44 protein-coding genes, 1 other RNA gene, 1 pseudogene and 1 riboswitch (1 of these 47 cut by a window edge) are annotated in these 57,671 nt (G+C 65.8%); of the genes and pseudogenes, 17 read left to right on the top strand and 29 right to left on the bottom strand.

Annotation, left to right across the window (positions count from 1 at the left end; all coding sequences use genetic code 11):
* The first annotated feature begins 219 nt into the window (after positions 1–219).
* A complete protein-coding gene (locus ACCQ04_RS19465) occupies positions 220–1,242 on the top strand; it encodes an amidohydrolase family protein (RefSeq protein ID WP_226427897.1) in 1,023 nt (340 codons plus the stop codon).
* Positions 1,243–1,586: 344 nt separating this feature from the next.
* Here the strand turns inward: ACCQ04_RS19465 and rpmG are convergent, their stop codons facing one another.
* The 8 genes from rpmG to rsmG all read right to left on the bottom strand — a co-directional run bounded on the left by rpmG (position 1,587) and on the right by rsmG (position 12,262).
* Positions 1,587–1,754, bottom strand: coding sequence for a 50S ribosomal protein L33 (rpmG, locus tag ACCQ04_RS19470; protein WP_002809462.1), 168 nt, complete (start codon positions 1,752–1,754; stop codon positions 1,587–1,589).
* A gap of 13 nt (positions 1,755–1,767) precedes the next feature.
* The gene (gene rpmB, locus ACCQ04_RS19475; protein WP_002809459.1) at positions 1,768–2,004 is read right to left on the bottom strand and encodes a 50S ribosomal protein L28; all 237 of its coding nucleotides are present in this window, start codon (positions 2,002–2,004) and stop codon (positions 1,768–1,770) included.
* Between the two features lie 202 nt (positions 2,005–2,206).
* Positions 2,207–5,386: an efflux RND transporter permease subunit gene (locus tag ACCQ04_RS19480; protein WP_226427896.1), complete on the bottom strand. Its 3,180-nt coding sequence runs from the start codon at positions 5,384–5,386 to the stop codon at positions 2,207–2,209.
* Positions 5,387–5,712: 326 nt separating this feature from the next.
* On the bottom strand, positions 5,713–6,984 hold the full coding sequence (locus ACCQ04_RS19485; RefSeq protein ID WP_372358599.1) for an efflux RND transporter periplasmic adaptor subunit: 1,272 nt from the start codon (positions 6,982–6,984) through the stop codon (positions 5,713–5,715).
* A gap of 209 nt (positions 6,985–7,193) precedes the next feature.
* Positions 7,194–8,465 carry a TolC family protein gene (locus ACCQ04_RS19490; RefSeq protein ID WP_226427894.1) on the bottom strand — a complete coding sequence of 424 codons (1,272 nt, stop codon included), beginning with the start codon at positions 8,463–8,465 and terminating at the stop codon, positions 7,194–7,196.
* A gap of 55 nt (positions 8,466–8,520) precedes the next feature.
* Positions 8,521–8,904, bottom strand: a complete 384-nt coding sequence (locus ACCQ04_RS19495; protein ID WP_226427893.1) for a hypothetical protein — start codon at positions 8,902–8,904, stop codon at positions 8,521–8,523.
* 756 nt (positions 8,905–9,660) lie between these two features.
* Positions 9,661–11,481: a DUF885 domain-containing protein gene (locus ACCQ04_RS19500; RefSeq protein ID WP_226427892.1), complete on the bottom strand. Its 1,821-nt coding sequence runs from the start codon at positions 11,479–11,481 to the stop codon at positions 9,661–9,663.
* Between the two features lie 139 nt (positions 11,482–11,620).
* Positions 11,621–12,262 (bottom strand): 16S rRNA (guanine(527)-N(7))-methyltransferase RsmG, encoded by a 642-nt coding sequence (gene rsmG, locus ACCQ04_RS19505; protein ID WP_016901826.1) that lies wholly within the window; start codon positions 12,260–12,262, stop codon positions 11,621–11,623.
* 345 nt (positions 12,263–12,607) lie between these two features.
* Here rsmG and ACCQ04_RS19510 point away from each other — a divergent pair, with 345 nt between their 5' ends.
* A complete protein-coding gene (locus ACCQ04_RS19510; RefSeq protein WP_226427891.1) occupies positions 12,608–14,236 on the top strand; it encodes an alkaline phosphatase D family protein in 1,629 nt (542 codons plus the stop codon).
* Positions 14,237–14,328: 92 nt separating this feature from the next.
* Here the strand turns inward: ACCQ04_RS19510 and ACCQ04_RS19515 are convergent.
* The 5 genes and pseudogenes from ACCQ04_RS19515 to ACCQ04_RS19535 form a co-directional block, all read right to left on the bottom strand.
* Positions 14,329–15,284, bottom strand: a pseudogene (locus ACCQ04_RS19515) (IS30 family transposase).
* A gap of 133 nt (positions 15,285–15,417) precedes the next feature.
* Positions 15,418–16,026, bottom strand: coding sequence for a DUF416 family protein (locus ACCQ04_RS19520; RefSeq protein ID WP_226427890.1), 609 nt, complete (start codon positions 16,024–16,026; stop codon positions 15,418–15,420).
* Between the two features lie 9 nt (positions 16,027–16,035).
* Positions 16,036–16,947 (bottom strand): RHS repeat-associated core domain-containing protein, encoded by a 912-nt coding sequence (locus ACCQ04_RS19525; protein WP_184611725.1) that lies wholly within the window; start codon positions 16,945–16,947, stop codon positions 16,036–16,038.
* Positions 16,948–16,957: 10 nt separating this feature from the next.
* On the bottom strand, positions 16,958–19,870 hold the full coding sequence (locus ACCQ04_RS19530) for a hypothetical protein (protein WP_372358600.1): 2,913 nt from the start codon (positions 19,868–19,870) through the stop codon (positions 16,958–16,960).
* Between the two features lie 4 nt (positions 19,871–19,874).
* Positions 19,875–22,319, bottom strand: a complete 2,445-nt coding sequence (locus ACCQ04_RS19535) for an RHS repeat protein (protein WP_226427887.1) — start codon at positions 22,317–22,319, stop codon at positions 19,875–19,877.
* 381 nt (positions 22,320–22,700) lie between these two features.
* On the opposite strand from ACCQ04_RS19535, the gene ACCQ04_RS19540 reads away from it, so the two are divergent.
* Entirely contained in the window at positions 22,701–24,287 is a 1,587-nt protein-coding gene (locus ACCQ04_RS19540; RefSeq protein ID WP_226427886.1) for an alkaline phosphatase D family protein, read from the top strand.
* Positions 24,288–24,398: 111 nt separating this feature from the next.
* Here the strand turns inward: ACCQ04_RS19540 and ACCQ04_RS19545 are convergent, their stop codons facing one another.
* Positions 24,399–24,995, bottom strand: a complete 597-nt coding sequence (locus tag ACCQ04_RS19545; protein WP_226427885.1) for a 4'-phosphopantetheinyl transferase family protein — start codon at positions 24,993–24,995, stop codon at positions 24,399–24,401.
* Between the two features lie 126 nt (positions 24,996–25,121).
* Between ACCQ04_RS19545 and ACCQ04_RS19550 the strand changes: the two genes are divergently transcribed.
* Entirely contained in the window at positions 25,122–25,373 is a 252-nt protein-coding gene (locus ACCQ04_RS19550) for a GlsB/YeaQ/YmgE family stress response membrane protein (RefSeq protein WP_016901812.1), read from the top strand.
* 55 nt (positions 25,374–25,428) lie between these two features.
* On the opposite strand, the gene ACCQ04_RS19555 is transcribed toward ACCQ04_RS19550, so the two are convergent.
* Both ACCQ04_RS19555 and xth read right to left on the bottom strand, forming a co-directional pair.
* Positions 25,429–25,866: a GFA family protein gene (locus tag ACCQ04_RS19555; RefSeq protein WP_184519901.1), complete on the bottom strand. Its 438-nt coding sequence runs from the start codon at positions 25,864–25,866 to the stop codon at positions 25,429–25,431.
* On the bottom strand, positions 25,863–26,642 hold the full coding sequence (gene xth / locus ACCQ04_RS19560) for an exodeoxyribonuclease III (protein WP_024937567.1): 780 nt from the start codon (positions 26,640–26,642) through the stop codon (positions 25,863–25,865). The genes ACCQ04_RS19555 and xth overlap by 4 nt, the downstream gene beginning before the upstream one ends.
* A 493-nt stretch (positions 26,643–27,135) precedes the next feature.
* Here xth and ACCQ04_RS19565 point away from each other — a divergent pair, with 493 nt between their 5' ends.
* Positions 27,136–28,284, top strand: coding sequence for an ROK family transcriptional regulator (locus ACCQ04_RS19565; protein WP_226427884.1), 1,149 nt, complete (start codon positions 27,136–27,138; stop codon positions 28,282–28,284).
* 85 nt (positions 28,285–28,369) lie between these two features.
* On the opposite strand, the gene ACCQ04_RS19570 is transcribed toward ACCQ04_RS19565, so the two are convergent.
* From ACCQ04_RS19570 to ACCQ04_RS19600, 7 genes are all read right to left on the bottom strand, one after another.
* Positions 28,370–29,083: a hypothetical protein gene (locus tag ACCQ04_RS19570; RefSeq protein ID WP_372358601.1), complete on the bottom strand. Its 714-nt coding sequence runs from the start codon at positions 29,081–29,083 to the stop codon at positions 28,370–28,372.
* 92 nt (positions 29,084–29,175) lie between these two features.
* Positions 29,176–30,066, bottom strand: a complete 891-nt coding sequence (locus ACCQ04_RS19575) for a peptidylprolyl isomerase (RefSeq protein WP_226427883.1) — start codon at positions 30,064–30,066, stop codon at positions 29,176–29,178.
* Between the two features lie 89 nt (positions 30,067–30,155).
* A non-coding RNA gene (locus ACCQ04_RS19580) (sX9 sRNA) lies at positions 30,156–30,231 on the bottom strand.
* A gap of 61 nt (positions 30,232–30,292) precedes the next feature.
* Complete coding sequence (locus tag ACCQ04_RS19585) at positions 30,293–31,300, bottom strand: glycerophosphodiester phosphodiesterase family protein (RefSeq protein ID WP_024937571.1); 1,008 nt, start codon at positions 31,298–31,300, stop codon at positions 30,293–30,295.
* Between the two features lie 627 nt (positions 31,301–31,927).
* Complete coding sequence (locus tag ACCQ04_RS19590; protein ID WP_065033399.1) at positions 31,928–33,655, bottom strand: cation acetate symporter; 1,728 nt, start codon at positions 33,653–33,655, stop codon at positions 31,928–31,930.
* Entirely contained in the window at positions 33,652–33,969 is a 318-nt protein-coding gene (locus ACCQ04_RS19595) for a DUF485 domain-containing protein (RefSeq protein ID WP_024937573.1), read from the bottom strand. Before ACCQ04_RS19595 ends, ACCQ04_RS19590 begins: the two co-directional genes overlap by 4 nt.
* Positions 33,970–34,053: 84 nt before the next feature.
* Positions 34,054–35,436, bottom strand: a complete 1,383-nt coding sequence (locus ACCQ04_RS19600; protein WP_039521213.1) for a DcaP family trimeric outer membrane transporter — start codon at positions 35,434–35,436, stop codon at positions 34,054–34,056.
* Positions 35,437–35,730: 294 nt separating this feature from the next.
* Here ACCQ04_RS19600 and acs point away from each other — a divergent pair, with 294 nt between their 5' ends.
* Complete coding sequence (gene acs, locus ACCQ04_RS19605) at positions 35,731–37,674, top strand: acetate--CoA ligase (RefSeq protein WP_039513479.1); 1,944 nt, start codon at positions 35,731–35,733, stop codon at positions 37,672–37,674.
* Positions 37,675–37,906: 232 nt separating this feature from the next.
* Positions 37,907–38,575: a response regulator transcription factor gene (locus ACCQ04_RS19610; RefSeq protein ID WP_016901792.1), complete on the top strand. Its 669-nt coding sequence runs from the start codon at positions 37,907–37,909 to the stop codon at positions 38,573–38,575.
* Between the two features lie 82 nt (positions 38,576–38,657).
* Here ACCQ04_RS19610 and ACCQ04_RS19615 read toward each other — a convergent pair whose 3' ends face one another.
* Entirely contained in the window at positions 38,658–38,990 is a 333-nt protein-coding gene (locus tag ACCQ04_RS19615) for a hypothetical protein (protein WP_226427882.1), read from the bottom strand.
* A gap of 309 nt (positions 38,991–39,299) precedes the next feature.
* Between ACCQ04_RS19615 and ACCQ04_RS19620 the strand changes: the two genes are divergently transcribed.
* The 3 genes from ACCQ04_RS19620 (at position 39,300) to ACCQ04_RS19630 (ending at position 41,486) form a co-directional block, all read left to right on the top strand.
* Entirely contained in the window at positions 39,300–40,220 is a 921-nt protein-coding gene (locus ACCQ04_RS19620; RefSeq protein ID WP_226427881.1) for a DUF4424 family protein, read from the top strand.
* A 495-nt stretch (positions 40,221–40,715) separates the two neighbouring features.
* Positions 40,716–41,279 (top strand): peroxiredoxin family protein, encoded by a 564-nt coding sequence (locus tag ACCQ04_RS19625; protein WP_226427967.1) that lies wholly within the window; start codon positions 40,716–40,718, stop codon positions 41,277–41,279.
* A 3-nt stretch (positions 41,280–41,282) separates the two neighbouring features.
* Complete coding sequence (locus tag ACCQ04_RS19630; RefSeq protein ID WP_016901788.1) at positions 41,283–41,486, top strand: hypothetical protein; 204 nt, start codon at positions 41,283–41,285, stop codon at positions 41,484–41,486.
* Between the two features lie 100 nt (positions 41,487–41,586).
* On the opposite strand, the gene ACCQ04_RS19635 is transcribed toward ACCQ04_RS19630, so the two are convergent.
* Positions 41,587–43,215, bottom strand: coding sequence for a family 43 glycosylhydrolase (locus tag ACCQ04_RS19635; RefSeq protein WP_104569536.1), 1,629 nt, complete (start codon positions 43,213–43,215; stop codon positions 41,587–41,589).
* A 362-nt stretch (positions 43,216–43,577) separates the two neighbouring features.
* Here ACCQ04_RS19635 and ACCQ04_RS19640 point away from each other — a divergent pair, with 362 nt between their 5' ends.
* The 5 genes from ACCQ04_RS19640 (at position 43,578) to ACCQ04_RS19660 (ending at position 49,024) form a co-directional block, all read left to right on the top strand.
* Positions 43,578–44,579: an aldo/keto reductase gene (locus ACCQ04_RS19640; RefSeq protein WP_226427966.1), complete on the top strand. Its 1,002-nt coding sequence runs from the start codon at positions 43,578–43,580 to the stop codon at positions 44,577–44,579.
* Entirely contained in the window at positions 44,576–45,448 is an 873-nt protein-coding gene (locus tag ACCQ04_RS19645; RefSeq protein ID WP_226427880.1) for an amidohydrolase family protein, read from the top strand. The genes ACCQ04_RS19640 and ACCQ04_RS19645 overlap by 4 nt, the downstream gene beginning before the upstream one ends.
* Positions 45,445–46,215: an SDR family oxidoreductase gene (locus ACCQ04_RS19650; RefSeq protein ID WP_039521219.1), complete on the top strand. Its 771-nt coding sequence runs from the start codon at positions 45,445–45,447 to the stop codon at positions 46,213–46,215. The genes ACCQ04_RS19645 and ACCQ04_RS19650 overlap by 4 nt, the downstream gene beginning before the upstream one ends.
* A gap of 142 nt (positions 46,216–46,357) precedes the next feature.
* Positions 46,358–47,215, top strand: a complete 858-nt coding sequence (locus ACCQ04_RS19655; protein WP_102252871.1) for a fumarylacetoacetate hydrolase family protein — start codon at positions 46,358–46,360, stop codon at positions 47,213–47,215.
* A gap of 489 nt (positions 47,216–47,704) precedes the next feature.
* A complete protein-coding gene (locus ACCQ04_RS19660) occupies positions 47,705–49,024 on the top strand; it encodes an L-fuconate dehydratase (RefSeq protein WP_024937583.1) in 1,320 nt (439 codons plus the stop codon).
* 254 nt (positions 49,025–49,278) lie between these two features.
* Here the strand turns inward: ACCQ04_RS19660 and ACCQ04_RS19665 are convergent, their stop codons facing one another.
* Together ACCQ04_RS19665 and fucP are read right to left on the bottom strand one after the other, a co-directional pair.
* Positions 49,279–49,647 carry an L-fucose mutarotase gene (locus tag ACCQ04_RS19665; protein WP_372358602.1) on the bottom strand — a complete coding sequence of 123 codons (369 nt, stop codon included), beginning with the start codon at positions 49,645–49,647 and terminating at the stop codon, positions 49,279–49,281.
* The gene (gene fucP / locus ACCQ04_RS19670) at positions 49,644–50,951 is read right to left on the bottom strand and encodes an L-fucose:H+ symporter permease (protein ID WP_372358603.1); all 1,308 of its coding nucleotides are present in this window, start codon (positions 50,949–50,951) and stop codon (positions 49,644–49,646) included. The genes ACCQ04_RS19665 and fucP overlap by 4 nt, the downstream gene beginning before the upstream one ends.
* A 180-nt stretch (positions 50,952–51,131) precedes the next feature.
* Between fucP and ACCQ04_RS19675 the strand changes: the two genes are divergently transcribed.
* Both ACCQ04_RS19675 and ACCQ04_RS19680 read left to right on the top strand, forming a co-directional pair.
* On the top strand, positions 51,132–51,881 hold the full coding sequence (locus tag ACCQ04_RS19675; protein WP_016901778.1) for an IclR family transcriptional regulator: 750 nt from the start codon (positions 51,132–51,134) through the stop codon (positions 51,879–51,881).
* Between the two features lie 597 nt (positions 51,882–52,478).
* A riboswitch (yybP-ykoY riboswitch) is annotated at positions 52,479–52,641 on the top strand.
* Between the two features lie 12 nt (positions 52,642–52,653).
* A complete protein-coding gene (locus ACCQ04_RS19680; RefSeq protein ID WP_046346108.1) occupies positions 52,654–53,238 on the top strand; it encodes a manganese efflux pump MntP in 585 nt (194 codons plus the stop codon).
* A 96-nt stretch (positions 53,239–53,334) separates the two neighbouring features.
* On the opposite strand, the gene ACCQ04_RS19685 is transcribed toward ACCQ04_RS19680, so the two are convergent.
* Both ACCQ04_RS19685 and ACCQ04_RS19690 read right to left on the bottom strand, forming a co-directional pair.
* Positions 53,335–56,784, bottom strand: coding sequence for a hybrid sensor histidine kinase/response regulator (locus ACCQ04_RS19685; protein WP_102252873.1), 3,450 nt, complete (start codon positions 56,782–56,784; stop codon positions 53,335–53,337).
* Positions 56,785–57,095: 311 nt separating this feature from the next.
* A protein-coding gene (locus tag ACCQ04_RS19690; RefSeq protein WP_372358604.1) for a GH36-type glycosyl hydrolase domain-containing protein crosses the window boundary here: on the bottom strand, positions 57,096–57,671 show its final stretch. Its footprint extends 1,839 nt past the window's final position; the window shows 576 of its 2,415 coding nt (coding positions 1,840–2,415); its start codon lies off the right edge, out of view; the stop codon is at positions 57,096–57,098.

The raw sequence follows: 57,671 nt of genomic DNA on the forward strand, positions 1-57,671 counted from the left end.
CTGGTTTTTCGGGCCACTGGCCGGATATCAGCACGGCATTCCGGTTCGCTCGGGCGCGATGCGTTGCTTCGCCGACAACTGCACACCGATGGCAATGCATACGCGCAGCTGCATGGCTGCCAAATCCATGCATCTGAATCCAGATGTCCGCCCACATGCGCACTGCACATCTTTCGGTCGGATGCGCAGCGCGCTCTGCGCACCTTAATGAGCATTCCCATGATCATCGATTGCCACGGCCACTACACCACCGCGCCCGCGGCGCACGATGCCTTCCGCAAGGCGCAGATCGCGCAGTACGACGACCCGAGCCTGCCCGCGCCGGTGTATCCGTCCATCTCCGACGACGCATTGCGCGAAAGCATCGAACAGCATCAGCTGCGCCTGTTGCGCGAGCGCGGTGCCGACATGACGATCTTTTCGCCACGCGCCAGCACCATGGCGCACCACATCGGCGACGAAGCGGTCAGCCAGGTGTGGACGCGTCACTGCAACGACCTGATCGCGCGCGTGGTGCAGCTGTATCCGCAGACCTTCATCGGCGTGTGTCAGTTGCCGCAGTCGCCGGGCGTGCCGATCGCCCAGTCGATCGCCGAGCTGGAGCGTTGCGTCACCGAACTCGGGTTTGTCGGCTGCAATCTCAATCCCGACCCGTCCGGCGGTCACTGGAACGGCGTGCCATTGACCGATCGCGCCTGGTATCCGTTCTTCGAAAAGATGGTCGAGCTCGACGTGCCGGCGATGGTGCATGTGTCGGGCAGCTGCAACGCCAACTTCCACGCCACCGGCGCGCATTATCTCAATGCCGATACCACCGCGTTCATGCAGTTTCTGGAAGGCGATCTGTTCGCTGATTTCCCCGACTTGCGCTTCATCATCCCGCACGGCGGCGGTGCGGTGCCGTATCACTGGGGACGCTTTCGCGGCCTGGCCGATATGCTCGGCAAGCCACCGCTGTCCACGCATGTGATGCGCAATGTGTTCTTCGACACCTGCGTGTATCACCAGCCCGGCATTGATCTGCTGTTCGAGGTCATCGACATCGACAACATCCTGTTCGGCTCGGAGATGGTCGGTGCGGTGCGCGGCATAGACCCGCAGACCGGCCAGTATTTCGACGACACCAAGCGCTACATCGATGCCTTGGCGATTTCCGACGCCGACAAGCGCAAGGTATTCGAAGGCAATGCGCGACGGGTGTATCCACGCCTGGATGCGAAATTGCGTGCGCGCGGGCTGTAACTCTTTCTTACCTGCCTGAGAAGGTGCCCCGCCGGGGCGGGTGAGTGGCGCCTCGGAGAGCGGTCACCGTCTGCGATGTCAAACGCGTCGCCACGCGCCTTCAGAAGTGAAACGCCGGCTGCTTCGCCTCGAACTGCCAGCGACTGACGGAGCATGCAATCGGAAAAACGACGTTTCGCTTGCGAGTGGCTTCGCCCCGTGCCCTCACCCCAACCCCTCTCCCGAAGGGAAAGGGGGAGTGCACGCCGACCATTGTTGCGATCACCCCCCGCAACACTCCCCAAACGCAAAACACCCGCCTTGCGGCGGGTGTTTGGCTGGATGCAGATCGGGTAATCGGTGGATTACTTGATCTTGCCTTCCTTGTACATCACGTGCTTACGCACGACCGGGTCGTATTTCATCATTTCCATCTTCCCCGGAGTGTTCTTCTTGTTCTTGTCCGTGGTGTAGAAGTGGCCGGTAGCGGCCGAGGAAATCATACGAATCTTGTCACGCTTGCCTTTTGCCATGACTGCTTACTCCTCAGACCTTTTCGCCGCGCGCACGCAGCTCTTTCAGAACGGCATCAATCCCGTTCTTGTCGATGGTGCGCAATGCATGCGCGGAGACACGGAGCTTCACCCAACGGTTCTCGCTGGCGACCCAGAAGCGGCGCTCGTGCAGGTTGGGCAGGAAGCGACGACGGGTTCTGTTGTTTGCGTGGGAGACGTTGTTACCCGTCTGCACACGCTTGCCGGACACTTGGCATACGCGGGACATTACGCACCTCGATAAATGAATTGCCACCCATAGCCTGGGGAGCGGCGGCCCCGACAGCGTCAAGCTGCCACGCAACGTTGGGAATCAAGAACTTACGCTGGGAACAAGCCGGCAACCCCATCGCGTTGGGTGCCGCCATCCGGAGCGATCCGGGCACAGCGAGCCGCGCATTATGCACGGCTTTCCTATGTGCCGCAAGCACTTAGACCGCACTCCCCGCCCGCTCGCGGTGCAGCCAGCGATACAGCACCGGCAGCACCAGCAGGGTCAGCAAGGTCGACGAGACGATGCCGCCGATCACCACCGTGGCCAGCGGGCGCTGCACCTCGGCCCCGGCGCCGACATTGAAGGCCATCGGCACAAAGCCCAGTGCGGCCACCAACGCCGTCATCAACACCGGGCGCAGGCGGCTCAGCGCGCCTTCGCGCAAGGCCTGCTCCAGCGACATGCCCCCGTCCCGCAGGCTGCGCACGAAGGCGATCATCACCAGACCGTTGAGCACCGCCACCCCCGACAGCGCGATAAAGCCGACACCGGCGGAGATCGACAACGCCAGGCCGCGCAGCGCCAGCGCCACCACGCCGCCGGTCAGCGCCAGCGGCACGCCGCTGAACACCACCAGCGCATCGCGCAGCGAACCGAACGACCAGTACAGCAGCGCAAAGATCAGCAGCAAGGTGCCCGGCACCACCCAGGCCAGGCGCTGGCCGGCGGAGATCAGTTGCTCGAAGGTGCCGCCGTAGCCGATCCAGTAACCGGTGGGCAGCGCGACCTCGGCCTGCACACGCTGCTGCACCTCGGCGACGAATCCGCCCAGGTCGCGGTCGCGCACATTGGCGGTGATCACGATGCGGCGCTTGCCGTCTTCGCGATTGATCTGGTTGGGCCCGAGCACGGTTTGTAGCTTTGCGACCTCGCGCAGCGGCACCGTGGTCGGTTCGCCACTGCGCCAGCCGGCCGCGCGGCTGGACTCGTCGGCATCGGTGCGCTCGCCATCGCCACGCAGCGGGATCGGCAGATCGGCCAATGCGGTCGGGTCCTGCCGCAGGCCTTCGGGCAGGCGCACCACGATGTCGAACCGGCGGTCGCCTTCGAACAACTGCCCGGCCGCCTGCCCACCCACTGCGGCCGACACCGTGTCCTGCACCACGCCGGGATTGAGTCCATAACCGGCCAGCGCGGCGCGATCGGGCACCACCGCCAGCATCGGCAAGCCGGTGGCCTGCTCCAGGCTCACGTCGGCCGCGCCCGGCACCGTGCTGGCGACTTCCTGCACGCGCTGACCCAGCTTGACCAGCGTGTCCAGGTCATCGCCGTAGACCTTGATCGCCACATCCGCACGCACGCCGGAAATCAGCTCGTTCATGCGCATCTGGATCGGCTGGGTGAACTCGTAGTTGTTGCCGGGCAGCTGCTTCACCGCTTCCTCGATCTCGGCCACCAACTGCGCCTTGGGTTTGCGCGGGTCCGGCCATCGCGCGCGCGGATGCATGATCAAGAACGTATCGGCCACCGACGGCGGCATCGGATCGGTCGCCACTTCGGCAGTCCCGAGCTTGCCGAACACATGCGCCACCTCCGGAAACTGCTTGATGCGTTTTTCCAGCGTGGACTGCATGGTGATGGCCTGTTCCAGGCTGGTGCCGGGAATGCGCAAGGCGTGCAGCGCGATGTCGCCCTCGTCCAGGTTCGGGATGAATTCGCTGCCCAGGCGCGTGGCCAACACCGCGCACAGCGCCACCGCCACCACCGCACCGAGACCGACCCAGCGGCCGTGACGCAGCGCGCGATCCAGCAAGGGCGCATACACGCCGCGCGCCCAGCGCATCGCGCGGTTTTCGTGCTCGGCCACCTTGCCGCCGAGCAACAAGGCGATCGCTGCGGGGACAAAAGTGAGCGACAGCAGCATCGCACCGCTCAGCGCCAGCACCACGGTGATCGCCATCGGATGGAACATCTTGCCTTCGATGCCGGTGAGCGCGAACACCGGCAGATACACCGCCGTGATGATGCCCAGGCCGAACAGGCTGGGCCGGATCACCTCTGCCGTGGCTTCGGCGGTCAGTTCGAAACGCTCGTCGCGCTCGAGCACCCGCCCCAGGCGCAATTGCGCTTGCCCGAAGCGGCGCAGGCAGTTCTCCACGATGATCACCGCGCCATCGACGATCAAGCCGAAATCCAGCGCACCCAGACTCATCAGGTTGCCGGACACGCCACCGCGCACCATGCCGGTGAGGGTGAACAACATCGCCAGCGGAATCACCGCCGCGGTGATCAGGGCCGCGCGCACATTGCCCAGCAGCAGGAACAGCACCACGATCACCAGCAACGCGCCTTCGATCAGGTTCTTGGCGACGGTGACGATGGTGCGGTCCACCAGCGCGGTGCGGTCGTAGACCGGCACCGCCTGCACGCCGGCCGGCAAGCTGGCATTGGCCACTTCCAGGCGCTGCGCGGCGGCCTGCGCCACGGTGCGGCTATTGGCGCCGACCAGCATGAACACCGTGCCGAGCACCACCTCGGTGCCGTCCTGGGTGGCCGCCCCGGTGCGCAACTCGCGCCCCTCGCCGACCTGCGCCACATCGCGCACCCGGATCGGTACGCCTTGGCGCCGGTCCAGCACGATCGCCCCGATCTGCGCGATATCGTCCACCTGCCCCGGCACCCGCACCAGGAACTGCTGGCCGTTGCGTTCAATATAGCCGGCGCCGATGTTGCGATTGTTCGCCTCCACCGCGCGCGCCACATCGTCCAGCGTGAAACCCAGGGCGACCAGGCGTGCCGGATCCGGGGTGATGTGGATCTGCCGCGCATAGCCGCCGATGGTATTGACCTCGGTGACGCCGGGCACATTGCGCAACTGCGGGCGCACCACCCAGTCCTGCAGGGTGCGCAGATCGGTGGCCGTCCACGCACTGCCATCAGACTTGCGCGCATTCGCTTTGGCTTCGACCGTGTACATGAAGATCTCGCCCAGGCCGGTCGCGATCGGCCCCAGCTGCGGCTCCAGGCCGGCCGGCAGTTGCGACTTGACCTGCTGCAGCCGCTCGGCCACCTGCTGCCGCGCAAAATACAGGTCCGTGCCATCGACAAAGACCGCCGTCACCTGCGACAAGCCGTAGCGCGACAACGAGCGTGTGGATTCCAGCCCCGGCAAGCCCGCCAGCACCGTCTCCAGCGGAAACGTCACCCGCTGCTCCGACTCCAACGGCGAGTACCCCGGCGCGGCCGTATTGACCTGCACCTGCACATTGGTGATGTCCGGCGTGGCATCGATCGGCAGGCGCGAAAAACTCCACGCGCCGATCGCAATCAACACCGCCGTCAACGCCAGCATCAACCACCGCTGCGCGATCGCGAACCGAATGATGTTAGTGAGCATGACGCGCACCTCCGCGCACGCTCGGCGTAACGGCGTACGCAGCCACGCCGATCAGTGCGTACGTACGCACGCACGACACCTGTGCAATCGCAGCGGGCTGCCGTCGGCCGGTGGCAGCACCACAGCCAGGATCCCGACCCTCGCCGCTATCGCGATCGCCCCCGACGCATCTAACCTTTGCCGCGCAGATTCTCACGCTGTTGCTGGCGTGATCGCCTGCGCCGTGAGTGCGTGGACGACGTAAAAAACGTTTCACCGAAGAATGGATGAACTGTGCGCAAGCACGCGCTTGCGGTCGAGGCAGACGCAAACCGGAAGCGCAGCGATCAATGATCATGCGATGCCCCCGACTTCTCGATATCGGCCTTCACCAGATAACTCTGCACCACCACCACCGCGTCACCCGCGGTCAGACCCGACACCACCTGCACCTGCTGCGCATCGCGCGCGCCCAACTTCACCGGCCGCACCTCGTACACATCCCCCACCCGCACGAACACCACCTCCCAGTCGCGGAACTGCTGCAAGGCCCCCACCGGCACCACCATTGCCGCCGGCTGCTGCGCCACCGTCACCCGCGCCTTCACCGCCGAGCCCGGCCGCCACAAGCCGTCGTCGTTGCGCAACACCGCGCGCGCCACCGTGCTCTGACTCGCGGTGGCCGTGCCCGGCAACACGCGCTCCAATGTGGTCTGCACCACCACGCCATCGCTGATGCGGGTCACCGTCACCGGTGCGCCGGCGGTGATGTGCCCGGCATCGGCGCCGAAGATGTGCAGATCCACCCACAGGCTCGACAGGTCGGCAATCTCGAACAACGCCTGGCCTTCGCTGGCGTTGCTGCCCAGGCTGGCGTTGCGGGCGAGCACGGTGCCGCTGATCGGCGCGCTGACCGAATACGTGGTCAGGCTCAGGTTGCTCTCCACCGTGGCCAGCACCTGGCCGGCGCGCACCTGGTCGCCGACGTTGACGCGCAGGCTGCGCACCGGCCCGGGGAAGCGTGCGGTGGCCTGCGCCTGCGCACCTTCTGCCGGCGTCAGCAGGCCTTGCACTTCGTGCTGGTCGGCGATGCTGCCGGGACCGACCGGCGCGACCCGGATGCCGGCGTCCTGCGCGATTTTCGCCGCGATGGTGGTGCGCCCTTCATAGCTGGGATAGGCCCAGCGATGCGACCTGCCCTGCACGGTGGCGCGTACTTCCACATCGAACGAATGCGGCTCGCCGACCGTGCTGTCGGCCAACAGGCTGCCATCGTCGCGTGCGCGCAATCGATGCACTTCGTTGATACCGCCAAGCCGGGTCAAACGCACTTCGACACTGCCGGCGCTGGGCGGCAAGGGCTTGCCGTCGCGGTACAGCCAGGCGCGATAGGTCGGCGGTGTGCCGTCTTCGGCAATCGCCAGCTCCACGCTGTCGCCGTCCTGTTCGAGCAGGCGCCCGCCGTGCGTGCCTTTTTCGGCTTCCTCGCCATGTGCGTCGGCGTCGCCTTCGGCGCCGGGCGTTGCGTGGTCATGGGCTTCTTCGCTGTTGCCGCTGTTGCCGCCGCAGCCGCTCAGCAGCAGCGCCAGCACAAGCGGCACAATCAAAAAACTTTTCATTGGAATTGGTCCTGGTTGGCGCCGGCGCAGTGCGTCGGGCGAACGAACGAAGATGGTCTGTGCTGGATCCGCGGTAGGCGCGGTAGGCGCGCGCAGCGCTTGGCGGCTGCTGGATGCCGATGCGGTTGCAAGCGCCGAGGCCGATACCGACGCAGCGGCTCCAGGCGGACGCAGGCAGGCAGGGCGAAAATGCGCGGCGGAGGTAGCGCTCATGGCCCCACCTGCGCAGTGCTGTCGGCCACGAACGGCTGCCCGGTCAGGCGCTGGATCTCGATCAATGCGGTCTGCGCTTCCAACGCGGCGGCCAGTTGCTGCTGGCGTGCATCGCTGCGCTGTGCCTGCAGCTGCGCCCAGTCCAGATAACTGGTGGCGCCGGCGCGATACGCGCGCTCGGCGGCGGCATCGGCGCGCGCAAGTGCGGGCAGCACATCGCTGCGCATGCGCGCCACTTCCAGCTGCGCGGCGCGGTAGCGGCCATGCGCGTCGGCCAGTGTCGCGTAGAGCGCCAGTGCCTGCGATTGGCGTTCGATCTCCAGCAACGACAGCTCCGCTTCGGCGGCGCGGATCTCCGGTTGCGCACGCGCGGCGCTGCCCAGGGCCAGCGAAACGCTGCCCAGCAGTGCGGTGGCGTCGTTGGCTTCGAGCCGGCGCACGCCCACCTGCCAGTCCAGGTCCGGACGCGCCTGGCTGCGTGCCAGCCGCACCCGCGCCTCGCGCATGCGCTGCTCACCGTTCAAGCGCGCCAGTTCGGGGGTGGCATCGAGCAGCTGCGTCAGCACCTCGAACTCGGGAATCGCCGGCAGCTGCAATGGGTCGCCAGTGACATCGCCGAAGTCCGGCGTGCGCTGCCCCCACAACACCGCCAGCTGGCGGCGTGCGGCCAGCAGTTCCTGCTGGGCGCGATCGCGCTCCAGTTCCGCGCGCGCCTGCAGGGCCTGGGCGGTCAGCAGCACCGATTCGGGCGATGCGCCGGCCTGCAGACGCTGGCGCGCGGCACGGACGGTGCGTTGGCGCTGGGCCAGGGTTTCCAGCGCGGCCGCATGCCGCTGCGCGGCCATGCCGATGGCCAGATAGCGCCGGGCGACTTCGGCCAGCACGTCCAGCCGCGCCAGCGCCCGCTGCGGGGCCAGTGCGTCGATGCGTGCCTGGGCCAGGGTGCGGCGCGCGTCCAGCTTGCCGCCCCGTTCCAGCACGCCGGCCAGGGTGACGGTGAGTTCGGCCTGGTCCAGCGCGCGGGTCGGGCCGCTGCCGAACACGTTTTCCAGTTCGGCGCCGATGCGCAACGGCGGACGCAGCGCGTCGCGCTCGGCGTCGGCGGTGAGGACCGCGCGCTGACCATCGGCCAGGCGCAGGTCGGGGTGCTGCCGGGCAACGCGCGCGATGGCGTCGTCCAGGGTCAGCACGGGCTTGGGCGGTACGTCCTGCGCCATGGCGCACGGCACGACCGCGAAGACGGCAAGTGCCGTCAGTCGCAACCACATGAGGGTGTCTCCGGAATCGGGATCGATGGACAGGCCGGCAGCCGCCGGCGATGCATCAGGCCGCGATCGGGGGACGCAATCCGGTCTCGCTCAGGTGCGAGCGGTAGTACGCGAGCACGGCCACGGGCTGGGCCTGCGTGTGCGTGGACAACGGCAGCCAGGCCAGTGCCGGCAAGACGGCCGGATTCTGGCCGTGGCAGTAGCCGCTATGCATCAGGGCGTGCATCAGGCCGGCCCCATCGCGCTCGCCGGCATCGCCTTCGTCGGCGCCGTCATGGCCGTGCGGCGCGGTGTCTTCCAGATGCATCTGGTCGTGCGCCAGCGCATGCACATCGCCCAGCGCGCAGGCCACCGGTGCGACCAGCACGCCCATGGCCAGCACCGCCAGCACCATCAGGCGCAGCAAGGGGTGCAACAGGCGGGCGCGACGCAGCAGCATGGGCGCAGCCTATCGGGGCCAGGGCAGTTACACAATCGCATGCCTGCCGCGCAGCATCGCAGGAGCGGACCTGGCCGCGACGCCGTCCTGGTCAGCGCGATGGCACTTCGCCTACATGCTGGTTGGTCGCAGACAGCGTCCGGGGGGGCGAGAAGCTGCCGACGATTACCTGGACCCGGGATCGAGGCCATGGCGGCGCCAGGGTCGGGACGGCGTCGCGGCCGGGTCCGCTCCTACGTGGAGCGGACCGTTTGGCCAGCGCCATCAGGCGCAACAGGCGGGCGCGACGCAGCAACACGGGCGGTCGTAGGAGCGGACATGGCCGCGACGCCGTCCTGGTCAGCGCGATGGCACTTCGCCTACATGCTGGTTGATCGCAGACAGCACCCGGGAGGGCGAGAAGCTGCCGACGATTATCTGAAACTGGGATCGAGGCCAGGAAGGCGCCAGGGTCGGGACAACGTCGCGGCCGGGTCCGCTCCTACGTGGAGCGGACCGTTTGGCCAGCGCCATCAGGCGCAACAGGCGGGCGCGACGCAGCAACACGGGCGGTTGTAGGAGCGGACATGGCCGCGACGCCGTCCTGGTCAGCGCGATGGCACTCCGCCTACATGCTGGTTGGTCGCAGACAGCGCCCGGGAGGGCGAGAAGCTGCCGACGATTACCTGGAACTGAGATCGAGGCCATGACGGCGCCAGGGTCGGGACGGCGTCGCGGCCGGGTCCGCTCCTACGTGGAGCGGACCGGTGGCCAGGGTCAGGGCGCGGCAGCGCTGGGCTTGGACGTTGCCGGGCGCGCCTTGCTCTCGGCGATGAAGGCGCGCACCTGCTGCTCCAGCACCGGCAAGGTGACAGAACCCTGCTTCAGCACCGCGTCGTGGAAGGCCTTGATGTCGAAGCGGTCGCCCAGTTCCTGTTCGGCCTCGGCGCGCAGCTTGACGATGCTGATCTCGCCCAGCTTGTAGCTCAGCGCCTGGCCGGGCCAGGAGATGTAGCGGTCCACCTCAGTGGTGACCTCGTGCTCGCTCAGCGCGGTGCGGTCGCGCAGGTAGGCCAGCGCCTGCTCGCGGCTCCAGCCGTCGTGGTGCACGCCGGTGTCGATCACCAACCGGCAGGCACGCCACATTTCGTAGGTGAGCCGGCCGAATTCCTCGTACGGGGTCTCGTAGATGCCCATCTCCTGGCCGAGCTTTTCGGTGTACAGCGCCCAGCCTTCGCCGTAGGCGGAGATATAGTTTTCGCGGCGGAACGCCGGCTGGTCGCCCTGCTCCAGCGCCAGCGAGCCCTGCAGCGAATGCCCGGGCGAGGACTCGTGCAGGGTCAGCGCCGGCAGGTTGTACAACGGCCGCGACGGCAGGTTGTAGGTGTTGACCCAGTAGGTGGTGGCGCCGCCGCGGCCGGCGGTCCAGAACGGGGCGATATCGTCCGGCACCGGCTTGATGGTGAAGCGCCCGCGCGGCAGCGTGCCGATGAACCTGCCGACCTGCCCGTCCACCCGCTTGGAGATCCACGCAGCGCGATCGAGCAGTTCCTGCGGGGTCTTGGCATAGAACTGCGGGTCGGTGCGCAGGAAGCTCAGGAACTGCGCGAAGCTGCCCTTGAAACCGACCCGTTTGATGATCGCGTCCATCTGCGCCTGGATGCGCGCCACCTCGTCCAGGCCGATCTTGTGGATCTGCTCCGGGCTCAGGTCCAGCGTGGTGTATTCGCGGATCTGCTGGCGATAGAACGCCTTGCCGTCGGGCAGCGCTTCGGCCGCCAGCGTGGTGCGCGCCTTGGGCATGTATTCGTCGCGGAAAAAGCTCAGCAGCTTGCTGTAGGCCGGCAGCACTGCATTGCTCAGCGCGGCCTTGGCCTGTTCGCGCAACTGCGCCTGTTCGGCGGCGGGGATCTGCGCCGGCAGCTGCTTGAACGGCGCGTAGAAGCTGGACGCAGTGGGATCCTTGACATCGGCCACGGTGGCGATGGAAACGTCGCGGCCATCCAGCACCGCGCGCGGCACGCTGAACCCGCGCGCCAGGCCGGCGCGCATGTTGGCGGTCTGCTGGTCGAAGTAGCGCGGCACGTCGTTGAGGCGCGCGATATAGGCGCGGTACTCGGCAGCGGTCTTCATCGGCCGCTGCGCCATGAAGCCGAGATTGGACCAGAACGAGCTGTCCGAATTGAACGGCATCTCGTACAGGCGCAGGCGCACCTCGGCGGCGAGGTTTTCCACCTGCGGGCGGTAGATGGCGTAGTTGACCTGGTTGGCGGGCGAGAGCTGTTTCGGGTCGATGCCGTCGAGCTGCTTGAGCACGCCGTCCCATACCGCCAGGCGCGCCTGCTGCGCGGCCGGGCCGACATCGGGCAGATGGGTGTTGTCGCCGGTGGTGTCGCTGTCTTCGTCGGCCTGGCCGGTCTCGGCCTGGCGCCAGTTCCACTCTTTTTCGTAGATGGCGCGGAAGCGCGCATCGGCGGGGCGCTCGGCGGTCAGCGTGGCGGGCGCCGCTGGTGCCGGTACGGCGGCCTGCGCCGAGGTGGCGGCGAAGCTTGCGCCCAGCAGGGCGAGCGAAAGTGCGGCGGCGAGAGGAGATGTCACGTGCGGGCGGCCTGCGTTCGGATCGAACGTTCGATCATGGCAGCCCATGCCGCAGCTGCCATGGGCCGGAAGTCCCAGCGCGGGGATTGCGGGTCGCGGGTTACAGAGTGAATGCGCGCGACCGGACAGGCCGGCCGCTTCAGCCTGCCTTGCGCACCACCACCAGATGCCGCTCGCCGTCCAGGCCGGGCACCTGCAGCGGATGCACCTCGCCCACCGTCCAGCCGGCGGGCAGCGCGGCGATCTCGTCATGCGGGTAGACGCCCTTCATCGCCAGCAGGCTGCCGCCCGGGCGCAGCAGGTGGCCGCCGACGTCAATGATGCCGGCCAGCGTATCCAGCGCCCGCGCGGTGAGATGGTCGTAGGCGGCCGGCTCGTCCAGCGCCTCGGCGCGCGATTCGGCCACGCGTGCGTTGCCCAGCGCCAGCTGGCGCAGCGCCTCGCGCATGAAGCGGGCCTTCTTGCCGTTGCTTTCCACCAGGGTCACCTGCAGCTGCGGGCGGGTGATCGCCAGCGGGATGCCGGGCAGGCCGGGGCCGGTGCCCAGATCGGCCAGGGTGCCGCTGGCGATGTAGGGCTGCATGGCCAGCGAATCGAGCAGATGGCGGGTGACCATCTCGCGCGGGTCGCGCACGGCGGTGAGGTTGTAGGTCTTGTTCCAACGCACCAGCAGCGTCAGATAGCGCAGCAACGGCGCGGCAAACGCCGCATCCAGGGATTGGGCCTGCAGGCCATTGGCCAGCGCAGCGGCTACATCGGGGGGAAGTGCGGCATCGTTCATGCCGCGATTATCGCAGCTGGGTGGCGTGCAGGTGCGTGCCGCGCAGGTTGGCGATGCGTGGCGAGTGAGCGCGTGGGCCGCAAGCCGACGTACGTGAACTTGCCCAGCACAACGTCCAGGCCTGCGGTGCCGCAAGGCCTGCCACCCACCACAGCCGCCGCTGCACCGGCGTGCGGGCATCGCTGTGGGCAGGGTCACCCGCCGCGGTGGAACACCCGTCTCCGTATCCACCCGCAGTCGATGACGCAGGCAAGCCTGCGCCGACAGCGACACCACTGCCGCTGCCATTGAACGGACATGCGCCCGTCGCACTATGGTCGCGTTCGCCAGATCGCCTGTATGCCCATGTCCTCGATCGACCCGTCTTCCGCATCGCCCCTGCCCGGCCCCGACAACGCAGCTGCCGCCGTGGATCACGGCCGCCGCCGTCTTCTCGTCGCCGGTGCCGGGCTGGCGGCCGCCGGGCTGCTCAGCCCGTTCGCGCGTGCCAGCGGCAGCCCGGACCCGTTCACCCTGGGCGTGGCCGCGGGCGACCCGCTGGCCGACGGCTTTGTCATCTGGACCCGGCTGGCGCCACGCCCGCTGGAGCCGGATGGACGCGGCGGGCTGACCGCCCCGGTGCAGGTGCGCTGGCAGGTGGCCAGCGACCCGGGCATGCGCCACATCGTGCGCCAGGGCCAGACCGTCGCCAGCCCGGCCTGGGGCCATGCGGTGCATGTGGAGGTCGCCGGCCTGGCCGCCGATCGCCCGTACTGGTACTGCTTCCAGGCGCTGGGCGCGCGTAGCGCCATCGGCAGCGCGCGCACCTTGCCGGCGCCGCACCAGTTGCCGGATGCCGCACGGCTGGGCTTTGTGTCCTGCTCGCACTGGGAGCTGGGCTATTTCAGCGCCTACCGCCACCTGGCCGCCGAACAGCCGGACCTGGTGTTCTTCCTCGGCGATTACATCTACGAATACAGCAACCACGGCGAGGCAGCGACCAAGATCGTGCGCCCGCATGGCAGCGGCGAGTGCCTGGATCTGGCCGGCTACCGCAACCGCTATGCGCTGTACCGCACCGACCCCGACCTGCAGGCGCTGCACGCCGGCAGCGCCTGCGTGGCGACCTGGGACGACCACGAGGTGCAGAACGATTACGCCAACCGCTGGTCGCAGGACCCGTCGATTGCGGTCGACACCTTCCTGGCCCGGCGCGCGGCCGCCTACCGCGCCTTCTACGAACACTTCCCGCTGCGCGCGCGCAGTCGCCCGCATGGCGCCGACATGCGCATCTACCGCTCGCTGGACTACGGCCAGCTGGCGCGTTTCTACGTGCTCGACGGGCGCCAGTACCGCAGCGAACAACCCTGCCCGCAGCCCAACGGCTGGCGCGGCGGGCATGTAGTGGACGACAGTTGCCACGAACGCACCGACCCACGCCGCAGCATGCTCGGCTGGGAACAGGAGCGCTGGCTGCATGGCGCCTTCGCGCAGTCGGCCGCGCGCTGGAACGTGATTGCGCAGGATCTATTGGTGGCACCGATGAACCAGCACGGCCGCGACGGCGTGCTCGGGCAGTGGACCGACGGCTGGGACGGCTACCCGGCCACGCGCACGCGCATGCTCGAGGCGATCGCCACCACGCGACTGCGCAACCCGGTGTTCTGGGGCGGCGACATCCATTCGTACTGGGTCACCGATCTGAAGGCCGATCCGGCCAACCCGGACTCGCCGACGCTGGCCACCGAATTCGTCGGCACCTCGATCACCTCCGACGGCCAGAGCAACGCCGAGCTGCAACAGACCATGGCGCTCAATCCACACGTGCACTACGCCGAAGGCGAAACCCGCGGCTATGTCTCGGTGACGCTGACGCCGGGCCGGATGGACACGCGCCTGCAAGGCATCTCCGACCGCCGCGACCGCGATGCCACCGTCTCGACGTTGAAGCGCTTCGTGGTCGAAGACGGCAAGGCGGGTGCGGTGGAGGCGTGATCAACTATAAATATCTGCATCGACAAGATTATGGGCCAGGATTGATCCATGCCTTCGAGCTCGCCCCTGTACCGTCAATTCGCCCGGCGAATTCAACTCTGATTCGCAACGCTGTTGAGGACCTCCTCGGAGAAGACTTCGAGGGGAGTTTTGAATCCGAGTATCTTGCGTGGGCGATTTTAGAGTCGCTGCTCGATCCATCGCAGGTGCGCATCGGTGATGGTGCTGAAATCGGTCTGTTGTGGCAAGTATTGGCAAGTCAACTCGTTGGCATTTTTTTTGCTGCCTCGCTGCCATGCGCAGTACGGATCTGCAAAATAGAAATCGCTCTGCAGGCAGGCAGCAATGAGCTGATGATCGGCGAACTCCTTGCCGTTGTCGGCGGTGAGGGTGTGCACTGTATGGCCTAGGCCATACAGCCGCTGGACGATGGCGTTGCGCACGTTCTCGGCGGTGCCGTCAGGCGAGTAAGCAAGCAGATGCAGGCGACTGTGGCGTTCGGTGATGGTGACCACCACGGCCTTTCCGTGTGAGGCCCGAAGGGTATCCAGCTCCCAGTCGCCGATGCGGCTTCGCTGCTCCACTACGCTTGGGCGCTGTGTCCAGCTGCGCCGATGCGTCAGCTGCCCGCAGCCATCGCGCACGCCCCGCCGACGGCGCTTGCGGCGGCGCCTGCGTAGATACGTGAACAACTGACCACCGCGCTTCTGGTCGGCGTAGATGTGCCGATAGATCCATTCGGGACTGGCCAAGCCGGTGCGCCGGCAATCTGTTCCGGACTGAAATCCTCGCTCAGCAGGCCCTCGATCTGGCAGATGCGCTCAGCGTCGATGCGTAGACGCCGGCTGGCCTGCGCGCGCCGATGCTCGCTGATGCGCTGCGCGTGCTCTGGCAGATACTGCCGAGCGTGCTAGTTGCGGCGCAGTTCGCGGCTGATCGTGCTGGGCGCACGCTCCAACCAATCGGCGATGGCCCGCATCGACATGCCGGTTTCATACAACGCATGTAGACGGTATCGTTCTAGCAGGTTCAGGCGGCTGGATGACATGGGCAACTCCACTTGGCGGTGAAGTCGTTCAGGTCAGGTCGCCTGGGCCACTTCACAACCGTTGGTGTCGCGATCCAGAGCTGAAGCCGCCGGCCATATGGCTCACATTACTGATATACCCTTAGAAATTACCTCATCCTAGTTGAGTCAATTTCAGACTTCCATTATCAAGATTTGACCACCGCGCACGCAGCACCTTAGTCACTGTCTCACGGCCACCCTCTAAATTGACTAGGAAATCAAGACTTTCCTTTTGGATACGCAATTCATTTTGCATGAGCTGACTTTCACAAACCATGCCCTCCAGGCGAGGATCATTAGGATCAATATCTTCTTGAAATTGAACAAATAAATCAACGGTATCTCTGGATAAAGATGCTACATCAATGAGCTGCATTGCTGTCGAGCTTGTTGTCGCATTTATAGTCATCGCTGTTGCTACAGCAGCGTCAAGTGCGGCGGATGTGTATAGCGAAGTAAAATCTTCTGTATCGGGCGCCTGCTTCTCACAAGCTTTTACTAGGGTAGCCGCCTCCTCATTTAAGTTACCGAATTCAATCCATTTCCAAATATAGTCTAAGGAATCCCTTAATACCGACGCATCACCAAAACCGGTCTCTTTGCTGAAATCAACGTAATTAGGAAACATCCTTTCACAACAGTAGGTCATAAAAGCTATACGCTTCCAGTCCGGCATGCCATTTATCCAAAGCAAAATTTTTGTTTCGTTGAAAATTTCCACTTCCAGCCTTCATTTATCTTTAATGGGAATTTCTAATTTTCTCATGGCTTCCTGACATCCTGAGCATGCCGTTCGACTCGGCGAGACGCTTGTTGGCGTCAATCCCATATCTCTAGCGGCATTGACTCCGTTCACCTCCGCGTGCGTGCGTGCGGCGCCTTTTCCAGCCACCTCGCCAACTTGTAGGGCTGCACGCTGCGCTGGACGCAACCTCCCTTCGCTTGAAGTGACAACGCGAACACCTTCCGCCGTCTCTGTTACAGCAGTCGTGACTTTGGACTGAGTTATAGGTTTTAGTGCGCCCTGGATTTCCCTTGCCCTGGTGAGGGCGCTTACTGCTTCAGCAGACTTCGCAACAACCCCGCCTACGCCTGCAGCTGCTCCACCAGGACCATCACCAAACTGCGATAGGAACAGGTCCAACGCAACACTAAGTGTAACAGCAGCATGCTCACCCTGTGCTCGGTGGAAGTCATTGATAACGGCCGGGTCGCTGGAACCAAGTTTATTTTCCGCTGGAATTGTCTGCCTTCCATCCGGATCAGTGAACCGATACGGATTGTCATTAGCATACCAATAGCGATTGAATGCCCCTAAAGGATTGCCATAAGCCATCACGGGATCAACTGAAAGAAGTCTTCCAATCTGTGGATCGTAATACCGCTGCTGCATATAACTCAGCCCGGTCGCCGAGTCAGTCACATGCCCGGTAAACCCAGGTCCGTCCACTGCTGCCTTATTGACCATGCCGCCATACGGCTCATACACCGTCCGCTCGATCACATTGCCTGCGGCATCGGTGATCGCCACAGGTGAGCCCAAGGCGTCGGTGTGGATGTACTCCACCGTTTCGGCAAGACCTGTAGCCGGCCAGGCCAATGCCAACAGCAGCGCCGCACGACGCGAGATTCTCTTCAGCATCCTGGCATCCTCATTCCATCTCGCCCTGGGTCACCGGGAATGGTGGGCTCGACCATGCCGAACAGCCACCGGCGTTGCAGGCGCGCACCGTGTACTCGTAGGCGCAGTAGGCATTGCCGTTTGCACTGACATAGGTGCTGGGGCCGGTGTAAAGCGCATTGCCGCCACTGCTCTGCAATTGGTACTCCACTGCATCGGCGACCGCAGACCAACCGGCTTCGCACCAGACCTGCACCGGCGCGGTGCGCGTACTCAGCCAGTTCGCTGTCTGCATGGCCGGCGTCGCCGGTGGCGGAGAGACCGTCACCGTGACAATGCCCGAAGTCGGTCCGCAGCCGGCCATGTTGCAGGCCCTGGCGCGGTAGCCGTAGCTGCCCCTGCCTTTGCTGGTGTCAAAGCTGGTGGCAGCGCCCGCATATACCTGCACCCATCCTGCGCCATTACTGTCTTCTTCCAGCTGGAAGCTCTCGCTGCCGGATGGGGTGCTCCAACTCACCGTGTACGCGTTACCCGGCACCAGCGAGGGGGCCGACAGTGCGGGCTCCAGGCTGGGCGGGGCGACAACCTGCACCGTGACAGTGCCGGACCAGTTACCGCACCCGGCACGATTGCAGGCTGCCACCCGGTAGCCGTAATCGCCGGCAGTGCGGGCACCGCTCTCGAAGGCCTGTTGGAGGCCCTCCTGCAGCGTGGACCACGCTCCACCATTGGCACTTTCCTGCAGCACATAGTGAGAGGCCGCGCCTACAGTCGACCAGCTGACGGCAAAACCGCTCTGGGTGGCACGTGCAGGAGCACTCGTTGCGGGCGCACTGTCGGGCGGGTACACCACATTGACACTGGCGCTGGCGGAATAGGACGTACAGCCGATGGGATTGCAGGCGCGTACCCGATAGCCGTAAACCCCCGCCGCGCGTGCTGCAAAAGCCCTGGACAACTCTGCACCGGTGTAGCTTTGGCTCCAGGCACCATCGGCAACGCTCTCTTCCAGCTCATACCCGGTTGCACCCGAAGCGGCGGACCAGGCGATGCTGTAATTGCCGTTGTCGCCAAACTGAGGCACCGACAGGTCGGGCACGGTCGACGGTGGCAGCTCGATCGCCACTGTGGCGATGTTGCTCCAGCCTCCACAGCTGTCGCGGCATGCACGGACGCGATACTGGAAGCTGCCAGTCGATTTCCCGGTGACGGTGAACGTCAGCGCGCTTGCGTTGTAGATGCCTGTCCAGCTTCCGCCGCTGGCCGCTTCCTCCAGTTCGTAACGCGTTGCCGCGCCCACCGCGTTCCAGGTCAACGCGTAGTCGCCCTGATTGACGTAACCCGGGCCGCTCAATGCCGGAACATTCGGGGTCACGCTGCCCGACACCTGCGCCACCAGGCTGCCGTTGAGCTGGATGTAGTCCACGTCCTTGCCGGTGCGCTCATTGCGCTGCTGCCGCAGGACACCGGCATTGTCGTAGAACGAGTAGATCGCGCCGCTGGCGGAGGCCTGAGCGCGGATACGCCTTCCCTGCGCATCGTATTGATAGGTCTCCACTGCACCGACCTGACGCAGGCGGTTACCGTAGTCGAAATCGTAGGTCACGCCGTTGCGATTGTTTAAATTGCCCTGCACGTCGTAGCTCAATCCGACCAGCGTCGCTCCGCCGACGGCATCGACCACGTTGGTCAGGCGATTGTTGCCATCGTAAACATGCATGCGATCACGCGTTCCCACTTTGGCCGACTCCAGATTGTCCAAGGCGTCGTAGTTGTAGCTGGCGTCACCAAAAGCAGCAGAGGTTACGGTTTTCAACCGATCCAGGCCGTCGTAGGTCATGTCGCGGCTGGTGTTGCCGCCCGTTACGCCATCGCTGATGGCCATCACATTACCCATGGCATCATAGTCATAGCCATCGTCGAGCACCGCAGTGCCACCAGCCAGATCGGTACTGCGATCGGGGAGACCACGCACGTTCTGTCCCAATGTATGCACCACGCCATTGCCGTAGACGAACCGCGACATGCCGCCATTGGCGTAGTAGGTCACCTCGCTGGCAAAGTTGCCTGCACGGGTCGGGCGGCCCAATGCATCCGGCGCATAGTCCACAACACGCCCACTCGGGTAGGTATGGCCCGACAGCGCGCCATTCGCATCGTAGGCATAGCTCATGCTCCTGAGCCCAAGTTCGGCGTGCTGCTGAGACTCCAGAACCAGCAGGCGTCGGCGGTTGTACTGGTAGCTGCTGATCACCGGCAACGCGTCGCTGGTATTGGACGTGCTGATGGAGGCAGGCAGACCGTCTGGGGTATAGGACCAATCCTGATCGCCCCGACCATCAGGGAAGCGCAGTTGAAACAAGCGATTGCGCGCATCGTAGTTGCGCACCACGACACGGCCACTCGCTTGCGCCGCTTCGGTATCGCACTGGCTCGCGCTGGTCAGGGCGGTGCCCGATGCAGACCAGGCAAGATTGCCGGCTGCATCGTAGTCCTGCACGGTGGCGCCGGATTCCGGCTCGATGGTCTTGCACAGCTGGCGATACCCATCGTAGACATAGCGACGGGCCAGCTGCTGGCTGCCATCCCCGTTACGCCGGTTGATCGAGAGTGGAGTTCCGAGCGCATCGCGCTGGATCTCGGTAATCACGTCTTCGGGTTGGGAAATCGTCAACGGCATTTCGTACTCCGGCCCGGTATAGGCCAGATGCCGGGTCGTGGTGGAAAGACCTCGCGGATTGGTCACGCGGACGCTGAGATCGCCGATGTAATCGGTCGTGGTAACGAGCGGCCAGAGCTCCGATGCCTGCGTCATGCCGATCGGGCGCCCAAGCGCATCGTATGTATAGGAAGTGCCTGAGAGCGACTGGTTGACATCGTTCACTCCACGCGACGGGTACGAGGTAAACGCCTTCTGGCCAGTGACGTCATAGCGAGTGACCACGGCGCTATCGGTCTGTCCTTGTGCCACCTCCGCAGTCAGTACAGGGCGAAATAACGCATCCAGATAGGTCTGGGTTGTGTGCCCGCCCTGCGTGCGGCTGTGCAGCCAATGCCCGGCAGGCAGGCAGGCCGAGATTGGCTGCCTCCATGCGTTGCAGCGCAAAGCTCACTGCATTCCATGCCGTGCTGTCGCCCTGCGGATATTGGATCGACGCCAATCTCCCCATGCCGTCGTAGGTGTAGTTGGTAGTGAACCCGTTCTCATCGGTAAGTGCGGCAATCCATCCGTTGTCGTCGATCACCACCAATCGCGTCGCGCCATTGGGCGCTTCAGCGGTGCCGGGAAACTTGATTTGCTGCGGTACACCGAACTTCCAACTACTGAGCAGGGTTGCATTGCCACGCCCATCGCTGACGCTGGCGACCGTTCCATCAGCGGCGTAGCCCACACTCTGGGCAAGCCGCCCAAATGCATAGAAACGCACTGGTAAGCCGCTTGCAGTATCAAACTCGGCGCGGCTGCGCTGGATATCGCCGACGGTCTCTTGCTGGTCCTGTCCCAACAACCACAATCCAGCGTCGTCGTAGTAGGCCTTGGAGATAGTTCTGCTCTGGCCGGCAGAGTTCGACTCCACTGCAGATCTCTCGCGGGCGAAAGCATCGAAGGCAGTAATCTGGCGGACAAACTGCACACCATCCTGGGTTATGCTGGTGCTCTGCACGGGTCGGTTGCCATGCGACATGATCTCGTCACTGCCATATACATAGCTGGTACCAGCCAATGCCGGAAACGGTGCGTCTGCAAGCTGCGACTCTGTAACGTAACTGGTGGTCTCCACCTTGACATTGACATCGTTGCGCGTGGTCACGACGCCCAGCAATCGCCCATCGTTGTAGCGGACTTCCTTGCCGAACTCGTAACGCTTGACCGTGCCGTCGGGCCCGACTTCCACCGTGAATTTGTGTTCTGCGCTGCCTGCCGGATACAGCGGCCAGCTATCCACCGTGACGTCACGATCGTAGCGCCCACCTAAATTGAGATAGTCGTACTGCCATTGAGCAGGCGGCAGCGCAGGGCCGCTTATGGTCTTGGATTTGAGGGTGTAGGCATCGCGATATAGCGGCGTCTGGTTCCATCCATCCTCCAGCGTGGCGCTTTCCCCGTTTTCCTGACAATCGAAACGCACACCCATCCGACCGTGCCGGATCGGGCGCAGACTAAACGTTGCGACTGCTCCAGAAGGGTGGTTGACGGTATAGATCGCTTCGTTGTCGAGGAGGATACCCATTTTGGCGCACAGATCCATGCGTACACGATAATTGGATTCCGGCTCGTCCTGGGTTTGCCGCTGCTTGTATAGCAATGCCGGTGGCGTGATCGCATAGCCCCACGCTGTTCCATCCGGCAAAGTGACCGAGATCAGCCGGGAAGTAGTGCTGTCGTACTGGTAGCTCCACTGGCGCGTACCGCTGGTCATACTGGCGATGCGCCCCGCGTTGTCGTAGCCGAGCACAATGCTACGCCCATCGTTGGCATGGAGACGCTGCAGCTGCGCGCCACTCCATTCGTAGCGAACCCAGTTGCCGAAGCGGTCGACGATCTGGCTCGGATACAGAAATACCTTGTTGCGGCGGAGCACCGCATGCGTATCTGCCCCAAGGGTTTGCTTATGTGCCTGATCGTTATGGTCGCGCACCACCATCCAATCGAAATAATACTTGCTACCGTCGGGCGCATGCCCCACGAAGCCCTGCCCTACCTGCCCGCTCTTCAAGGCACCCAGGCATGAGAAGAACCAGCCGTCCTTGGTATTCCAGCGCACAGGCTCGGTAAACGTCGGCCTGACCTCGCGCGCATCTCCTGATGCGCCAAGCAGTTCGCCGCCCCCACCTCCGGGCAACGACAGCCGGTTGCCGTCCCAGTACTCGAAATCAGCAAAATCAATATCGAGGGTTCCGCGCACATTCCGGACCGTGACAGTCGGTGGTCCGCTCACGCTGTCACAGCGCTGCGCAGGCGCCCAACCGCCAGCAGCTGCCGTGGCCGCATCACCTCCAAAAACGCCTGAAAGAGAAGGGATATCCAGCTCCCAGTCGCCGAAGGCAAGATTGCTCTTGGGGTTGCTCGGGTCGAGCTTGCGTCCGATGGACACCGATAAGCCGCTATTTCCCGTCAACGACAGCTCGGTGGCAGAGAAGGACACCGACCCATCATAAAGATTGACCGACTCGCCAAAGATATCGCCCTTGAGCGGCTCGACCAGTTCCGCATATTTCAGCCGGTTGCCATATTCCTCATGCCAGCTTGGAATCTCCGCATGCAGCGTCGAACAAAAGCACGCGAGCGATAAAATCATTACCCCGAGTCTTGCGAGATCCGCAACAAACAGGCGACCAGTACCGCGAAGCCTATAAACCGGAAAAAATTGACCACATTTGTCATCAGACACGCCATGCGTCCTACTCATCCCTGACCTCTGCGCTGTAGTGAATATCCACTCATGACCGCCATCCCAGCCAGTGAACCAGCTGGCGTTTCGCGCGATGACCTGTCCTTGGTGCCTCAGACGAGTCTGTTCCGCAACGGGAATACCGTCAAGAAAAATTCAAAGCCCTAAGCACGTTGGAAAAGCGAAAGACGCCCATGCAGCGGCACCTCAAGCGCTCACCACTTCATTGCCGGCAATGCAGCGCTGAGGGGGTGAATTCGAAATACTCCAATCACGTTGCTATGCCTGAAAGATTCGCCTAGCTATCGTCGCGCCAGACACGCGCCGGTAAGACTCATGCGCTAGATCTGGATGCCGGACCCAACTTGTCAAGGACATCCCATGACCGCCTCCGATCCCGCCCGCCGCCGCGTGTTGCAAGGGCTGGGTGCCGGCCTGTTGTTGCCGGCCACTGCCGGTTGGTCCGCGCGCGGTCTGGCTGCGCCGTCCGGGCGGCCGCTGATCACCGATGGGGTGCAGAGCGGCGATGTCGTGGATGGCCGGGCGTTGCTGTGGAGCCGCTGCGATCGGCCGGCGCGGCTGCGGGTGGAATGGGATACGCGCCCGAGCCTGCGTCAGGCGCGTCGCGTGGATGGGCCGGTGGCTTCGCCAGCGCACGATTTCACAGCACGGGTGGATCTGGGCGCATTGCCGCGCGATCAGGACATCTTCTACCGGGTGCGCTTCGAAGATGCTGACAACGGCGTCTTGAGCGCACCGGTGCACGGCCATCTGCGCAGTGCGCCGCAGGCACGTAGCGATGTGCGCTTTGTCTGGAGTGGTGACACCGTCGGCCAGGGCTTCGGCATCAATCCGGACATCGGCGGCATGCGCATCTACAGCGCGATGCGCGAGCGCAACCCGGATTTCTTCCTGCACAGCGGCGACACCATCTATGCCGACGGCCCGATCCCGGCCGAGCTGATCGTGGAAGAAGGCAAGCGCTGGCGCAATCTCACCACCACCGCCAAGAGCAAGGTGGCCGAAACGCTGGACGAATTCCGCGGCAACTACCGCTACAACCTGCTCGATGAGCATGTGCGCCGCTTCAATGCCGAGGTGGCGCAGGTCTGGCAATGGGACGACCACGAAACCACCAACAACTGGTCGCCCGGCAAGCAGCTGGACGAGCGCTATCAGGTGCGCGATATCGGGGTGCTGGCCGGTCGTGCACGTCAGGCATTTCTGGAATACGCGCCGATGCGCGGTGTGCATGCCGATGGCAACGGGCGCATCTACCGCAAGATCAGTTACGGCCCGCTGCTGGATGTATTCGTGCTGGACATGCGCAGCTATCGCGGCGCCAACAGCGACAACCTGCAGCCGCAACCGGGCGCGGACGCGGCCTTTCTGGGCCCGCAGCAACTGGCCTGGCTGCAGCGCGAACTGGCCGGCTCGCGCGCGCAATGGAAGGTGATCGCCGCCGACATGCCGATCGGCCTGCAGGTGCCCGATGGGCAGGACGCCGCAGGCCGCGCGCGCTGGGAGGCGATCGCCAACGGCGATCCGGGTGTGCCGCGCGGGCGTGAACAGGAGATCGCCACGCTGCTGCGTTTCATCAGCACAGCGCGCATTCGCAACACGCTGTGGCTGACCGCCGATGTGCATTATTGCGCGGCGCATTACTACCACCCGGATCGGGCGGCGTTTCAGCAATTCGAGCCGTTCTGGGAGTTCGTGGCCGGCCCGCTCAATGCCGGGAGCTTCGGCCCGAATGCACTCGATGCCACCTTCGGCCCGACGGTGATCTTCCAGAAAGCACCGCCGGCACCCAACCTGTCGCCGCTGGCCGGATTTCAGTTCTTTGGCGAAGTGGAGATCGATGCACGCACCGGCGTGCTGACGGTGACCTTGCGCAATCTGGATGGGGTGGCGCAGTTCCGTCAGCCGATTTTGCCGCACGCTGCGACGCGGCCGGAACATGCCTGAGACGTCGGTCGGACCAGCAACGCAAGCATCCATGTCCGGCACGTGCTGCATCACGGTCCAGGACGCAACGCGCACCTGCGCTGCAGCCACGCAGTGAAGCGATCGCCGCGCCTATTCGGCCGGCAACGGGTAGAACGCCAGCGCAGCGCGGCAATCCGGTGCGGCCCACCATTCGTGCAACTGCCATTGCGTGGCCTGGCCGAGCGCGGGGTCGCACCACTGCAACTGCAATGCGCCGTCGGGTGCCACTGCGTAGGCCAGCCGATGCAGGCCAAACGACAGGCCATGCCCGTACGCCTTGAGCAGCGCTTCCTTGGCGCACCACAGGCGGAAAAACAGCACCTGTTGCGCGTCCGGCTGCAGGCCGGCCAGCACTGCGATTTCGTCGGCATGGAAGAATCGCTGCGCGATTTCCAGCAAACGCGGGCGCGCGCGGATGCGCTCCAGATCCACGCCCAGCCGCACGCCCTGCCCCAGGCCGACCAGCAGATAATCGCCGCTATGGCTCCAGCCGGTGTCCCGGTCGGGCAAGGCCGGCTGCAGCGACGGCCGCCCGCGCTCGTCGCGCCGCAGCGGCACCTGGGCCGGTTCCAGCGCCAAAGCCTGGCCCAGCAACTCGCGCGCCTGCGGTTCGCCACGCTCGCCATGCCGGTGCGGACGCAGCCACAGTTGCACCGGGCCGATATGCCAGCTTGCGTGCGCTGTCACGCTGCGTGCACCAAGCACAACAGCCGCATGCGCGTGCGACCACGCTCGACAGTCACTTCACGCCGGTCTGCGTTGAATGGCGCCCATGCACTACTTCCGGTGCAATCGCATGAGGAGTTCGGCAACATGGGCATCATCATCTGGTTGATCGTCGGCGGCATCGTGGGTTGGCTGGCCAGCATCATCATGCGTCGCGATGCACAGCAGGGCATCATTCTCAATATCGTGGTCGGCATCGTCGGCGCGCTGATCGCCGGGTTCCTGTTCGGTGGCGGTATCAATCAGGCCATCACGCTGTGGACCTTCGTGTGGTCGCTGGTGGGTGCGGTGATCCTGCTGGCAATCGTCAATCTGTTCACACGTGGACGCGTGCGCTAAGCACGCATCCACTGATGGAACATTCAACGCCCGGGCTTGCCCGGGCGTTGTCGTTTCAGCCATCGGCCGGAGCACGATCCAACGGATGGTGCACCCCATCTTCCACCGGCACGGCGATGTTCAACGCATAGGGATTGACGCCTTCCAGGCAACCGACGTTGTAGCCGTACTCGTTGGGATTGGAGCGCCGCCGGTGATGCGTGTAGATGCCGCACACACCGCAGAAGTAATGCGCCGCCACGTGCGTGTTGAACTGATACAGCCGCAGCACATCCTCGCCCTGCCGCACGTGCAGGCCGTCCAGCGTCACCGAGGCGACGATGGCACCACGGCGGCGGCACATCGAGCAGTCGCAACGGCGCGGATCGAGCAGGCCGTGCGGCAGATCCAGATCGATCTGCACCGCGCCGCAGTGGCAACTCAGCCGATGCACCGGGCTGATCGTGACCTCGCCAACCTTGTATGTGCTACGCCGCAGATGCCGCTCGCTCATGCGCCCGCCTCGGCCAGGCGCACCCAGGCCGGTGCGTGGTCGCTGGGGCGCTCCCAGGTGCGCGGTTCGCGGTCGATGCCCGCGTCCACCGCGCGTGCGCGCAAGGCCTCCGAGACCAGGGTCAGATCGATGCGCAGGCCCAGATTGCGGCGGAATCCGGCCTGGCGGTAATCCCACCAGCTGAACTGCTCGGCTTGCTCATGATGCAGCCGGAACGCATCGTGCAGGCCCAGCGCCAGCAGTTGTTCCAGCGCGGCGCGCTCGGCGCTGGAGGTGAGGATGTGGTGCTCGTTCCACACTGCCGGATCGTGCACATCGCGCGCATCCGGGGCGATGTTGAAGTCGCCCAGCACCACCAGCTGGGGATACTTGTGCAGCTCCTGCGCCAGCCAGTCGTGCACCGCGGCCAGCCAGCGCAGCTTGTAGGCGTACTTGTCGGTGCCCACGTCCTGGCCGTTGACCACATACAGGTTGACGATGCGCACGCCATCGACGGTGGCGGCGATCGCGCGCTGCTGCACGTCGTCGAAACCGGGGATGCCCATCTGCACGTCCAGCGCCGGCGAGCGCGACAGGATCGCCACGCCGTTGTAGGTCTTCTGCCCGCAGAACACGCTGCGATAGCCGGCAGCGGCCAGCGCCGCATCCGGAAACTTGTGGTCTTCCAGCTTGGTTTCCTGGATGCCGACCACGTCGGGTGCGAACGTGCCCAGCCACTGTTGCAGGTGCGGCAGGCGCACATTGAGCGAGTTGACGTTCCAGGAGGCAATCTTCATGGCGTGGCGCGGACCGTGGTTCAAACCACCAATGGTACCGCGCCGCCGGAGTGTGCTCAGGGGCGTGGGGCGATGCGCACGCCGAGCTGGTTGGCGACAGGGCGTTCCCGCTCGGAATGCCGGTGTGGATGAGACGATTGAGCGCGTGCAGGCGCACCGTCCACGCGCACGGTCAGGGTGCTGGAACCGCAGTCGGCGACCAGCATCCATCGCTTTTTGCGCGCGATCCAGGCCAGCGCGCTGCGCGGTTGGGCGCCTCGCCGTAGTCGGCGCGACTGGCCTCGCGTGGCTGGCGCTTGCCGTCGGCCATCTGCAGCTCGGCGGTGCAGGTCGAGCAGGGGCAGCAGGCCGCGGCCGGGAACACGGACAGGTGCGCAGGCGTGAGGCGGGATGACCGCTGATGAAAGAGGCTGGCAATTCAATAACTTACTGTAAATTAATTATTTCGACCGGACCGGGTAAGCTGGCCCCTCCCCCCGCGCCGCCGCTCGCCATGCCGTCCACTGCCGCTGTCGCATTGCCGCCGCATGCGCCGAATTTCCCCGGCCTGAGCCGCAACGAGCGCGACATGCTCGACCGCCTGCGCCTGGCCGGCGTGCTCACCCGCGCCGACCTCAGCCGCGGCACCGGGCTGACCGTGCAGACTGCGGTGCGCCTGATCGAAGGCCTGCAGGCGCGCGGCATGGTCCACATGGGCAGCGGCGTGGCACGTGCCGGCCGCGGCAAGCCGGGGGTGGCGGTGTCGTTGAATCCGGCGCACGGCCACACCTGGGGCGTCTCCATCGCCACCGACGCGCTGAGCCTGGCGCTGGTGGATTTCGCCGGCCAGGTACTGGCGGTCAGCGAGCTGCCGCTGGACGCGCGCAGTGCCGACGCGGTGTTGCTGCAGCTGCAGGCCGGCGACGCAGCGCTGCTGGCAGGCCTGGACCACGCGGTGGGGCCGCGGCTGGGGATCGGGTTGGCGATGAGCGGGTTCTTTACCGGCGAGGACGGGCGTATCAATCCGCCCGAACCGCTGCGCGCGCTTGGCGAGTTCGCCCTGGCGCCGTGGCTGGCGCAGGCCTGCGCGCAGCCGGTGTGGATGGACAACGACGGCAGCGTGGCCGCCGCCGGCGAAGCGATGCTGGGCGTGGGCCGTCGACATCGCGACTTTGCCTACCTCTATCTCAGCTACGGGTTCGGCGGCGGCCTGGTCATCGACGGCCAGGTCATGCGCGGTGCGCGCGGCAATGCCGGTGAATTCGCCGGCATGCTGCCGGCGCAGAAGCTCGAACGCGCCACGCTGGAACTGCTGCGCGAACTGCTGGCCGACGACGGCGTGGCGTTTGCCGACGTGCGCAGCCTGCTGGCCGCCTACGACCCGACCTGGTCGGCGATCGAGCGCTGGATCGCGCGCAGCGCGCCGGGAGTGTCGTTGATCGTCTCGGCGATCACCGCGGTGTGCGACCCGGAAGCGATCGTGTTCGGCGGCCGCCTGCCGGCCGATCTGGCCCGACGCCTGATCGCCGCCGTGCAGATCGACAACCTGCCGCGTCGCGGTCAGGGCAGGCCGATGCCGCTACTGCTGCCGGCCGAGGCACCGGCCGACGCCTGCGCGATCGGTGCGGCGACGCTCCCGTTGAAGGCGCGCTACTTCCGTTGACTGAAGGTGCCCCGCCCCTGTCGCGGGTGCTGACAGTCTGCGTTGCCGTTGGATAGGCGCTGGTTCGTGCGTCGCAGAACCGGCGTCAATCTGCGGTGGCAGCGCGCCCACGGCAGCAATAGCCGAACAACTCAACCGCCAGCTCACGTGCCTGTTGCTGCTGTTGTTGGGTGAGCGACTCCAGCAATTCGTTTTCTGCCTGCAACGGTGCCGATGGATCCAGCGCGTGGTCCGGCGGTTGGCGCGACGCCAGCCGCCACGCCGCCGCATACACCGGGTCGGGCGCATGCAACAGCGGCGATTCCACCACCTGCGCCAAGGTGTCGATGGCATCGCGATGGCCCGCCAATGCCAGCGCTTCCAACTCGGCCACAATCGCGGCCACCTCCTGTTCGTCGCTCGCCGACAGTTGCGCAGGCATGCCGGCAGGTGCGCCGGCCACCGCACGTTGCAGCAACTCGGCCGCACGCTGCGCAAGTAGATAGCGTTGCGCATCGGTATCGCCGTGTGCCGCGGCCGTGCGTAGCAGCGCCTCGATCTGCAGCTGCGTGCCGGCGACGCAGCGACGGCCCTCCAACGGCGGCACCTGTGCACCGCCGTGCGCGATCTGCGCGGCTCGCTCCTCACCCTGTTGACGACAGGCCAGCTGTTGCATGGCGCTGTCGAACAGGCCCTGAGCGACGCGCGCCGGCAGCTGCGTCGATGCAACGCCGGCATGCACCGCAGGGCGCGCAGCGACGCCGCTCTGCGGGTGCAACGCAGCAGGCGTGCGCAGGCTCCACATTCCGGCGGCCGACATCGCTACGGCCACGCACACCGCGCCCGCCACCGACCAGCGCGACCGCTTCCGATGCCATGGCCGCGCGCCAACGTTCAGCGCAGGCGCCGGCATCAACGCAGTGCCGCTTCCAGTGCGGCGCGATCGAACTGCAACGGGTTGTCCTGGCGCAGACGTTCCAGCGCAGCGGTGGCCGCCTGGTCGCGCAATTGCACTTCGATCTGTCCGCGCGCTGTCTCCAGCGTGGCGGGTATGCGCGCATCCACACGGATCAGGTGATATCCCTCCGGCCCGCGGACGGGGCCCGAAACCTGCCCCACGCCCAGCCCCTGCACGGGCGCAGCAAAGACATCGGCCACGTTGCGCAGGAAGATCGATGACAGCTGGCCGCCCTCGGCCGCAGTGCTAGCATCGTCGGATTCGCGCATTGCCAGTTCTTCGAAGGGCGTGCCGGCATCCAGCTGTTGCTTGAGCCGCTGTGCGCGTGCGAGCGCCTGCGCATCGGTCAACGGTGTGCCGCGCCGGGCATCGCCTTGGGGCTGCAGCGCCACGAATAGATGGCTGAGGCGAACCTCGTCGTAATCGTGCGGATGCGCATCGAACTGGGCCTGCACCTGCGTGGCGTCGATAGACGCGGCATCGCGTGCGCGCCGCTGCATTGCCTCGGCAAGAATGGCATCGGTGGCCTGACGGATGTGCGCGGCCACCACCGGGTCGTCTTGCAGATGCGCCTGGCGGGCCTGGTCCACCAGCAGCAGCCGGTCGGCAAATTCGCGTACGAAACTCGGGTCGGCCGCAACGGCCGGATTGGCATTCTGGGGCAGGTCGGCCAGGGCCAGCGCGCGATATTCCGGCGCACTGAAGGTCCGGTGTCCAATCTGCAGCACCTTTCCGGAAGCCGGGCCAGTGTGCAGGTGTGCATCGGGCGTGGCGGCCTGCGCCAGCGGTGTGGAGCAGGCAAGGCTCAACCAAAGTAGCCTGAAACAATGCGGTGTGGAAAACATGGGCAATCTCCGTCATGGCATGAACCGGCGGCGGCAGTGCCGCCGCCGGGGCCGCCGGCCCGCACGGGCCGGCAACAGCTGCTGAGAGCGGCTAACGAAACGTAGCGAGCAGTCGTCAGGTGGGCGTGGGCGACGCGCAGGGACCGGCGTGTACGAGTGGTACATGAGGGTTCCGAGCACCGGCCGCGCCCGCCTGGCGGCTGCGCAGTAGTTTTGTCAGTTGCTCTTAGTCGTGCTTGCCGCGCGCACGCAGGTAGGCGATGGCCGCTTTCGGGTCGTCGCTGGTGATCAGGCCAAAGGCCTCGTCGCGTACGATGAAATCCAGATTGCCGCGATTGTCGGCCGTGTCGCGGCCACCGCCGTAGGAGAAATACAGATCCGACAGCGCGTAGCAGCAGGCGCCGCTGTTTTGATAGAACTTGCCAGCAGACGGGCCATCCGGAATCGCCTGGAACACGCCCACGCGATACCCACGCTCGCGAATGAAATCGGCATCGCTCTGCAGCAGGCCGCCGAGTTGCTTGACGTTGATCTCCATCGTCTGGTGACCGTTGTTCATCCATGCCGAAATCGTCTGGCGCACATTGATCTTGCCCAGCATGTTGGTGGTGAACACCGGTATGCCGACCATGCCGCTGCCATCTGCACGGTAGGCATCGCGACTGGTGTACAGCGTTGCATTGACCTTGGCGGCTACATAGCTGCCCGATGCCGCGCCGAACTGGCTTTCGGCGGCCTTGCGCACTGCGCGTACCGTGGCCGCATCCTTGATGTCGAACACCATCGGCGTACGCAGGTTGTGCTGCTTGTAATAGGCAAACAGCTCATCCACACGCGGTACGTGATAGCCGGTGGTGGTACGACGATCAGGCGTCAGCAGGAACAACTGGCTGACCTGCGACCACGGGGTGACCAGAATCGACGGGTTGACGCCCTGGTTGGTGATCGGGTCGTACTTCACTCCGGGATGTTGCTGCCACACGGTGGTGGTGCGGCCCAGGTTGTAGTCGTGCAGCAATACCGGCACGCCATCGCTGGTGAGCTTGACGTCCAGCTCCACGCCATCCATGCACTGGTCGTTGGCGATCTGCAGCGAGCCGCGCGAGTTTTCCGGCATGTCGGCGATGCCGGCGTATTTGCCCCATAAGCCACGGTGCGCCAGCACAACGGTATTGGAGGAGTTGAACAGGATGCGTTGCATCTTGATATCGGAGCTGTCGTTGCAGGCGGCCATCGCCAGCTGCGGCAGTGCAGCCAGCAGGGCCAGGGCGCCGAACAGGCGGCAGGCGCGGGCCAGCGGATGTGGAGCGAGGAGGATAGGCATGGTCTCAGTGTCCCGGTTCGTAGGTACAGGAAGGGCAAGAGGTGGACGAGAGCCGACGGGTCGACGCAATCGGCGGACTCGCTTGCAGCGCACTCGCCAACCGGTCGATACCGGGGGAGAGGCCAAGCCGGGCGTGATCAGCGTTCGGCTTGCGGCCAATTTAGTCACCCTAGATGACTTAATTTCTTCGCTGGTGTTGCGGTTGTTCGCGATCGCGCAGGCATTGCGTACAAAACGAAGCGGGCGATGCGATCGCATCGATGCCACGCAAGGACGCAGCGCTGTCGTGCATGCGCGCGCAGCGCGTCGCACGCCCGCGCACCGAGGTCTGATGGGGCGTTGCGCCCGGGTCGTCACGATGCTGGATCGCTGCCGGCACCCGCACGGTGCGCGCGCTCGACCGATACCCCCCCGCCCTTCGCGTCAGAAGACGATCGTAGGGACGTGGCAACACAGACGCTGCCCGCTGCCAGCCTTGGCCAAAACGCAAAACGCCGGCACAAGGCCGGCGTTCTGCGACTGCGCAGTGACTGTACGTCAGTGACCCGACGCACCGCTGGCACCCAGGCCGGTTTCGGCACGGATCTGCTGCGCCTTGAACGCTGCACGTTCGTTGGCGGCCTGCGGGCTGTGATCCAGGATCGAGAACAGCCAGATGCCGACAAAGCCAATGGTCATCGAGAACAGCGCCGGCGAGGTGTACGGGAACGGCGCCGAACCGGCTGCATTACCCAGCGTGTCCACCCACACCGACGGCGACAGGATGGTGAGCACCAGCGACGAGACCAGGCCCAGGAAACCGCCGACCACCGCACCGCGGGTGGTGCAGTTCTTCCACAACAACGACAGGATCAGCACCGGGAAGTTGGCCGAGGCCGCGATGGCGAACGCCAGCGACACCATGAAGGCCACGTTCTGCTTCTCGAACACGATGCCCAGCAGCACCGCGATCACGCCCAGCACCAGGGTGGTGGCACGCGAGACCTTCAGCTCCGAACCCGGCGCCGGATTGCCCTTCTTGATCACCGTGGCGTACAGGTCATGCGACACCGCCGAGGCGCCGGACAGGGTCAGGCCTGCGACCACCGCCAGGATGGTGGCGAAGGCTACCGCCGAGATGAAGCCCATGAACACGTTGCCGCCCACTGCATTGCCGACCAGCACTGCCGCCATGTTGGCCGCGCCCTTGCCGCCGTGGATGGTGCCGGTGGCGACATCGGCGAACTGCGGGTTGGTCAGCACCAGCGCGATCGCACCGAAGCCGATGATGAAGATCAGGATGTAGAAGTAGCCGATCCAGGTGGTGGCCCACAGCACCGACTTGCGCGCCTGCTTGGCATCGGGAACGGTGAAGAAGCGCATCAGGATGTGCGGCAGGCCGGCGGTGCCGAACATCAGCGCCATGCCGAACGAGATCGCCGAGATCGGGTCCTTCACGAAGCCGCCCGGGCCCATGATCGACAGGCCGGCCTTGGCCGCGTCCTCCGGCGATGCGCCGCCATTGGCCGCGATCGCGGTCTTCACCCGCACGCCCTCGGCAAACAGCGCCTCGAAGCTGAAGTTGAAGTGCCACATGATCGCCACCGCCATGAAGGTCACGCCGGTCAGCAGCAGCACCGCCTTGATGATCTGCACCCACGTCGTGGCGGTCATGCCGCCGAACAGCACGTAGACCATCATCAGCACGCCGACCAGGGTCACCGCCACCCAGTAGTCCAGGCCGAACAGCAGCTTGATCAAGGCACCGGCGCCGACCATCTGTGCGATCAGATAGAACAGCACCACCACCAGCGTGCCCGACGCGGCAAAGCTGCGGATGGCGGTCGGCGCGAAGCGGTAGCCGGCCACGTCGGCGAAGGTGTACTTGCCGAGGTTGCGCAGCCGTTCGGCCATCAGGAAGGTCAGGATCGGCCAGCCGACCAGAAAGCCGATCGCATAGATCAGGCCGTCGTAGCCATTGGCCATCACCGCCGCGGTGATGCCCAGGAACGAGGCCGCCGACATGAAGTCGCCGGCGATCGCCAGGCCGTTCTGGAAGCCGGTGATGCCACCGCCGGCGGTGTAGAAGTCCGAGGCCGACTTGGTCTTGGCCGCCGCCCACTTGGTGATCCACAAGGTGCCCAGCACGAAGAAGCCGAACATGCCGATCGCCACCCAGTTGGTGGGCTGCTTGTCGACCTGGCCCATGTCGCCGCCGGCGGCCAGCGCGATGCCGGCCGGCATCAGCCCGGCCAGGATCAGGAGAAGGCGCGAATACTTGCTCATTTGCGTGCGTCCTCGAGGATCTGCGCGGTCAGCTGGTCGTAGGTGTTGTTGGCGCGGCGCACGTAGATGGCGGTGATGACGATGGTGAACACCATCACCCCGATCGCGATCGGGATGCCGATCGAGGTCACGCCGGCACCGATCGGCTTGGCGAGGAATTCCTTGTCGAAGGCGATCAGGCCGATGTAGCCGTAATAGGCCAGCAACATCAGCACGGTGAGGGTCCAGCCCAGCGCGTTGCGCTGGCGCTTGAGTGCGTGGTACTTCGGATTGGCATCGATCTTGGCGATCAGTGCGTCATTCGAGACGGTCATTGTCTGTCTCCTGGTAGAGCGCGGGTAAAACGACGGTGGCCTTGCCCGTCCCACCGCAGTGGAACGAGCCGCCGGTGGCAGAAACTAGAAGCTGTACTTGGTGGTGAATTGCAGGCGCGAAATGTCGCCGCTGTCGCCGTTCTCGGCTTCGCGACGGCCATACATCAGCTCCGCGCCCACATCGACCTTGGGCAGCGGCGAATAGAACACGTTGGCGCGGATGCTCTGCTGCGATTTGCTCGCAAGCGCGCCGGTATTGGCGATGTCGTGGTCGTAGTTCACCCGCGAATACATGATCGTGCTGCGCAGCTTGGCGTTGTAGTCGTGGCGCCAGGCCACCCAGCCGGCGATCGTGCTGACGGTCTGGATATTGCCGTCCATGTCGATCTCCACATCCGAGCCGTTGCCCAGGCCCAGATAGCGCCCCAGGCCCTCGCCGTAGCTGAGCTGGTAGCGCAGATCGTTGTTGGAATTGATGATCCAGCGGCCGCCACCGGCAATCGCGCCACCGAAGTCGGTGTCGTTGGTCAGCGCACTGCGCGTGCGGTACTGGCGCGCGATCGCCGACAGGCCGAACGTGCCCCAGGTGCCCTTCCAGTTGTAGCGCGCGGTCAGGTCCGGCATCGCACCATGGTCGGAGGCCAGGATGGTGTTGCCGCCCTGGTAGGGCGTGGTCAGCGTCTCGGGGTTTTCCGCCGACACGCTGAAGGCGCCACGGGTGTAACGGATCTGGGTCTGGCGGCTGAACAGCGCGCCATCGGTCGGCCCGACGATGTCGGCGGCCTCGGGCAGGATCGTGGAGTCGATGAAGTTGGACCAGGTCTGGCCGGCCAGCCAGTTGTTCCAGCTCACGTAGGCGTGGCGCAGGGTGCCGCCGTACAGATTGTTGACCTGGTTGGCCAGCGCGTTGCCGAAGAAATCCAGTTCGATGAAGCCGGTGATCTTGTCGCCGTTTTCGGTGACGGTGTCCACGCCCAGGTTGAAGCGCGAGAACTTGGCATGGAAGTCGGTATCGGTGCTCGAGGCCTGGCCACCGACCGGCGTCTGGGTCGGGATATACAGGTAACGGCCCACCGCGCCCTCGGGCAATGCGCCGTCGGAGGTGCGGGTGGTCATGAAGTCGGCCTTGATGAAACCACCGTAACGGAACGTTGTCCCCGCCGCTGCGTTCGGTGTGATGCTGGTCAGCTGGATCGGCCGCTTGCCGGCCGGCACCGCAGGCGCGGCCGGTGCCTGTGCCTGCGCGGCGCGCACCTCGGTCACCTGGGTCTGCGTCTGCGTGATCTGGCCCTGCTGTTGTTGCTGCGCCGACACCAGCAGCTGGACCTGACGCTCGAGCTCGGCAATGCGTGCTTCCAGCGCCTTTTCCTTGGCGGTCTGCGCGAACGCCACGCCCGGCAGGATGCTCGCCACGAACAAGGCAGCCGCCAGCGGATGGCGCACCAACGGTGCAGTACGGTGTGTCATGGACCCCTCTCCCCGATAAGGCCTCGCGCTTAATGGCGATGCTGTGCGGAGCGTGAGGCAGTCCGCGCTTTGGAGCCTATTCGCCTTTGGTCGTAGCTGCAACGCAGCATTCCGCAAGGTGACCGATCGTCGCACCAGGGCCAGCAACCGATTGCCGATCGCGCGCTGCGGCGGTTAAGACCAAGGTCTAAGGCGCGGTTGAACGCCGGGACAGAATGGATGCGGCACACTGATTGCCTACCGAGGGCAGCCGCAACGTCCTCTTCCGACAAGTTCATCGCAAGTGAGGGTGCCATGGCTGATGTTTATCCCGTCGATCCCGCGTTCGCCGCCGATGCGCGCATTACGCGCGAGCAGTACGCAACGCTGTACCGCGAATCGATCGAACACCCCGAGCAATTCTGGGGCAAGGCCGCGCAGCGGCTGGAATGGTTCAAGCAACCCACCCAGGTGAAGGACGTCAGCTACGCGCTGGACGATTTCCATATCCGCTGGTTCGGCGATGGCGAGCTCAATGCCAGCGTCAACTGCCTGGACCGCCAGCTGGCCACGCGCGGCGACAAGACCGCGCTGTTGTTCGAACCCGACAGCCCGGACGCGCAGTCCTACCCGGTCACCTATCGCGAGCTGTACGAGCGCGTCTGCAAGCTCGGCAATGCGCTGCGCAATCTCGGCGTCAAGAAGGGCGACCGCGTCACCATCTATCTGCCGATGATCGTCGATGCCGCCGTGGCCATGCTCGCCTGCGCGCGCATCGGTGCGGTGCACTCGGTGGTGTTCGGCGGGTTTGCCGCCAACTCGATTGCCGACCGCGTGGTCGATTGCCAGAGCAAGCTGATCATCACCGCCGACGAAGGCCTGCGCGGCGGCAAGAAGATTCCGCTCAAGGCCAATGTCGATGCGGCGCTGAAACTGCCCGGCACCAACACCGTGGAAACGGTACTGGTGGTGCGCCACACCGGCGGTGCGGTGGAGATGCAGGCACCGCGCGATCGCTGGTTCCACGATGTGGTCGACGGCCAGCCGGCCGAGTGCGAACCCGAGCGCATGAACGCGGAAGATCCGTTGTTCATCCTCTACACCTCCGGTTCCACCGGCAAGCCCAAGGGCGTGCTGCACACCACCGCCGGCTACCTGCTGTTTGCCAGCTACACGCATGAGGTGGTGTTCGACCTGCGCGAGGACGACATCTACTGGTGCACCGCCGACGTGGGCTGGGTCACCGGCCACAGCTACATCGTCTACGGTCCGCTCGCCAACGGCGCCACCGCAGTGATGTTCGAGGGCGTGCCGAACTACCCGAACGTGTCGCGCTTCTGGGAAGTGATCGACAAGCACAAGGTCAGCATCTTCTACACCGCGCCCACCGCGATCCGCGCGCTGATGCGCGATGGCGAGGAGCCGGTCAAGAAGACCTCGCGCAAGAGCCTGCGCCTGCTCGGCAGCGTCGGCGAGCCGATCAATCCGGAAGCCTGGCGCTGGTACTACGAGGTGGTCGGCGACAGCCGCTGCCCGATCGTGGACACCTGGTGGCAGACCGAAACCGGCGGCATCCTGATCTCGCCGCTGGCCGGCGCGGTCGATCTCAAGCCGGGCTCGGCCACCCTACCGTTCTTCGGCGTGCAGCCGGCACTGGTGGATGCCGAAGGCAAGATCCTGGAAGGCGCCACCGAAGGCAACCTGGTGCTGCTGGATTCGTGGCCGGGGCAGATGCGCTCGGTCTATGGCGACCATCAGCGCTTCATCGACACCTACTTCCGCACCTATCCGGGCAGCTACTTCACCGGCGACGGCTGCCGCCGCGATGCCGATGGCTATTACTGGATCACCGGCCGCGTGGACGATGTGATCAACGTGTCCGGCCACCGCATCGGCACCGCCGAAGTGGAAAGCGCGCTGGTCTCGCACCCGAAGGTCGCCGAAGCGGCCGTGGTCGGCTTCCCGCACGACGTCAAGGGCCAGGGCATCTATGCCTACGTCACCCTGATCGCCGGCGAAACCCCGAGCGAGGAACTGCACAAGGAACTGGTGAGCTGGGTGCGCAAGGAGATCGGCCCGATCGCCTCACCCGATCACCTGCAATGGGCACCGGGCCTGCCCAAGACCCGCTCGGGCAAGATCATGCGCCGCATCCTGCGCAAGATCGCCGAAAACGCACCCGATCAACTCGGCGACACCTCGACCCTGGCCGATCCGTCGGTGGTGGATTCGTTGGTGAGCGAGCGGTTGGCGCGCTGAGGGGCGGGGATTGGGCATTCGGGAATGGGGATTCGCAGAAGCGGGTTCCCAGTCCTTCGCCATTCCGCGTTCGAATGTCCGGTATTGAACGGCAGTCGGGACGCAGACGGCGCTTTCAGACCGGCTCTTGCGAATTCCGATATCCCTGCTTCCACGAATCCCGGCTCCCAAATCCCCCCATCCCGCGCGTCTGCAAATCCCCACTCCCCCCATCCCCAATCCCAGCCGCTCAATGACCACCCTGCTGATCGCCGATGACCATCCCCTGTTCCGTGAGGCCTTGCGCGGGGCTGTGCAGCGCGTGATGCCGGGGGTGCAGTTGTTCGAGGCCGACACGGTGGATGCGCTGTACACCCTGGCCGATGCGCAACCGGATGCCGATCTGCTGTTGATGGATCTCAACATGCCGGGCGCGCAGGGATTCAGCGCGCTGGTGCATATGCGCTCGCTGCATCCACAGTTGCCGGTGGTGGTGGTGTCGGCACGCGAAGAGCCGACGGTGATGCGGCGTGCGATCGACCATGGCGCGTTCGGGTTCATTCCCAAGTCCGCCGATTCGGACACCATCGGCCGTGCCCTGGCCACGGTGCTCGATGGCGAGCGCTGGATCCCGGCCGAAGCGCAGAACCTGCCGCCGACCGACAGCGAAGAACGCGAAGTGGGCCAGCGCCTGCGCGATCTCACTCCGCAACAGTTCCGCGTGCTGCAGATGCTCGGCGCCGGGCGTCTCAACAAGCAGATCGCCTACGACCTGGGTGTGTCCGAGGCCACCATCAAGGCGCATGTCACCGCGATCCTGCGCAAGCTCGGCGTCACCAACCGCACCCAGGCGGTGCTGATGGCCGGCAAGCTCGCCATCGATGCCGACGGCATCGTGCTACCGCCGCCTGAAGAAGACTGAGCGCGTTCGTCAGCCGGCCTGCGAAAACGAAGGCCTACCGCCGCAGCGAAGCGGCGCGTGAGGTCACCACCGCAGAGGACAATCAACGCAACGGCTGGCCCGTGCAGACCTTCGACGCGCTTTGCGGCGAGGGCACATGCCACACCGCGTTTTCGTTTTCGTCCTCGCCTTCATAGATCGCATAGCGCCCATCGTCCTGGCGATGCATGGTGGGGCTGAAGGTGACGAAATCGGTGCGGCCGTCGGGGCCGATGAAATGCATGTCGCCTCCGCACACGATATTGGAATTGGTTTCCGGCCCCAGGGCAGCGCAGGTGACCTGCGAGGTCTCCGCGCGCACCACGCGACTGACGCGTGGCCGGACCAGCCCGCGATCGGCGGCCTCGCAGAAGTAATCGGCAAGCACCGTGCGCATCTCACGCTGCGACGGCATCCAGGGCGGACAGCTGCTGTACGCATCGGCGGTGCAGCTTGAGACCACGGCGGCAGGCTGGCTGCGATCGGGCGCAGCAGCGAGGCTGTCTTGCAGTGGCAGCATCAGGCAGGCGGCGACAGCCAGCAGGGAAACGTAGGAAGGCATCGGAGCGTGGGATTGGAGTGCGCAGGGCGTGCGACTGTACGCCATGCGCAGTTGATGCCATGCATGCCCGCGCTGCGGCATCGGCAGGTGCGTGGCATGCTGTGCGCCTGCGGCGCGTCGGTGCGTGCCAGTGCCAGGGGATCCATGCAGCCACTCTCTTTTCCGCGCGGCCCGCTCGGGCTGGGCCTTGCGCTGGCCGTACTCGGCTGCGGCAGTGCGCAGGCCAACGACAGCAGCTTCGGCGATGACAACGGCACCATCCGGCTGTTGCATCAGCCCGATATCAGCATGGACAAGGAAGCGCTGCTGCTGAGCGAGGAGCGCGTGCAGGTGGACTACGTGTTCACCAACCACAGCGCGCGCGCATTGAGCGTGCCGATCGCCTTCCCGATGCCCCCGATGTATGTCGGCATGGCCGATCACAGCGAACTGACCGATTTCAATCTGTGGGTGGACGGCAAACCGGTGACCACCACGCGCAAGCTGGTGGTGTTGCTGGACGATGGCAGCGACATCTCCAAGGCATTCGCCGCAACCGGCTGGAGCACCGACGATATCGCCGCGTTCGCCGAATCGGGCAACGTGCCGACCGGGCGCACGCCGTTGCCGGCGCGCTGGATCGACCGGGACCAGCAACCGCGCTTCACGCTCAGCGAGTACTTCGTCTGGCAACAGGTCTTCCCGGCACGGGGCAGCGTGCAGATCCGGCATGCCTACGCGCCCAGCCTGTCCACCGGCGTGCCGCAGGGCAGCGCGTTCCTGCTGGAGTCGTATGCAAAGCGCACCTGCATCGAACCGGCGACCAAGGCCAGCATGCAGCGGCGCGAGGGTGCGCACGGCCTGGGCTGGGCCAACCTGCGTTATGTGCTGACCACCGGCAAGAACTGGAACGGCCCGATCAAGGACTTCCAGCTGACCATCCGCAAGCAGGCCGCCAGCGATATCCTCAGCCTGTGCTTCGACGGCGCGCTGAAGAAGATCGATCCGCTGACCTTCCAGTTCAGGCAGGCCGACTTCGTGCCGATGCGCGATCTGGAGCTGCTGTTCGTGCGCGGCGTCGAGTGACCGGCGGCCAACACCCGCTAGCCGAACGCGCGTCTGCCTGCTGTCGGCGCGTTGCAGACGCGCTGCAGATCAGCGCTGATGGATCGCGCACCGCTTGTGTTCGCCTGGCGGCAGGGCGCCGCGTCATCGGTCGGCAATGATCGGTGCCAGCTGCAAGGATCAGATGACGGCGGTAACGCTCGCAGCCACTGATCGCAGGAACACGCGCAGTCGCCGCACGCACTCTCATCGATGGTTCGGATAGTGCTGCGTGCCTCGCAGACACGACGCAGTGCTGTTGATCGACACGCCACACCACAGTTGCGCAATCGATCCCTGCCAACTGCTGCGAGACTGGCAAGCCCAAGCGCAGCGGCGTGACCGCCTCCACAACCCTGCACCGCGCGACATCGCAGTTGTCGATATCACCATTGACCATCAGCTCATGCCTGGGCAAGGCTCGGGCTTGATGACGCTAACGGAGCTGGTATGGCGCGACGTTTCCCCTGGCTCTGGATCGGGCTGCTGATTGCCTGTGCATTGATCGCCGTGCTGGCATGGCAGAACAAGCAGCTGCGCGCGCAGCAGCAGTTGCTGCAGGCCCGCATCAGCGTGCCGTATGACGGCATGTACGTGCCGCGCATCGAAGTCACCGATACCGCCGGCCAGCGTCATCTGCTCGGCGTACCGCAGGGGCAGGCGCAGGTGCTGTTCTTCTTCACCACCACCTGCCCGTATTGCCAGCGCTCGGCCCCTACCGTGCTGCGTGCGGCGCGGCAGCTGCAGGCCAATCTGCCCGGCCGTCCGCAGTTGCTCGGCGTGTGCCAGTGCGATGCGACGCAGGCTGCGCGCTATGCGCATGTGCATGGCTTCGATTTTCCGGTGGTCACGTTGACCGATCGTCGCGCGTTGATGCTGTTTCGCGCGCGCAACGTGCCACTGCTGATGGCCATCGACGGGCAGGGGCGCGTGCGCCATTCCCGTCTTGGCGTCTTCGATACCACGGAGCAGGTGCAGGACCTGGTCGCCGCCTTGCGCCGCACGGATGCGCCAGCGGCTTTGGCAACGGTGAAGGAGTAATGCATGAAGAAGCGTTGGGGTACCTTGCGGACGGCGTTGATGGCGGCCACGTTCCTGGCCAGTACCGGTTTCGGTGCGTTCCAGGTGATGGCGGTCGATAACGCACAGCCGAAGACCGAATCGTGTAGTGCGTGGGCCTGCAAAGCCGAATGTCCGGAGTTTGGCGGCGACCTGGGGCAGGGCAACGTCTGCTACTGCTGCGGCTGACAGCGGCTATCACACCTACTGCGCAGTTCAGCCTCATCAGTCGCTTTAGGTCTGACGGCGGGGTCCCCCCGGGCCCCGCCGTTTGCCGGCAGCACCGCGCTCAGCGTAGCGCGCGATAGCGGAAATCGCGCAACACCACTGCGCCCTGCTGCGCGGCGTAGATGCCAAGCTGCAGGCTCAGGAAGCCGCCGAATACGTTGTGGTGGAAGCCGGACATTTCCATGCGCGTCGGGTGGCGGATCCACTGCCGGCCATCGTCGAACGAATAGTCGAAGGTCACCACGTGCGCCTCGTTGCTCAGACGCAGGCGGATGCGTCGGTGCGTGTTGGGCGCGCGTGCCCACACCAGTTCTTCTGAATACTCGTAGGTCTTGATGGTGTCGGGCGTAACGCCGATGCCGACGAAGGCCTTGTGGTTGTAGAACAGCAATAGGCCGCCCTCGGCATTGCCGATGAGTTCCAGCGCGACCTCGGCGACGTAGCCGCGATCGGGCACGCCGCAGGTCAGTGGCGAGCTGTCGGCCGGCGAGCTGCCGGAACAGGCCAGCGTGAGCGACCGATCCGCCCGTTGCACGCGCGCCTGCTCGCCGGGCCCGGGCGCATGCAGGCTCCATTGGGTGCCGAACCTGTCGCTGGAAAAATCGTCCGACAAGGCGAAACCGCTGAGCGCCGCGTTGCCGGTGGCATTTGCGCGTGCAGGCGTGCGCAATGGCCTGGACAGATCGCCACCGGTGGCGCGGAACCAGCCATCGGCGGTCCACTCGATCGGCTCCAGCAGAGTCTGCCGGCCCAGCGTGCGGAAGCCGTTTTCGTAGCCGTGATAGACCATCCACCAGTCGCCACGCGGCCCTTCCACCAGCGTGGCATGCCCGCGCGACCACCACGGCTCCTGTTCGGACTGGGTGCGCACCAGCGGGTTGCGCGGGCAGTGCTCCCATGGCCCATGCACCGAGCGCGCACGCGCGGCGATGACCATGTGCCCGGTGACCGGACCGGCGGTGCCGCCGACCGCGGTGACCAGGTACAGCCACCCATCGTGCCAGGTCAGCTTGGGGCCTTCGGGGGCAAAGTTCTCCACGATCCAGTCGTCGGGATAGCGCCAGGGCGCGTAGGCCGGTTCCACCTGCCCGTCGGTGGCCAGGCCGTCGTCGCGCAGGCGCACCTTGCGGATGCCGTTGACGAACAGGTAGCGCTTGCCGTCCTCGCCCAGCACATGGCCGGGATCGATGCAGCCGGCGATCTGCAGATCGATTGGGTCGCTCCAGGGTCCGCGGATGTCGTCGGCCCAGATCACGAAGATCGACCAGCCGGTGTCGTCCGGATTGGCCGGGATATAGATGAAATAGCGGCCATCGTGCTTGCACAGGTCCAGTGCCCAGATCGTGCCCAGCTGCTTGCGCAGCGCCGGGCCGAGCGGCGTCCAGTTGACCAGGTCGGTGGAATGCCACAGCACGATGCCCGGATAGGAAAGGAACGACGAAAACGTCATGTAGTAGTCGTCGCCATCCTTGAGGATGGTGGGGTCGGGGTGATCGCCGGCCACGATGGGATTGAGGTAGCTGCCGTTGCCCAGGTCTGCCTTGCGCTGGCCTTCGATACCGCGCGCCCACTGCGGGGTGCCGGTGCAGGCCGCACGCGCGTCGCCCGCCAGTGCGGCCGGCGACAGCGGGGCGACGACGGCGCCGGCGGCAAGCACCTTGAACAGGTCCCGGCGGGTGGTGGTTGGCATGGGTGCGCGTTCGTGCGGGACGGGCTGGTATCTAGCCTCAGGTATCGGACCGGGGCAACCGCGCAGGCGGCGTTATAGGAAGCGCTCATGCCAGCTGCGGATTTCGACATAGATCAGCTGCTACGGCGTGTGGAGCTCGCAAGCGGGCAAGGTGCTGGAATCCACACATGTCGCACGTGCTGAACACCACCAGCTGCAATGCTGCACTGCAGCGTGATCTGTTCACTTATGATTGCGATATTCATATGCGAACAGACCGGCATCGGCCGGCTGGTGGACGTTGCGATGCCCAGTGACTGCTTCAACGATTGCGTGAGCACCTGTTCGGCGACCGCCAGCTGCGCGGAGCGTGCGGCGTGACCATTGCACGGCAGCGTCTGGGCAACACCGACGTGCAGCTCTCGGCACTGGGCTTTGGTGCCGCGCCGATCGGCAATCTGTATGCCGAGGTCGACGAGGGCCAGGCACTGGCCGCCGTGGCAGCTGCGTTCCAGGCCGGCATCCGCCATTTCGATACCGCGCCTTACTACGGCTATGGGCTGAGCGAGAGCCGCCTGGGCCGTGGCCTGGCCGGCGTGCCGCGCGGCGCGTATACGCTGTCGACCAAGGTCGGCCGCTGCATCTACGACGATGCGCAGGCCGCCGCCGGGCGCGACGGCTTTGCGGTGGCGGGCCGCCGCGCCGAGTTCGACTACAGCGCCGATGGCGTGCGGCGCGCGTTCGCCTCCAGCCTGGAACGCCTGGGCACCGACTACATCGACGTGCTGCTGCTGCACGACATCGGTGCGCTGACCCACGGCGACAACCACGCCAACGTGCTGCGCCAGGCCTTGGAGGAGGCCTTGCCGGCGATGGCGGAGCTGAAGGCGGCCGGTGCCTGCGGGGCGATCGGGCTGGGCGTCAACGAGCAGGACGTGGCACTGGAGGTGCTGCCACGCTTTCCGCTCGACTGCGTGATGCTGGCCGGCCGCTACACGCTGCTGGAACAGCACGGCGCCCGCACCCTGCTCGAGCAGGCGCAGCAGCGCAACGTGGCGATCCTGTCGGCCGGCCCATACAGCTCCGGCCTGCTCAGCGACGCACGCGGCCCCGGCGCCACCTACAACTACGCCCCGGTCGACGCCGCCACCCTGCAGCATGCGCAGCGCCTGTACGCGGCCTGCGCAGCATTCGAGGTGGATATCGGCGCGGCGGCGTTGCAGTTTCCGCTGGCACATCCGGCGGTGACCACGGTGGTGGCCGGCATGCGGACGGTGGCCGAGGTGCAGTCAGCCGCCGCGCGCCTGCAGGCGCCGATCGCACCGGCACTGTGGCAGCGCCTGCGCGATGGCGGCTTGCTCGACGCGGACCTGCCCACGCCATGAGCCGCATCGACGCACACCTGCATTTCTGGCAGCTGGCCCGTGGCGATTACCACTGGCTGACGCCCGAGCTGGCGCCGCTGTATCGCGACTTCGGCCCCGCCGATATCGGCCAGGCGCTGGACGCTGCCGATATGGAGAGCGTGGTGGTGGTGCAGGCGGCCGCGACCGAGGCCGAAACCCGTTACCTGTTCGAGCTGGCGCGCGCCGATGCGCGTATTGCCGGCGTGGTCGGTTGGGTCGATTTCGCCGCGCCCGATGCCGCCGCACGCATCGACGCGCTGGTGCAGGCCGGCGGCGGCGTGCTCAAGGGTCTGCGCCCGATGGTGCAGGACATCGCCGATGTGCAATGGCTGGCCCAGCCCGAACTGGATGCTGCCTTCGATGCGCTGATCGCGCACGACCTGGCCTTCGACGCCCTGATCCGCAGCGTGCATGTGCCGGCGCTGCAGGCACGCCTGAAGCGCCATCCGCAGCTGCGCGTGGTCATCGATCACGGCGGCAAGCCGCAGATCGCCGCAGGCGAATTCGTCGCCTGGGCCGCCGGCATGGCCGCGCTGGCGCAGCATCCCAATGTGCACTGCAAACTCTCCGGCCTGCTCACCGAAGCAGCGCGCGGCGCCGGCGTGGAGGCGCTGGCACCGTATGTCGCGCATCTGTTCGCACGCTTCGGCCCGCAGCGTGTGCTGTGGGGCAGCGACTGGCCGGTGCTGACCCAGCGTGCCGATTACGCGCAGTGGTTCGACATCGCACAACAGCTGGTCGCCACACATGCCGACGGCCATGCCGGAGCGGTGTTCGGCGACAACGCACGCACGTTCTATCGTCTGCCACGGCCGGCGGCCCCCACCCACGGAACCTCTTCGGTATGACTGTCTCGATCCCTGCAACTCCCAACGACCGCCTGCATGGCAAGCGCTGCCTGATCACCGCCGCTGGCGCCGGCATCGGCCGCGAAAGCGCACTGGCCTGCGCACGCGCCGGTGCGCAGGTGATCGCCACCGATATCGACGCCGCTGCCCTGCAGGCGCTGGCGGCCGAATCGGAGGCCATCACCACCCAGCTGCTGGATGTCACCGACGCGGCGGCGGTTGCCGCGCTGGTCGCGGCGCACGGCCCGTTCGATGTGCTGTTCAACTGCGCCGGCTTCGTGCACCAGGGCAGCATTCTCGATTGCGACGAGCCGGCCTGGCGGCGCTCGTTCTCGATCAACGTCGATGCGATGTACTACACCTGCAAGGCGGTGCTGCCGGGCATGCTCGAACGCGGCCGCGGCAGCATCATCAACATGTCCTCGGTGGCCTCCAGCATCAAGGGCGTGCCCAACCGCTTCGTCTATGGCGTCACCAAGGCCGCCGTGATCGGCTTGAGCAAGGCCATTGCCGCCGATTACGTGGCCCAGGGCGTGCGTTGCAACGCGATCTGCCCCGGCACCATCAAGACGCCGTCGCTGGGCCAGCGCGTCAAGGCACTAGGCGGCGACGAACAGGCGGTGTGGAAGAGCTTCACCGACCGCCAGCCGATGGGCCGCCTGGGCGACCCGCGCGAGATCGCACAGCTGGTGGTGTACCTGGCCTCGGACGAATCGTCGTTCACCACCGGCCAGACCCACATCATCGATGGCGGCTGGTCCAACTGAGCGCGCTGCGTACCCCAACGTGGGCGGCCAGTGCCGGATGCGAGCTGTACTGCCTTGATTTGAGCACGCCGTCCTTATCCACCCGATGCATGCGCGCTAGCGTTGCTGGCCGCTCCATTCCTCACCTGCAAAGGAAGACTGCATGAAACTCGTACGCGTTGGCGCCCCCGGCCAGGAACGTCCTGGCCTGATCGATAGCGAAGGCCGCATCCGCGATTTGAGCGGCGTGATCGACGATGTGGCCGGCGAGCACATCACCAATGCCGGCCTGGACAAACTGCGTGCGTTGGACGTGTCCACGCTGCCGCTGCTCGACGGCGAGCTGCGCTATGGCGCCGCAGTGGGGCAGATCGGCAAGTTCATCTGCGTGGGGCTGAACTACGCCGACCACGCGGCCGAATCGGGCATGGACGTGCCCAAGATGCCGATCCTTTTCATGAAGGCCACCACTGCGGTGACCGGCCCCAACGACACCGTGATCATCCCGCGCGGCTCGGTCAAGAGCGACTGGGAAGTGGAACTGGGCGTGGTGATCGGCGATGTGGCGCGCGATGTGGCGGTGGACGACGCGCTGAACCACGTCGCCGGCTACGCGGTCATCAACGATCTGTCCGAGCGCGAGTTCCAGCTCGAGCATGGCGGCCAGTGGGTCAAGGGCAAGAGCGCCGACACCTTCGGCCCGATCGGCCCGTGGCTGGTCACCCGCGATGAAATCGCCGACCCGCAGAACCTGTCGATGTGGCTGGAGGTCAACGGCCACCGCTACCAGAACGGCAGCACCCGCACGATGGTGTTCGGCGTGGCCGAACTGGTCAGCCACATCAGCCGCTATATGACGCTGATGCCGGGCGATGTGATCAGCACCGGCACCCCGCCGGGCGTGGGCCTGGGCCAGAAGCCGCCGGTCTACCTGAAGCCGGGCGACGTGATGGAGCTGGAGATCGAAGGCCTGGGCCGCCAGCGCCAGCCGGTGGTGGCGCATCCGCGTGATGCTGCCTAAAGCCCCTCTCCCAACGGGGCACTAGGGCACGGCTTGCGCGCCTCTGGCGCGCGTGCGTTGGTGCGCCCGCGCCGCAAGCGCGGGCCGGGGCGCGTAGCGGGGTTGGGGTGAGGGTACGTAGCGACATATCCAAGCAGTTCGTCGCGATGTGCGTTTGCCGTCAGGCGTGACATGTCGGCATGTGTGTTGATGTGTCATGCGCAAATTTTTCAAGCGATGTGCGGGGGCGTTGAACTTCCAGGTGCTGTCGCGCGTTGGTATCCACACGCAGTTGGTCGCGCAGTGATGCGTTGATCTGTGTTGTTCGTTGATCTGTGTTGCAAACGCATGCGTACCTGCAGCGCTTCAATACAGTCGGCGCTTCGCGTCCGTACCCTCACCCCCTCCCGGGGGAGAGGGGCTCCGGCGCCCGTCTCCGTTTCCGTTCTCCGTTTCCGTTTCCGTTTTATTTCGCGCGTTTTATTCCCGTTTCCATCGCCCAGGACTTCCATGAGCACCATCATCGCCCTCGACACCCACGACGTCCGCTTCCCCACCTCGCGCGAGCTGGATGGGTCGGATGCGATGAATCCGGATCCGGATTACTCGGCCGCCTACGTCGTGCTGCGCACCGATGCGCCGGATGACCTGGCCGGCTACGGCCTGGTGTTCACCATCGGCCGCGGCAACGATGTACAGACCGCCGCGGTGGCCGCACTGGCCGAGCACGTGGTCGGCCTGTCGGTCGATGAGGTCATTGCCGATCTGGGCGCGTTCGCGCGCCGGCTCACCAACGACTCGCAGCTGCGCTGGCTGGGCCCGGAAAAGGGCGTGATGCACATGGCGATCGGCGCGGTGATCAACGCCGCCTGGGACCTGGCCGCACGCGCGGCGAAAAAGCCGCTGTGGCGCTACATCGCCGAGCTCAGCCCGGAACAGCTGGTCGATACCATCGACTTCCGCTACCTCACCGACGCGCTCACCCGCGACGAAGCGCTGGCAATCCTGCGCAATGCGCAACCGCAGCGTGCGCAGCGCATCGCCACGCTGATCGAACAGGGCTATCCCGCCTACACCACTTCGCCCGGCTGGCTCGGCTACTCCGACGAAAAGCTGGTGCGGCTGGCAAAAGAAGCCGTCGCCGATGGCTTCCGCACCATCAAGCTCAAGGTCGGCGCCAACGTGCAGGACGACATCCGCCGCTGCCGCCTGGCGCGTGAGGCGATCGGCCCGGACATCGCGATGGCGGTGGATGCCAACCAGCGCTGGGACGTGGGCCCGGCGATCGACTGGATGCGCCAGCTGGCCGAATTCGACATCGCCTGGATCGAGGAACCGACCAGCCCGGACGACGTGCTCGGCCACGCCGCGATCCGCCAGGGCATCACCCCGGTGCCGGTCTCCACCGGCGAGCACACCCAGAACCGCGTGGTGTTCAAGCAGCTGCTGCAGGCCGGTGCGGTGGACCTGATCCAGATCGACGCCGCGCGCGTGGGCGGCGTCAACGAAAACCTCGCCATCCTGCTGCTGGCCGCCAAGTTCAACATCCGCGTGTTCCCGCATGCCGGCGGCGTCGGCCTGTGCGAACTGGTGCAACACCTGGCCATGGCCGACTTCGTCGCCATCACCGGCAAGATGGAAGACCGCGCGATCGAATTCGTCGACCACCTGCACCAGCACTTCCTGGACCCGGTGCGCATCCAGCACGGCCGCTACCTGGCCCCGCAAGCCGCCGGCTTCTCCGCCGAAATGCACCCGGCCTCCATCGCAGAATTCAGCTATCCCGACGGCCGTTTCTGGGTCGAAGACCTGGCCACGGCAAAGGCCTAATCCAACGCATCACCTAATCGTAGGATGTGTTGTAGGAGCGGCTCAAGCCGCGACAGGCTTTCCCGATTGCCCGATCGCGACCGAAGCCGCTTCTGCCTGGCGCATCTGCGATGCAGCTGTCACGCCTGCGCTGCGCCACTCACGCTGCGCCCGCAAAAGACACCTGTTTCGACGCCCGGCGGCAGCGGCAAGATACCCAAGACCAGCGCCCCACTGCGGGGCCAACACATCCGCAAAAAACTTAGGCCAACACCCTACCCCTGCCCCGCTTCAACCGCCGCACTCAAGGCAAAGATCTGCCCGGCCTCGCGCCACTTCTCTCCCGGCGCACTGCCAGGCAACGGCTTTTGAAACCGCCACATCAAGTCTTCCCAGGCCTGGATGCGCGGATCGGCTGCATCCCGCGCCGCCTTGGCTGCCGGATCGTAGTCGTCGTCGACCTCCATCAGCATCACCAGGCGGTCGCCACTGCGAAAGATCTCCAGCTCCTGGATGCCGGCCTGCTGCAGCGAGGTCACCACTTCCGGCCAGACCTCGCTGGGCCGATGCCAACGCTCGTACTCGGCGATCAACTGCGGATCGTCGTGCAGATCCAGCACATAACACAGACGCCGCGTGCTCATGCGCCCACTCCTGCAACCACCGGCGCAGCGTGGCGCGCACGCAACGCGAACAGCAGGATCACCGCAAAGCACCCACCCGGTACCACCATCGCCCAGTGGATACCGGCCATGTCCGACACCGCGCCCATCACCGCCGTCAGCAGCGCGCCACCGATGATGGACATCACCAGCAGCGACGAGCCCAGCTTGCGCGCATCGTCATGCATGCCATCCAGGCCCAGCGCAAAGATGGTCGGGAACATCACCGACATGAACACGCTGGCAGCCACCAGCGCGTACAAGCCGGTCCAACCCGGCAACGCGATGGCAACGGCGCACAACACCAGATTGATCGTCGCAAAACTCGCCAGCAATCTGGCCGGCGCCAGATAGCGCAACAGCGCGGTGCCGACAAAGCGGCCGGCCATGAACAGCACCAGCGAGATGGTCAGGTAGGTGGCGGCGGTTTTTTCCGGCGTGCCCGGCACCGCATCCTGCAGATAGCGGATCAGATAACTCCAGATGCCGACCTGCGCACCCACGTAGAAGAACTGCGCCACCACCGAAAACATGAAGCGCCGATTGCGCAGCAGTTCGCCGAAGCGTGCACGCTTGGGCGCCACGCCGCTATCGCTCTCCGGCGCGCCGGTGGGAAAGCGCACCAGCGCGATCAGGATCGCCCACAGCACCACCACGGCACCGATGATCAGATAGGGCGTCTGCACGGCTGAGGATTCGGCGGCAAAGAACGCCTCCCGCGCGGCTGGCGCCATTGCCGCCAGCTCGGCCGGGGTGTGCTCCACCCCGGAGAAGATGAAGTGCTGGCCGACCAGCACGCCGGTGATCGAGCCCAAGGGGTTGAATGCCTGGGCCAGATTCAACCGCCGCGCTGCGCCTTCTGCCGGGCCGAGCACGGTCACCAGCGGGTTGGCGGTGGTTTCCAGGAAGGCCAGGCCGCTGGCGATCACGAACAAGGCCAGCAGGAACAGCCAGTAGGTATGCACCTGCGCGGCCGGATAGAACAGGAACGCGCCGCACGCATACAGCAGCAGGCCCAGCACCACGGCCGCCTTGTAGCTGTAGCGGCGCATGAACATCGCCGCCGGCATCGCGAACACGAAATAGCCCAGGTAGAACGCGCTCTGGACCAGACCTGCCTGCAGGTCGGTCAGCTCGAAGGCCTTCTTGAACTGCTTGATCAGGATGTCGTTGAGGTTGTTGGCCATGCCCCACAAAAAGAACAGGCTCACGATCAACAACAGGGGAACCATGGCGGTACGCGCCAGGTTGCCGCGCGGTGACGCGGCAATGTCACTGTGATGCATGCGACCGATCCCCTCCCAAGGCTGTGGCGCTTGCGTTGCTGTGCGGCGAGCGTACTGCGCACGCCAGCGCCATGCAAATATAAAATCTTTGTTTATATTTGCACGCAAGCGCCACTTCTCACCGCAGCCCGCGATGCCTGTACCCTGGCGCGCCGCAGCCTTGCCTGGAGCCGCAAACGGATGAGCACCGAACCCGCCAAGTACCGCGCCCCCGCCCTGGACAAGGGCCTGGACATCCTCGAGCTGCTCGCCCGCCAGGCGCAGCCGATGAGCATGGGCGCGATCTCGCAGGGCATCGGCCGCTCGCGCGGGGAGATCTTCCGCATGCTGCAGGTGCTGGAGGAGCGCGGCTATCTCACCCGCGACGGCGAGGGCGACTATGTATTGACCAATCGGTTGTTCATGCTCGGCATGCAGCAGCCGCAGGTGCAGAGCATCAGCGAAGCGGCACTACCGGTGATGCGCCGGCTGGCCGATGCGATCTATCAGCCCTGCCACCTGGTGGCGCCGTCCGGCGACCAGATCGTGGTGATCGCGCAGATGGACGTGCCCAGCGACCTGGGCCTGGTGGTGCGCCCGGGCCACCGCCGCCCATTGACCCATTCCAGCTCCGGGCTGGTGCTGTTCGCGTTCCAGCAGCCAGAGGTGCAGGCGCGCTGGCTGGACATGCTCGACGCCAGCGAAGTGCCGTTCGAGCGTGCGCAGTTCCTCGCCGCCGCCGCGCAGGCCCGCAACGATGGCTACGCCATGCAACCCAGCGAAGCGGTGGTGGGCGTGGTCGACCTGACCGCACCGATCCTGCAACGCGGCAGTGCGACCTATACGCTCACCGTTCCCTTCATCGCGCGCCGCCCGGAGCTGGTCGGCCCGCACGCGGCCTTGCAGGCCCTGTGTGCGGCGACGGCGGAGATTTCCGCCGCGTTGATGTAGCCGCAGCCCGCGCCGGGAGTCTGCGTCGGCGCTGGTGTTTCTGTTGCTCGCTTCCGAAGGCTGACTTCTGCGGTCCTCCCGCAGCGCGGCCGGCCCTGTGCGTGGAGCGCAGCGCGCTCGTTCCGCAGCGCTGCGATGGCAGCCTGGCCATCGCCGTCCACCCGAACCGCTTAAGTAGCACCTGCGGCATCGCAAGCCGTGCAAATCGAGACGCCATGGAGATCGCGGCATCGTTGCCGATCGCTGCACTCCTGCACGACGTCTGGAAAGACAGCACGACGCAGCCGCTGGCTCACGCACGCGCAGCCAGACATGACGTTTCCACTCGCACTGCTTGCAGCACACCCCACATCAGCGGCTTTCCCGGCCTTTTTCGCTGCCTGGGTCACCGGCATGCAGACCGTTCGTCGCTATAGCCAAGGCTATCGGGTGCCGCATCGCGCCGTTGCGTGGACATGCCTGTCTGGCTTTGACGCCTGAAAACAAGGCAAAAACCGCGTCACCCCTGCTCGCAATAGCCACGGCTATAAAGATCAGACCGACCTTCGCGTGCGCGGCAGACGCACCGAACGCGGCCATGCGTTGGTACACTGCGCGCCCCTTGGGGAGTAGCCTGCTTTCGCATCGTCGGAAGCGCCTGCATCAACATACTCGGCCGTTGCGCCGTGGTGCAGGCAACCAGTTCCGGTTTGGCGAGACCAGCGGCATGCGTGCACGACGACGGTTGGCGCGGGCGCATGTCGTTGTGACCGTGCCCAACCCGAGAATGTCGATGTCCCCTTTTTCCATTGTTTTGATCGGTTTCGCGATGTCGACCGATGCGTTTGCCGCGGCGATCGGCAAAGGCGCGGCGATGCGCAAGCCGCAGTGGCGTGATGCGCTACGCGCCGGCTTGATCTTCGGCTGCATCGAGGCGATCACCCCGGTGATCGGCTGGCTGCTGGGGCGCGCCGCGTCCAGCTATGTGTCCGACTACGACCACTGGATCGCCTTCGTGCTGCTCGGTGCGCTGGGCACGCACATGATCGTGGCGGGGCTGCGAAGCGATGCGGACGACGCTGACGAAGCAACGTCCGAGACGCCGAAACGGCATGGCTTGCTCGCCCTGGCCACCACCGGTTTTGCCACCAGCATCGATGCGATGGCGGTCGGCGTGAGCCTGGCGTTCCTGGACGTGCATATCGGCGTGGTGGCAGTGGTGGTCGGGTTGTGCACCTTCAGCATGGTCACCGCAGGCGTCATGCTGGGCCGCGTGCTCGGCAACCTGATTGGCAAGCGCGCCGAGATCCTCGGCGGCTTGATCCTGGTGATCGTCGGCAGCGTCATCCTCTACGAACACCTGAGCGGCGCAGCGTAAGCGCCATCCATCGTAGGAGCGTGCCTGCGCGCGACCGGGCGTTACCGATAAAGCTTCGTCGCGCGCAGGCACGCTCCTACGCTGCAGTCGCATCGGTCAGCGCGTTTTCGCATCGTGATGCGCGCTCAGGAACGCGCGTAACGAGGCCGGCTTCACCGGTTTGGTCAGCAGGCGATAGCCACGCGCACGTGCGAGCTGCTTGAGTTCGTCGCGGCCGTCGGCGGTGAGCAGGGCACCGGCAATCGGCGCGGTGGCGACCGCCTGCAGCGCATCCAGCGTGTCCAGGCCATCGAGCCGGTCGTGCAGGTGGTAATCCACCAGCATCAGATCCGGCTGTTCGCGCGCGCGCTCCAGCGCCTGATCCACGGTGCTGGCGGTGATCACCTCCACCTGCCAGCGACCGAGCAGCGCACGCATGCCGTCGAGGATCTCGCGGTCGTTGTCCACGCACAGCACGCGCAGGCCTGCCAGTGAATCGCCACTGGGCAGCGCACGTGCAACGGCCACCGGCAGCACCGGCGGCAGCGGGACCGCCGCCACGCGCGGCAGCAGGATCGAGAACATGCTGCCGCGGCCGACCTGGCTGCGTGCGCTCAGGTCGTGGTCGAGCAGGCGCGAGATGCGCTGGCAGATCGACAGGCCCAGCCCCAGGCCCTGCTCGCCCCAGTCGAACGGCTGCTGATAGCGGCGGAATTCTTCGAAGATCTGCCGCATGTGGTGCTCGGGAATGCCCGGGCCGGTATCCCACACCTGCAGCTCCACGTGCGCGCCGCGTCCGCGCATGCCCAGCACGATGCGGCCCTGGCGCGTGTAGCGCAGCGCATTGGCGAGGAAGTTCTGCATCACCCGGCGCAGCAGGCGGCGGTCGCTGCGCACCCACAACGGGCGGCAATGCACCTGCAGCTGCAGGCCGCGGCTGGAGGCCACCGGCGCGTATTGCGCGGCCAGTTCGTGCATCAGCGCACTGGCATCGAAATCCTCGACCGTGGGCCGCAGGCCGCCGGCATCCAGCCGCGAGACGTCGAGCAGGCCATCGAGCAACTCCTCGGCCGCACGCAGCGAGGCATCCACGCGCTCGGCCAGATGGCGTTGTTCCTCGTTGTTCTGATGGCTCTCGCGCAGCGCCGAGGCGAACAGCCGCGCGGCATTGAGCGGCTGCAACACGTCGTGGCTGATCGCGGCCAGAAAGCGCGTCTTGGATTGCTGCGCCAGCTCGGCCTCGCGCGAGCGGTCGGCCACGCGCTGCTCCAGGTTCTCGTTGGCGTCCAGCAGCGCGCGTTCGGCACGCTTGTAGTCGGTGATGTCGTTGTAGCTGGTGACATAACCGCCGCCGGGCAGCGCCTGGCCGCGCATCTCGATCACCTTGCCGTCGCTGCGGGTGCGCTCGAATACATGCGGCGAGCCGGCGCGCATGTGGCGGATACGGCGATCGATCTGATCTTCGATATCGCCCTCGCCCAGCTCGCCGCGCTCGGCGTTGTAGCGGATCAGATCGGCCACCGGGCGGCCGACATACAGCATGCCGTCCGGGTAGCCGAACAGCTGCTGATAGCGGCGATTCCACGCGGTCAGGCGCATCTCCGGGTCGACCACGCTGACCGCGGCGCTGATGTTCTCCAGCGTGGTGGACAGGATCTCGCGATTGAAGCGCAGCTCCTGGCCGGCCTCGTCCAGCACCGCCACCACCTCGCCCAGGTCCATGCCCGAGCCGCGCAACAGGCTGGTCAGCACCAGGCGTGCGGAGGCCGCGCCGATCGAGGCGGCCAGCAGGCGTTCGGTGAACTGCACCCAGGCGCGGTCGGCCACCACGGTGGGTTGCAGCTCGCGCTCCAGCAGCACCGCCTGGTCGACGAAGGCGCGGTGCGCATGCCGCTCGCCCACCACGCGCTCGGCCAGGGCCTGCAGGTCGGCCACGCGCACATGCCCGGGCCAGTCGCCGGCCACCGCCGGCCGCTGTGCGTACGGGTCCAGGAAGGGCGCGGCGCGCAGGCGTTCGTCCACCCCGGGGCGCCAGCGTGCGGAGACCAGCATCATCGCGCCGACATTGATCAGCAGCGACCAGAACGTGCCATGCGCCAGCGGGTCCCAGCCGCGCATGCCGAACAGCTGCTGCGGCTGCAACCAGGCGATGCCGAACGGCCCGTCCACCAGCCAGTCCGGCTGCAACCATCCCGCGCGCGTGGCGGCCGGCAGCAGCAGCGTGTAGATCCAGGTCATGAAGCCCAGCACCATGCCGGTCTCCACGCCCTTGCGGCTGGCGCCGCGCCAGTACAACCCGCCGATCACGCCGGGGGCGAACTGCGCCACCGCCGCAAAGGCCATCAGGCCGTAGGCCGCCAAGGTGGTGTCGTTGGCCACGCTGCGGTGGTAGCCGTAGGCGATCAGTGCCAGCAACAGGATGGCGACGCGGCGGATCCACAACACCCGCGAGGCCACCGCCGCGCGCGCATCGGCGCTGCCGCGGCGGCGCAGCAGCACCGGCATCACCAGGTCGTTGCTGACCATGGTGGCCAACGCGATGCTGGCCACGATCACCATGCCGGTGGCGGCCGAGAACCCGCCCACATAGGCCACCAATGCCAGCACGGTGTTGCCCTGGCTCAGCGGCAGCGCCAGCACCACCGCGTCGTCGACCACCGTGCTGCCCTTGCCGAACAAGGCCACGCCGGCCGATGCGATCGGCACCACCATCGCCGAGATGATCACCAGGTACGCACCGAACAACCAGCGCGCGCGACGGATGTCGCCGACGTCGCTGCATTCCACCACCGCCACATGGAACTGGCGCGGCAGGCAGATCACCGCCAGGAAGCTCAGCAAGGTCTGCGAAATGAAGCCCACCGACGGGGTGTGCTCGAACAAGGTGCGCGCCGAGTCGGCGATGGGCACCTGGTGGTCGCTCAGCCACACCCAGGCGAACAGGCCCACCGCGACGATGGCGATCAGCTTGATCACCGACTCCAGCGCGATCGCCAGCATCATGCCGCGGTGGTGTTCGGTGGCATCGACCTGGCGGGTGCCGAACAAGGTGGCGAACAAGGCCATCAACAGCGCCACGTACAACGCCGGATCGGCAAGGATGCCGCGCCCGGCACTGCTATGCCCGGTCAGCACCTCCAGGCTCATCGCCACCGCCTTGTACTGCAGCGCCAGGTACGGAACGATGCCGACCAGCGCAATCACCGCCACCAGCGCCGCCAGCCGCCGCGAGCGGCCATAGCGCGAGGAAATGAAATCGGCGATGGAGACGGTGTTTTCGGCGCGTGCGATCAGCGCCAGCCGCTCGATGATGCGCCAGCCGAACAGCAGCAGCAGCAGCGGGCCCAGGTAGATCGGCAGATAGCCGATGCCGTTGCGCACCGCCGAGCCGACCGCGCCGTAGAAGGTCCACGACGAGCAGTACACCGCCAGCGCCAGGCTGTAGACCGCCGGCCGCAGCCACGGCCGCTCCGGGTACAGCGGACGACGGTCGCCCCACCAGGCCACGCCGAACAGCAGCACGGCATAGCCGACGGAGACCAGCAGCAGGATCCAGCTTGATACCAAGGGGCGTTCCTAGGCCAATGCGAACGGGGAGTTTACGCAGTGGGGAATCGGGAGTGGGGAACAGCCCGCCTGGCCGCACGTGCGTAGGAGCGCGCTCGCGCGCGACAGGGCACTGGCGGGAAAGCCTCATCGCCCGTAGGAGCGCGCCTGCGCGCGATAGGGCACCGGCGGGAAAGCCTCATCGTCCGTAGGAGCGCGCTTGCGCGCGACAGGGCACCGGCGGGAAGGCCTTATCGCGCGCAAGCGCGCTCCTACACCAGCTTGGCAGTTATCGCAGTTGCCCCAATCAGGCGCCGCACCTGGCGCGCCGCTCAGCCCGGTAGCCGCACCTGCACCTGGTACGTGCGTCCGGCGACAATGCCGTGCACGCGCTGGTCCGGGCAGGCTTCGCCGTCCACCAGCACCTCGATGTCGCGCCGCCCCGGTTCACGCATCAGCGTCACCTCGAACTGCGCGCCGCGGAACTGGCGCGTCACCCGGGCCTGCGGCCAGTGCGAGGGCAGCTGCGGGCGGATCGCCAATGCATCGCCTTCGCCGACCAGGCCGAACAGCCCTTCCAGCACGCAGCGATATACCCAGGCCACCGTGCCGGTGTTGAACAGCTGGCTGGAACGCCCGGCCGTGCGCGGGTACTGGTGCCAGGCGCCGCGATAGTAGTTGGGCAGCGAGACCGGCAGGTGGCCGCGCTGCAGCACGTCCTCGCGGGTGGGGCCGGGCAGCAGCGCGCGCAGGATCTCCCAGGCGCGGTCGGCTTCGCCGATCTGGTACAGGCTGTACAGGTAGAACGCCGCCGCGTGGTTGTAGACCGCGCCGTTTTCCGCGGCGCCCGGCCACTTCTGCGTCAACCGGCCCACGTCATCGCGCATGTGCGTGTAGGCCGGGGCCAG

The organism is Xanthomonas sp. NCPPB 2866, assembly GCF_041475745.2.
In the GTDB taxonomy this organism is placed as follows: domain Bacteria; phylum Pseudomonadota; class Gammaproteobacteria; order Xanthomonadales; family Xanthomonadaceae; genus Xanthomonas; species Xanthomonas arboricola.

What these genes read in the sequence shown, in the direction of transcription:
- ACCQ04_RS19465 (WP_226427897.1), top strand. Translation starts at nt 220, where the DNA reads ATGATCATCGATTGCCACGGCCACTACACCACCGCGCCCGCGGCGCAC.
- rpmG (WP_002809462.1), bottom strand. Translation starts at nt 1,754, where the DNA reads ATGGCAAAAGGCAAGCGTGACAAGATTCGTATGATTTCCTCGGCCGCT.
- rpmB (WP_002809459.1), bottom strand. Translation starts at nt 2,004, where the DNA reads ATGTCCCGCGTATGCCAAGTGTCCGGCAAGCGTGTGCAGACGGGTAAC.
- ACCQ04_RS19480 (WP_226427896.1), bottom strand. Translation starts at nt 5,386, where the DNA reads ATGCTCACTAACATCATTCGGTTCGCGATCGCGCAGCGGTGGTTGATG.
- ACCQ04_RS19485 (WP_372358599.1), bottom strand. Translation starts at nt 6,984, where the DNA reads ATGAAAAGTTTTTTGATTGTGCCGCTTGTGCTGGCGCTGCTGCTGAGC.
- ACCQ04_RS19490 (WP_226427894.1), bottom strand. Translation starts at nt 8,465, where the DNA reads ATGTGGTTGCGACTGACGGCACTTGCCGTCTTCGCGGTCGTGCCGTGC.
- ACCQ04_RS19495 (WP_226427893.1), bottom strand. Translation starts at nt 8,904, where the DNA reads ATGCTGCTGCGTCGCGCCCGCCTGTTGCACCCCTTGCTGCGCCTGATG.
- rsmG (WP_016901826.1), bottom strand. Translation starts at nt 12,262, where the DNA reads ATGAACGATGCCGCACTTCCCCCCGATGTAGCCGCTGCGCTGGCCAAT.
- ACCQ04_RS19510 (WP_226427891.1), top strand. Translation starts at nt 12,608, where the DNA reads ATGTCCTCGATCGACCCGTCTTCCGCATCGCCCCTGCCCGGCCCCGAC.
- ACCQ04_RS19525 (WP_184611725.1), bottom strand. Translation starts at nt 16,947, where the DNA reads ATGCTGAAGAGAATCTCGCGTCGTGCGGCGCTGCTGTTGGCATTGGCC.
- ACCQ04_RS19540 (WP_226427886.1), top strand. Translation starts at nt 22,701, where the DNA reads ATGACCGCCTCCGATCCCGCCCGCCGCCGCGTGTTGCAAGGGCTGGGT.
- ACCQ04_RS19550 (WP_016901812.1), top strand. Translation starts at nt 25,122, where the DNA reads ATGGGCATCATCATCTGGTTGATCGTCGGCGGCATCGTGGGTTGGCTG.
- ACCQ04_RS19555 (WP_184519901.1), bottom strand. Translation starts at nt 25,866, where the DNA reads ATGAGCGAGCGGCATCTGCGGCGTAGCACATACAAGGTTGGCGAGGTC.
- xth (WP_024937567.1), bottom strand. Translation starts at nt 26,642, where the DNA reads ATGAAGATTGCCTCCTGGAACGTCAACTCGCTCAATGTGCGCCTGCCG.
- ACCQ04_RS19565 (WP_226427884.1), top strand. Translation starts at nt 27,136, where the DNA reads ATGCCGTCCACTGCCGCTGTCGCATTGCCGCCGCATGCGCCGAATTTC.
- ACCQ04_RS19570 (WP_372358601.1), bottom strand. Translation starts at nt 29,083, where the DNA reads ATGTCGGCCGCCGGAATGTGGAGCCTGCGCACGCCTGCTGCGTTGCAC.
- ACCQ04_RS19575 (WP_226427883.1), bottom strand. Translation starts at nt 30,066, where the DNA reads ATGTTTTCCACACCGCATTGTTTCAGGCTACTTTGGTTGAGCCTTGCC.
- ACCQ04_RS19585 (WP_024937571.1), bottom strand. Translation starts at nt 31,300, where the DNA reads ATGGCCGCCTGCAACGACAGCTCCGATATCAAGATGCAACGCATCCTG.
- ACCQ04_RS19590 (WP_065033399.1), bottom strand. Translation starts at nt 33,655, where the DNA reads ATGAGCAAGTATTCGCGCCTTCTCCTGATCCTGGCCGGGCTGATGCCG.
- ACCQ04_RS19595 (WP_024937573.1), bottom strand. Translation starts at nt 33,969, where the DNA reads ATGACCGTCTCGAATGACGCACTGATCGCCAAGATCGATGCCAATCCG.
- ACCQ04_RS19600 (WP_039521213.1), bottom strand. Translation starts at nt 35,436, where the DNA reads ATGACACACCGTACTGCACCGTTGGTGCGCCATCCGCTGGCGGCTGCC.
- acs (WP_039513479.1), top strand. Translation starts at nt 35,731, where the DNA reads ATGGCTGATGTTTATCCCGTCGATCCCGCGTTCGCCGCCGATGCGCGC.
- ACCQ04_RS19610 (WP_016901792.1), top strand. Translation starts at nt 37,907, where the DNA reads ATGACCACCCTGCTGATCGCCGATGACCATCCCCTGTTCCGTGAGGCC.
- ACCQ04_RS19615 (WP_226427882.1), bottom strand. Translation starts at nt 38,990, where the DNA reads ATGCGCACGGTGCTTGCCGATTACTTCTGCGAGGCCGCCGATCGCGGG.
- ACCQ04_RS19620 (WP_226427881.1), top strand. Translation starts at nt 39,300, where the DNA reads ATGCAGCCACTCTCTTTTCCGCGCGGCCCGCTCGGGCTGGGCCTTGCG.
- ACCQ04_RS19630 (WP_016901788.1), top strand. Translation starts at nt 41,283, where the DNA reads ATGAAGAAGCGTTGGGGTACCTTGCGGACGGCGTTGATGGCGGCCACG.
- ACCQ04_RS19635 (WP_104569536.1), bottom strand. Translation starts at nt 43,215, where the DNA reads ATGCCAACCACCACCCGCCGGGACCTGTTCAAGGTGCTTGCCGCCGGC.
- ACCQ04_RS19645 (WP_226427880.1), top strand. Translation starts at nt 44,576, where the DNA reads ATGAGCCGCATCGACGCACACCTGCATTTCTGGCAGCTGGCCCGTGGC.
- ACCQ04_RS19650 (WP_039521219.1), top strand. Translation starts at nt 45,445, where the DNA reads ATGACTGTCTCGATCCCTGCAACTCCCAACGACCGCCTGCATGGCAAG.
- ACCQ04_RS19655 (WP_102252871.1), top strand. Translation starts at nt 46,358, where the DNA reads ATGAAACTCGTACGCGTTGGCGCCCCCGGCCAGGAACGTCCTGGCCTG.
- ACCQ04_RS19660 (WP_024937583.1), top strand. Translation starts at nt 47,705, where the DNA reads ATGAGCACCATCATCGCCCTCGACACCCACGACGTCCGCTTCCCCACC.
- ACCQ04_RS19665 (WP_372358602.1), bottom strand. Translation starts at nt 49,647, where the DNA reads ATGAGCACGCGGCGTCTGTGTTATGTGCTGGATCTGCACGACGATCCG.
- fucP (WP_372358603.1), bottom strand. Translation starts at nt 50,951, where the DNA reads ATGCATCACAGTGACATTGCCGCGTCACCGCGCGGCAACCTGGCGCGT.
- ACCQ04_RS19675 (WP_016901778.1), top strand. Translation starts at nt 51,132, where the DNA reads ATGAGCACCGAACCCGCCAAGTACCGCGCCCCCGCCCTGGACAAGGGC.
- ACCQ04_RS19680 (WP_046346108.1), top strand. Translation starts at nt 52,654, where the DNA reads ATGTCCCCTTTTTCCATTGTTTTGATCGGTTTCGCGATGTCGACCGAT.